Annotated in this window: 49 protein-coding genes; 37 read left to right on the top strand and 12 right to left on the bottom strand. The window is 68.7% G+C overall.

Features of this window, described 5'->3' with window-relative positions; translation table 11 throughout:
- Nucleotides 1-655 precede the first annotated feature (655 nt).
- The gene (locus ABFX46_RS40495; protein WP_346049465.1) at nt 656-1,579 is read left to right on the top strand and encodes a hypothetical protein; all 924 of its coding nucleotides are present in this window, start codon (nt 656-658) and stop codon (nt 1,577-1,579) included.
- Between the two features lie 372 nt (nt 1,580-1,951).
- On the opposite strand, the gene ABFX46_RS40490 is transcribed toward ABFX46_RS40495, so the two are convergent.
- Nucleotides 1,952-3,052: a hypothetical protein gene (locus tag ABFX46_RS40490; RefSeq protein ID WP_346049463.1), complete on the bottom strand. Its 1,101-nt coding sequence runs from the start codon at nt 3,050-3,052 to the stop codon at nt 1,952-1,954.
- Nucleotides 3,052-3,360 (bottom strand): hypothetical protein, encoded by a 309-nt coding sequence (locus tag ABFX46_RS40485; protein WP_346049461.1) that lies wholly within the window; start codon nt 3,358-3,360, stop codon nt 3,052-3,054. Before ABFX46_RS40485 ends, ABFX46_RS40490 begins: the two co-directional genes overlap by 1 nt.
- 189 nt (nt 3,361-3,549) lie before the next feature.
- On the opposite strand from ABFX46_RS40485, the gene ABFX46_RS40480 reads away from it, so the two are divergent.
- The 4 genes from ABFX46_RS40480 to ABFX46_RS40470 are packed head-to-tail and all read left to right on the top strand — an operon-like array spanning nt 3,550 to nt 5,709.
- Entirely contained in the window at nt 3,550-3,828 is a 279-nt protein-coding gene (locus ABFX46_RS40480) for a multiubiquitin domain-containing protein (RefSeq protein WP_346049459.1), read from the top strand.
- Nucleotides 3,803-5,080, top strand: coding sequence for a ThiF family adenylyltransferase (locus ABFX46_RS40475; protein ID WP_346049457.1), 1,278 nt, complete (start codon nt 3,803-3,805; stop codon nt 5,078-5,080). Before ABFX46_RS40480 ends, ABFX46_RS40475 begins: the two co-directional genes overlap by 26 nt.
- Nucleotides 5,077-5,484, top strand: coding sequence for a ubiquitination-like system serine protease family protein (locus tag ABFX46_RS43685; RefSeq protein WP_428831370.1), 408 nt, complete (start codon nt 5,077-5,079; stop codon nt 5,482-5,484). The genes ABFX46_RS40475 and ABFX46_RS43685 overlap by 4 nt, the downstream gene beginning before the upstream one ends.
- A complete protein-coding gene (locus tag ABFX46_RS40470) occupies nt 5,485-5,709 on the top strand; it encodes a KTSC domain-containing protein (protein ID WP_346049455.1) in 225 nt (74 codons plus the stop codon).
- A 367-nt stretch (nt 5,710-6,076) separates the two neighbouring features.
- Here the strand turns inward: ABFX46_RS40470 and ABFX46_RS40465 are convergent, their stop codons facing one another.
- Together ABFX46_RS40465 and ABFX46_RS40460 are read right to left on the bottom strand one after the other, a co-directional pair.
- Nucleotides 6,077-6,280 (bottom strand): DUF397 domain-containing protein, encoded by a 204-nt coding sequence (locus ABFX46_RS40465; protein ID WP_346049453.1) that lies wholly within the window; start codon nt 6,278-6,280, stop codon nt 6,077-6,079.
- On the bottom strand, nt 6,271-7,089 hold the full coding sequence (locus ABFX46_RS40460) for a helix-turn-helix domain-containing protein (RefSeq protein WP_346049451.1): 819 nt from the start codon (nt 7,087-7,089) through the stop codon (nt 6,271-6,273). The genes ABFX46_RS40465 and ABFX46_RS40460 overlap by 10 nt, the downstream gene beginning before the upstream one ends.
- A gap of 398 nt (nt 7,090-7,487) precedes the next feature.
- Here ABFX46_RS40460 and ABFX46_RS40455 point away from each other — a divergent pair, with 398 nt between their 5' ends.
- The 7 genes from ABFX46_RS40455 (at nt 7,488) to ABFX46_RS40425 (ending at nt 16,546) form a co-directional block, all read left to right on the top strand.
- Nucleotides 7,488-7,622, top strand: a complete 135-nt coding sequence (locus ABFX46_RS40455; protein ID WP_346049449.1) for a hypothetical protein — start codon at nt 7,488-7,490, stop codon at nt 7,620-7,622.
- Between the two features lie 963 nt (nt 7,623-8,585).
- The gene (locus tag ABFX46_RS40450; RefSeq protein ID WP_346049447.1) at nt 8,586-9,008 is read left to right on the top strand and encodes a hypothetical protein; all 423 of its coding nucleotides are present in this window, start codon (nt 8,586-8,588) and stop codon (nt 9,006-9,008) included.
- Nucleotides 9,009-9,054: 46 nt separating this feature from the next.
- Nucleotides 9,055-10,878, top strand: coding sequence for a relaxase/mobilization nuclease domain-containing protein (locus ABFX46_RS40445; RefSeq protein WP_346049445.1), 1,824 nt, complete (start codon nt 9,055-9,057; stop codon nt 10,876-10,878).
- Nucleotides 10,879-10,946: 68 nt separating this feature from the next.
- The gene (locus tag ABFX46_RS40440; protein WP_163053816.1) at nt 10,947-11,138 is read left to right on the top strand and encodes a helix-turn-helix domain-containing protein; all 192 of its coding nucleotides are present in this window, start codon (nt 10,947-10,949) and stop codon (nt 11,136-11,138) included.
- 210 nt (nt 11,139-11,348) lie between these two features.
- On the top strand, nt 11,349-11,633 hold the full coding sequence (locus tag ABFX46_RS40435) for a sigma factor-like helix-turn-helix DNA-binding protein (protein WP_346049443.1): 285 nt from the start codon (nt 11,349-11,351) through the stop codon (nt 11,631-11,633).
- Between the two features lie 67 nt (nt 11,634-11,700).
- Nucleotides 11,701-13,275, top strand: a complete 1,575-nt coding sequence (locus ABFX46_RS40430; protein WP_346049441.1) for a tyrosine-type recombinase/integrase — start codon at nt 11,701-11,703, stop codon at nt 13,273-13,275.
- A gap of 2,503 nt (nt 13,276-15,778) precedes the next feature.
- Nucleotides 15,779-16,546, top strand: coding sequence for a LamG-like jellyroll fold domain-containing protein (locus ABFX46_RS40425; RefSeq protein ID WP_346049439.1), 768 nt, complete (start codon nt 15,779-15,781; stop codon nt 16,544-16,546).
- A gap of 284 nt (nt 16,547-16,830) precedes the next feature.
- Here ABFX46_RS40425 and ABFX46_RS40420 read toward each other — a convergent pair whose 3' ends face one another.
- From ABFX46_RS40420 to ABFX46_RS40400, 5 genes are read right to left on the bottom strand one after another with little or no spacing between them, the layout of a single operon-like run.
- Nucleotides 16,831-17,676, bottom strand: coding sequence for a fumarylacetoacetate hydrolase family protein (locus ABFX46_RS40420; RefSeq protein WP_346049437.1), 846 nt, complete (start codon nt 17,674-17,676; stop codon nt 16,831-16,833).
- Nucleotides 17,658-18,125 (bottom strand): VOC family protein, encoded by a 468-nt coding sequence (locus ABFX46_RS40415; RefSeq protein WP_346049435.1) that lies wholly within the window; start codon nt 18,123-18,125, stop codon nt 17,658-17,660. Before ABFX46_RS40415 ends, ABFX46_RS40420 begins: the two co-directional genes overlap by 19 nt.
- Nucleotides 18,126-18,134: 9 nt before the next feature.
- On the bottom strand, nt 18,135-19,193 hold the full coding sequence (locus ABFX46_RS40410) for a Gfo/Idh/MocA family protein (RefSeq protein ID WP_346049433.1): 1,059 nt from the start codon (nt 19,191-19,193) through the stop codon (nt 18,135-18,137).
- On the bottom strand, nt 19,190-20,083 hold the full coding sequence (locus ABFX46_RS40405; RefSeq protein ID WP_346049431.1) for an amidohydrolase family protein: 894 nt from the start codon (nt 20,081-20,083) through the stop codon (nt 19,190-19,192). Before ABFX46_RS40405 ends, ABFX46_RS40410 begins: the two co-directional genes overlap by 4 nt.
- 1 nt (nt 20,084) lies before the next feature.
- Entirely contained in the window at nt 20,085-20,876 is a 792-nt protein-coding gene (locus ABFX46_RS40400) for an SDR family NAD(P)-dependent oxidoreductase (RefSeq protein ID WP_346049429.1), read from the bottom strand.
- A 97-nt stretch (nt 20,877-20,973) separates the two neighbouring features.
- On the opposite strand from ABFX46_RS40400, the gene ABFX46_RS40395 reads away from it, so the two are divergent.
- Genes ABFX46_RS40395 through ABFX46_RS40385 form a run of 3 tightly spaced genes read left to right on the top strand, consistent with a single transcriptional unit; the run spans nt 20,974 to nt 23,385 of the window.
- Complete coding sequence (locus ABFX46_RS40395) at nt 20,974-21,651, top strand: GntR family transcriptional regulator (protein ID WP_346049427.1); 678 nt, start codon at nt 20,974-20,976, stop codon at nt 21,649-21,651.
- On the top strand, nt 21,644-22,639 hold the full coding sequence (locus ABFX46_RS40390) for a C-terminal binding protein (RefSeq protein ID WP_346049425.1): 996 nt from the start codon (nt 21,644-21,646) through the stop codon (nt 22,637-22,639). Before ABFX46_RS40395 ends, ABFX46_RS40390 begins: the two co-directional genes overlap by 8 nt.
- Entirely contained in the window at nt 22,636-23,385 is a 750-nt protein-coding gene (locus ABFX46_RS40385) for an SDR family NAD(P)-dependent oxidoreductase (protein WP_346049423.1), read from the top strand. Before ABFX46_RS40390 ends, ABFX46_RS40385 begins: the two co-directional genes overlap by 4 nt.
- A gap of 29 nt (nt 23,386-23,414) precedes the next feature.
- On the opposite strand, the gene ABFX46_RS40380 is transcribed toward ABFX46_RS40385, so the two are convergent.
- On the bottom strand, nt 23,415-24,011 hold the full coding sequence (locus tag ABFX46_RS40380) for a TetR/AcrR family transcriptional regulator (protein WP_346049421.1): 597 nt from the start codon (nt 24,009-24,011) through the stop codon (nt 23,415-23,417).
- A 274-nt stretch (nt 24,012-24,285) separates the two neighbouring features.
- On the opposite strand from ABFX46_RS40380, the gene ABFX46_RS40375 reads away from it, so the two are divergent.
- The 19 genes from ABFX46_RS40375 to ABFX46_RS40285 all read left to right on the top strand — a co-directional run bounded on the left by ABFX46_RS40375 (nt 24,286) and on the right by ABFX46_RS40285 (nt 47,572).
- Entirely contained in the window at nt 24,286-27,060 is a 2,775-nt protein-coding gene (locus tag ABFX46_RS40375; protein WP_346049419.1) for a family 78 glycoside hydrolase catalytic domain, read from the top strand.
- The gene (locus tag ABFX46_RS40370; RefSeq protein WP_346049417.1) at nt 27,057-28,331 is read left to right on the top strand and encodes an ABC transporter substrate-binding protein; all 1,275 of its coding nucleotides are present in this window, start codon (nt 27,057-27,059) and stop codon (nt 28,329-28,331) included. The genes ABFX46_RS40375 and ABFX46_RS40370 overlap by 4 nt, the downstream gene beginning before the upstream one ends.
- 77 nt (nt 28,332-28,408) lie before the next feature.
- On the top strand, nt 28,409-29,248 hold the full coding sequence (locus tag ABFX46_RS40365) for a carbohydrate ABC transporter permease (protein ID WP_346049415.1): 840 nt from the start codon (nt 28,409-28,411) through the stop codon (nt 29,246-29,248).
- Nucleotides 29,248-30,087, top strand: coding sequence for a carbohydrate ABC transporter permease (locus ABFX46_RS40360; protein ID WP_346049413.1), 840 nt, complete (start codon nt 29,248-29,250; stop codon nt 30,085-30,087). Before ABFX46_RS40365 ends, ABFX46_RS40360 begins: the two co-directional genes overlap by 1 nt.
- Before the next feature lie 14 nt (nt 30,088-30,101).
- A complete protein-coding gene (locus ABFX46_RS40355) occupies nt 30,102-32,393 on the top strand; it encodes a N,N-dimethylformamidase beta subunit family domain-containing protein (RefSeq protein ID WP_346049411.1) in 2,292 nt (763 codons plus the stop codon).
- On the top strand, nt 32,377-33,711 hold the full coding sequence (locus tag ABFX46_RS40350; protein ID WP_346049409.1) for a flavin monoamine oxidase family protein: 1,335 nt from the start codon (nt 32,377-32,379) through the stop codon (nt 33,709-33,711). The genes ABFX46_RS40355 and ABFX46_RS40350 overlap by 17 nt, the downstream gene beginning before the upstream one ends.
- A 94-nt stretch (nt 33,712-33,805) precedes the next feature.
- Nucleotides 33,806-35,239 carry an amidase gene (locus ABFX46_RS40345; protein WP_346049407.1) on the top strand — a complete coding sequence of 478 codons (1,434 nt, stop codon included), beginning with the start codon at nt 33,806-33,808 and terminating at the stop codon, nt 35,237-35,239.
- Nucleotides 35,240-35,264: 25 nt separating this feature from the next.
- Nucleotides 35,265-36,065 carry an SDR family NAD(P)-dependent oxidoreductase gene (locus tag ABFX46_RS40340; RefSeq protein WP_346049405.1) on the top strand — a complete coding sequence of 267 codons (801 nt, stop codon included), beginning with the start codon at nt 35,265-35,267 and terminating at the stop codon, nt 36,063-36,065.
- A 14-nt stretch (nt 36,066-36,079) separates the two neighbouring features.
- Complete coding sequence (locus tag ABFX46_RS40335) at nt 36,080-37,567, top strand: class I adenylate-forming enzyme family protein (protein WP_346049403.1); 1,488 nt, start codon at nt 36,080-36,082, stop codon at nt 37,565-37,567.
- A complete protein-coding gene (locus ABFX46_RS40330) occupies nt 37,564-38,694 on the top strand; it encodes an acyl-CoA dehydrogenase family protein (protein ID WP_346049401.1) in 1,131 nt (376 codons plus the stop codon). The genes ABFX46_RS40335 and ABFX46_RS40330 overlap by 4 nt, the downstream gene beginning before the upstream one ends.
- Entirely contained in the window at nt 38,694-39,701 is a 1,008-nt protein-coding gene (locus ABFX46_RS40325; protein ID WP_346049399.1) for an acyl-CoA dehydrogenase family protein, read from the top strand. Before ABFX46_RS40330 ends, ABFX46_RS40325 begins: the two co-directional genes overlap by 1 nt.
- Nucleotides 39,702-39,703: 2 nt before the next feature.
- Entirely contained in the window at nt 39,704-40,915 is a 1,212-nt protein-coding gene (locus ABFX46_RS40320; RefSeq protein ID WP_346049397.1) for a CaiB/BaiF CoA transferase family protein, read from the top strand.
- Entirely contained in the window at nt 40,912-41,823 is a 912-nt protein-coding gene (locus tag ABFX46_RS40315) for an SDR family oxidoreductase (protein WP_346049395.1), read from the top strand. Before ABFX46_RS40320 ends, ABFX46_RS40315 begins: the two co-directional genes overlap by 4 nt.
- Nucleotides 41,824-41,826: 3 nt before the next feature.
- Nucleotides 41,827-42,249, top strand: coding sequence for a Zn-ribbon domain-containing OB-fold protein (locus ABFX46_RS40310; RefSeq protein ID WP_346049393.1), 423 nt, complete (start codon nt 41,827-41,829; stop codon nt 42,247-42,249).
- Nucleotides 42,246-43,394, top strand: a complete 1,149-nt coding sequence (locus ABFX46_RS40305; RefSeq protein ID WP_346049391.1) for a thiolase C-terminal domain-containing protein — start codon at nt 42,246-42,248, stop codon at nt 43,392-43,394. The genes ABFX46_RS40310 and ABFX46_RS40305 overlap by 4 nt, the downstream gene beginning before the upstream one ends.
- Nucleotides 43,391-44,566, top strand: a complete 1,176-nt coding sequence (locus tag ABFX46_RS40300; protein ID WP_346049389.1) for an acyl-CoA dehydrogenase family protein — start codon at nt 43,391-43,393, stop codon at nt 44,564-44,566. The genes ABFX46_RS40305 and ABFX46_RS40300 overlap by 4 nt, the downstream gene beginning before the upstream one ends.
- Nucleotides 44,563-45,585 (top strand): acyl-CoA dehydrogenase family protein, encoded by a 1,023-nt coding sequence (locus ABFX46_RS40295; RefSeq protein WP_346049387.1) that lies wholly within the window; start codon nt 44,563-44,565, stop codon nt 45,583-45,585. The genes ABFX46_RS40300 and ABFX46_RS40295 overlap by 4 nt, the downstream gene beginning before the upstream one ends.
- 12 nt (nt 45,586-45,597) lie before the next feature.
- Nucleotides 45,598-46,377 carry an enoyl-CoA hydratase/isomerase family protein gene (locus tag ABFX46_RS40290; RefSeq protein ID WP_346049385.1) on the top strand — a complete coding sequence of 260 codons (780 nt, stop codon included), beginning with the start codon at nt 45,598-45,600 and terminating at the stop codon, nt 46,375-46,377.
- 118 nt (nt 46,378-46,495) lie between these two features.
- Complete coding sequence (locus ABFX46_RS40285; protein WP_346049383.1) at nt 46,496-47,572, top strand: IS630 family transposase; 1,077 nt, start codon at nt 46,496-46,498, stop codon at nt 47,570-47,572.
- 186 nt (nt 47,573-47,758) lie between these two features.
- On the opposite strand, the gene ABFX46_RS40280 is transcribed toward ABFX46_RS40285, so the two are convergent.
- Together ABFX46_RS40280 and ABFX46_RS40275 are read right to left on the bottom strand one after the other, a co-directional pair.
- Nucleotides 47,759-47,887, bottom strand: a complete 129-nt coding sequence (locus tag ABFX46_RS40280) for a hypothetical protein (protein WP_346049381.1) — start codon at nt 47,885-47,887, stop codon at nt 47,759-47,761.
- 296 nt (nt 47,888-48,183) lie between these two features.
- Nucleotides 48,184-48,945, bottom strand: coding sequence for a hypothetical protein (locus ABFX46_RS40275; RefSeq protein WP_346049379.1), 762 nt, complete (start codon nt 48,943-48,945; stop codon nt 48,184-48,186).
- A 277-nt stretch (nt 48,946-49,222) separates the two neighbouring features.
- On the opposite strand from ABFX46_RS40275, the gene ABFX46_RS40270 reads away from it, so the two are divergent.
- The 3 genes from ABFX46_RS40270 to ABFX46_RS40260 all read left to right on the top strand — a co-directional run bounded on the left by ABFX46_RS40270 (nt 49,223) and on the right by ABFX46_RS40260 (nt 52,904).
- Entirely contained in the window at nt 49,223-50,224 is a 1,002-nt protein-coding gene (locus ABFX46_RS40270) for a helix-turn-helix transcriptional regulator (protein WP_346049377.1), read from the top strand.
- Nucleotides 50,225-50,256: 32 nt separating this feature from the next.
- Entirely contained in the window at nt 50,257-52,065 is a 1,809-nt protein-coding gene (locus tag ABFX46_RS40265; protein ID WP_346049375.1) for a prolyl oligopeptidase family serine peptidase, read from the top strand.
- A gap of 74 nt (nt 52,066-52,139) precedes the next feature.
- A complete protein-coding gene (locus tag ABFX46_RS40260; RefSeq protein ID WP_346049373.1) occupies nt 52,140-52,904 on the top strand; it encodes an MFS transporter in 765 nt (254 codons plus the stop codon).
- Nucleotides 52,905-52,982 lie beyond the last annotated feature (78 nt).

The following is a 52,982-nucleotide window of genomic DNA, read 5'->3' as shown; positions in this document are numbered from 1 at the left end:
TTGCGGCGGCGCACCCACCCGGTCAGCGCCGACCGCTCCTCATCGGACAACACCACCGGATCCAGCTTCGGGCTCGGCATCCCAACAGCCTACCGACTAACAAAGAACTATTGACTCAGAACACTAGGACCGAAAGACAGCCACTCGCCGTTGCTGGCCAGCGACTGTCAACGCTGTGGCGCCTCGGCGGACAAATCACTGGCGGAGACAGGGCACCTTCGCTGGCAGGTGGGCTCCACTTGCAGATGGAGTGTGGCGCGGCAGAGCCTCCGCCAACAGGTGGGGTCCTAGAACAGTGGATTCGACTCAAGGGGCACGTTCCAGCAGAGCCCATGTTGACCGCGCGGCACGAAAACTAGCCGATGTACGCACCCCGAGCATCGACACCGCACCCTCATCCCCGCACCGCCGCGAAATGAAGCCTGTGATGCCTCTGGGACGGGACTGCCTCACGCTGACCAGGCGAACGGGCGTCTGACAGGCCCCTGTCAGGCAACGACCTAAACCGGACGTTCAAGATTCGATTTCCACTGCATGGCCTGGCCACCGGTGTCGGCGAACCGAATGGTAAGTCTAAAATATCCGGCAAGCATATTCTTTAGATCGTCGGTGCCGACGGACAATGCGTTCTCCAGCCTAATCGCATGAGGACGGCATGATCATGACCAAGCGAACCGGCCACAGCAAGAACTGTGAACAAGCGGAGAAGCCGCCATGTGCCTGCAAGTGCGGGGGAGCCGAGCACGCTTGGCAGGAAGCCTTATCCATCGCCGCCGCCCCCTCCACCGACGACCTGGACAGGCTGAGGAACGAGGCTGACGAAGCGTGGCTGCAAGCCACCCGGCCTCGTGCCGGCCAACGCAAGCCCGGACCGCAGACCTCGGACGGACAACACGCGGCGATCAGGTCGTTCATCGCCGACGTCGTCCGGTGGCTACGACGCGACCGGAGCCTGCACCACGACACCAGGCAGCTCGGCGAACCTTTTCGCATCTCCCGCGATACCGATCCCGAACACCCGCGCCGACGGCTTACTTCTGGAGAGCAAAGGGAGTTTATTGAGAAGCATGTGATTCCGCAGGTGTGTGAAGAATTCGATGAAGGGCGCATCAATGCCTTCCAGAAACAGGCTAGCAAGGCGCACTTTTGGTGCGAACTACTTGCCCAGATCGCTCACGGCCTATACTTATATAAAAGGCAGTATGATAAGGCCATGGGCTCAGTCATCGCAGCACTGACTGGTAACGGTGGTCAACTCCCGGACAGTTGGACCACTCTGCTAGCGGAAAAGGCCGTGATCGAACGGGCAGTAGAACTGGTTTTCGAGCAGCTGTCGAGGTTCGTGACTGGTGGCGTCGCCGTGGATGACATCTTCAGGCTTATATGGCCAGCCCGCGTCCTGGCCGTGCTGATGTGCCGGGAACCCCGCCGGCACTGGACCGTCCGCCTGTGCTGCGTCCAGCCGATCGTCGAGTATGGACCAGCAAAGATCAGAGAAGAGGTCAAGGATCGCCTCCGGAATGCATTCCCGGTGGACTGGTCAGCATCGGATAGCGGCGCACCGCGCGGCCTTCTTTAGCGGTCGTGGCGCTCACCTTATTGATGTCGCTGCCACTTGTCGAAGTATGCTCTGGGGGCGGTAACGTATACAGCCTGTCTGGGGAGGACCTATGCATCCTGGCCGAGCGCAAACTGCACTATGGCGAACTGGGCGGAGAGTGCTTCGCTGCCGGTACGTGCTCTACGGCACGCAGTTCTTGCCTGGGCTCACCGGGCAAGATGTTCAACAGAGTTCTACCGGGCTCGCCACTCTGTGTGGCGGCGGGTTTCAGCCTCAGGGGACTTCAGGACCCGGGCGGCCGCCCGCGACCAGGCGTCCGTTCGGTTTGTGAGGCGAATAACTGCTTCAGGTCGGTATCTCAGGCTAACATTCGAGGACTTCGCCAAGTTCCTATTCCCACGCCTCCAAAGCTTCGCTTACCGAAGGCGCGTTCTTTGCAAGAGTCGTCCGCCAGTCAAGGCGATGGCGGTGCTGCAGGTGGCCGATTACGACGATGGGTGCCACCCCGAGTTCGCCAGCCGTCTGATCGACCCAAGACGCACTTATGCGGGCTGGGACGTCGGGGACGCCGTGCGGGAACACCAACTTCGTAGCCTTATTATCTGCATCCTTCTCCCGCCTTATCTCGCTGTTTTGGGCATCGTCAAGCCTTTCGACGATGAGGTGTTCGGCGTCGACATGGTCCAGCAAAATGTGCGCGATCTCGTGAAGCAGGGTGAATAGAACTTTATCAAACCTTTTGCCGCGGCCGGACAAGCCAATGGCCGGATACTCGTCGACAAACATTGCGCAGCCATCGATCTTGGCCCCTGGAAACGATTCGACATATACCAGACGCACGCCAACTTTGCTGAACCGATCAGGGAGGTCCTCGAAGTCGGCGGCCAACTTGACGGTCCGTGAGAGACTGCCGGCGAGATCCCGTAGACGGTGTGCAGAGTACTTTTCCAGCGGGGGAATCTTACGAGCTTCTCTTCTGATGCACGCTACCCAGGCTCGCTGTAGCGAGCTGATGTCTTCGCAACGGTTGGCGCGCCTCGCTGCCGCCGCGAAGGCAGGCTCGTCATCAAGGGAGTCCAATTCGAACAGTTCCATCACCTCTGTCTCAAGGGCGTTCAAGGTTGTGCCGGTGAGGAGGCCGCGCTTCTTCAGCAGCTGGATCGGACCCTTATCGTTGAGGCGAGCGCGCCGACGTACCTCGTCCAGTTTGATCTGAGCGTGCTGATTCCTGAATTGTTCGGCAAGTAGGTATTGGTCCTGAAGGTTGAGCCAATACTCGGCCGTGTGGCCAAGGGCGGCGCCGATCTGTGCCGCTGACTCCCGGGTGATCTCCTTCTTACCCGTGACGATCTCGGAGACGAACTGGGTAGGGCGGTCCAAGACCGCAGCGAAATCGGCTTGGGACCAGTCTCTGGCCTCGAGTTCCCTCCCGAGGAGTTCACCGACCGGTACCTGGTCGATCGGTAGAGGGTCGTGTGGAGGATTGCTCATCACGAGGTTTCCATCTCTGGAGCCAAGAGTTCGAAGACCACGGCACCGTGGCCCTCTGCGCTCTTGAACGTCAGGGTGATAATGCGGCCGGAGCTCAACGCCGCCCGTGCCCTCTGCGGGTTGCGAGTGTCGTCGTGCTGGATTCGCAGCATGCGGGAGTTCCGAAGGTCGGTGTCGAGCCGGGCTGCCCGCGCGCACTGAACGAGCACTCGAAAGTCCGAGATCTCTCGGGCGCTCCAGCCTCTCGGCCGGAATACGGGGTCCGTGGCGAGGCGATTCAACTCCTCGTCCATGAACTCCCGGTCCATGTGTCTGCTCTCCATCCATCGGTCGATGACCAAACGGCTTCCCCCGAGTGGATGTTACAAGCCGTACCGGGGGGCAGGTGCACCGAGCTTCCTCAGTCGCATGCACCTCATCACCCATGAGGTGATGATGGTGCTACAGTTACTCCTGGGTCCGTCGACGAGCGGCGGGCCGGACGAGAAGGGATTGCCATGGCGCTGACGCCCCCTCACGAGCAGGACGGCACCAAGGACAAGGTGTTCGAGGTGACCATCAACGGCACGCGGGTCGTCCTCGACCACGACGCGGTGACCTACGACGAGCTCGGGCAGCTCGCGTACCCAGGGCACGACCCGCAGGCGATGTTCACCGTCACCTACAAGAACGCGATTTCGCCCCACGGCGGGAACGGCACCCTTGTTGCCGGCGAGTCCGTGAAGGTCAAGAAGAAGGGCACGAGCTTCAATGTCCGGCTCACGACTCGTTCGTGACAGCGCCGACCTGGCGCACCTGGTGCGGGACGGTTACGCCGTCCGCATCGTCGGCGGGTTTCTCGTCGTCGACGACATCCCATTCGTCGACGACGCGGCCGAAGTTCAGTACGGCTCCTTCCTGTGCCCACTGGATCTAAGAGGGGACACCACTGTCGCGCCGAGCACCCACGTGATGTGTTTCGTCGGTGGCGTACCCCGCAACAAGGATGGCCGACCGATCGATGGGCTCGTTAACGACGGCGTCCAGAAGTGGTCTGCCGACCCTGCCCTCACTGCAGCCTGCGGGTTCTCCCAGAAGCCCCAAGGCGGTTACCAGGACTTCTACCAGAAGGTGACCTACTACGCCGCGATGGTCACCGGGCCTGCCCAGGCCATTGACCCCGAGGTATCTCCACTGACCTTCAAACCGGTTGAGACCGACGAGGACGACGGCGCATTCCTCTACATCGACACCTTTTCGAGCAGGGCTGGCATCACCGAGCTCAATTCTCTCCTCGCTTTGAAGAAGGTCGTGATCGTCGGCCTCGGAGGCACCGGAGCTTACCTGCTCGACCTGCTAGCGAAGACCCCCGTGGTCGCGCTACATCTCTATGATGGTGACTTCTTCCGCACCCACAATGCCTATCGGTCTCCCGGCGCAGCCAGCGTCAAGGACCTTCGAGGTTCCTTGAAAAAGGTCGATTATTACGGGCAGATGTACTCGGCGATGCGCCGCGGCATCGTGACGCATGCGGTGAATGTAACCTCCGACAATATCGACGAACTCCTGGACTCCGACTTTGTGTTCCTTGCGATGGACACTGGCCCAGACAAAAAGACAATTATCGACGCGCTCACCGCCAGCAGTGTCCCGTTTATCGACACCGGCGTCGGGGTCGGAAAGGACGTCGACGGCATCAATGGGCAGGTCCGCATCACGTTTTCGGTGCCTGGCCGCACCGAGCACATCGAGCGAGACGGCCTGATCTCGTTCTTCGTCGGAAACGACGCAGAGTACGACACCAACCTGCAGGTCGCCGAACTGAATTCGCTCAGCGCCAGCCTGGCCATCTTCCGGTACAAGAAGCACCTCGGGTTCTACGCGGACACCGAGGACGAACTGCACACCGTGTACGCGGTCGACTCCAACGAAATCTATAACCGGTACCGCAGCGGTGCAGTCCAAAGCGAAGCCGTCGAACCTAATGTCGAGCCCGCGCCCGGCTCTGCCTGCACTAACATGGGCGGTAGGAGGGGGACCGTCGCATGAAAGCTCAAGCCCTGACACCGGTGTTCATCGAGTACATCCCAGCCGAACTCGAGCCGGGCCACCTGTACGTCTCAATGCAGTTCGAGACCGCGGTCCACTTGTGTGCGTGCGGATGCCGCTCGAAAGTTGTGACCCCCTTCGGGCTGCGGGACTGGATACTGACCTTCGATGGAACCGTCTCCCTGCGGCCTTCTGTCGGTAATGGTCAACAACATTGTCGGTCGCACTACAATATTAGGAATAACCGTATCGACTGGCTACCGCAAATCTCGGCGGTAGCCACTCAGGCCGCTTCATTTCGCGACCGTGCTGTGCATATAGGAGCAAAAGTTCACCCGTCGGCGCCGCCCCCTTTGTGGCGGCGGATTTTGGATCGTATACGCCGGCCTCGATCAACCCCCTGAATGTGCAGGACTAGAACCTTGAACATGACGCCAGTAGTATCGGTAAACATTCGTGCCGTGGGTTATGGCCATGACCTACAAGTGCTTCGGGTGACCTTCAAGTCAGGCGGGTCCTACGAGTACTTCGACGTGGCGCCGCAACTTTACAAGGAAATGCTCCTCCCGCACCCCTGGCGGCGCGTCGGCGGCCAGGTCCGCGCGCACAGGTTTCGGCGGCTCGCCTAACCGTCGTTCTCTGCGAGGTTCTTGGAACCACGGCGGTCAGGCGATAGCGGGAAGGCGCGGAGGGTCGCCCGGGGGATTCGGTTCCTTGCCCTCGCGTGCGGGGCCGGCACAGAGATCGAGGCTTGTCCACGCAGTTGCCGTCGCTGGAGCCCGCGAAAGTGACTGCACGCCCTCAACGGCGTTGGCCTGCGGGTGGCGGCGGACGCAGAGGTAAACATGTCGGGGAGGGGCGGCTGGTCGAACCTGCTTGGGCAGCGGAAGGGTTTACGCCGTGCTCATGGGACCGCGGGTCCTTCGGAGCGGGGGACAGAACTACTCACCGCTAGTCGGCAGGTTGGTGCCAGCAGGGGCGGGTGCAGCCGGTCGGTCAGTATGTGTCGGTGGCAGACCGGACGGCCGTCCGCAGGGCCTCGCGGGTAAGCAGGAGGACGGGCCCGTCCGGATCCTTGCTGTCCCGTACCGCCAACATGCCGGCCGGGTCTGTACCGGCTACCCCGGCCAACTCGACGCAGTCGCCGCCGTTGGAGCCGCTGTGGCTGCTCTTGCGCCACGTTGCGTTTTTCAGGTCCACTTTTCTCGGGCCACCTTTCTTATGAATTCACGTGACATTTCTTCTGTCAGTGCCCGTGAACGTAGGCTGACCAGGGTTCGTGCAACGACGGACAAGTCTGCGGGGTCGTCCGTCGTGAGGGGACGGACGGCCGTCTCGATGTACGCGACTTCGCTTCGATCCGCCATCGTCGCAACCACGAACGCGCCCATGTTGCCGTCATGTTCGCCGCTTCCCAACACTACTTGAACCGTGATGTTGGGCAACATGCTCATCTCGACCAAGTGCTCCAGTTGCTCCCTCATGGTCTCGGGGGTGCCGACCTGGCGGGAGAGGGCCTGCTCGTCGATCAGGATCACGTAGATCGGCGGCGCGGATCCGTCTTCCCGCGGGTTCTTGAGGATCTTCTGGCGCTCGATCCGGGCGTCTGCGGCCTCTTGGTTGCCGTGCAGGATCGCGAGTGCGTAGGCGGGGGTCTGGACCAGGCCGGGAATGACCGAGTGTTGGTACGTGACCAGCATCGCGGCGTCGGCTTCGCTCTTCGGCCAGTCGAACCAGATCGGGACGGGGTGGCCGTCCTTGTTGAGGTCCTCCCAGAGGTTGATGAGGGCGCCGCCTGCTTCCAGGTGTTCGTCCACGAACTCCACGAATGAGCGGGTGGCGCGCTTCTTGCCGTTCTCGATCTTGCTGACCTGGGGGCCGCTGACTTGCGTTAGGTGGGCGATGGTCTCCTGCTTCACGCCTTTCGCCTCGCGCAGTCGGCGCATCTGCCGGCCGAAGGCGATGAGGGCGGGGGACTCGCTGGGGCGACGCTGGCGACGTGGGGACATGTCAGCTGCCTCTCGTTGGGCATCTGCCCTTGGGGGACGTGATCTTCCTTTGCCTGCCACCTTCCGGCGGCAACCACACCGTAGCCGAAAAGTACCTCACTGTGTTGCTTGCATCACACAAGGTGAGGAGATGCTCATGGGCGAAGCTGCCCAGAACGAGATGGTTGTGAAGCGGGACCCCAAGGTCGTCGCGGAGGTCCGGCAGTTCGTGCGGCTGGTCACCGGCGAGTACGGGATGGACGACTTCGTGCCGTGCCTGGTGGCCAGCGAGCTGGTCACGAACGCCCTCCAGCACGCGACGTCCGACAGAAATGAGGACGCGATCCTGCGGTTGAGCCGTACCGAGGACGACGCTCTGTGGATGGGAGGTCCAGGACGCCGCCTGCGGTCTCCCGCAGATGCTGGCGGCCGACACGTCCAGCGAGACGGGCCGGGGGCTGTTCATCGTCGACCAGTACGCCCGCTGCTGGGGCATCCGCGCCCTGGCCGACAACGCCGGCAAGGTCGTCTTCGCGGTCATAGACGCGACGTGAACTGTTGCGGCATGGCAGCCGAGGCGCCAGCGAGGTTCTGCGTCGTCCCCGAGGCGCCGCTCGCTGCCGAACCGCCCTCGACCCGGCGAACCCGGCTCGGGCTGTGACGGGCCCGAATTGGCGATCGCTCGACTTCTGAATGCCTATGGGCAGGAGTCTCGAGAGGTGCGGAACCCCCTCGACCGGTGGACTCGGCGAGCGGCATCGGCGGTGTGCAGTGGGAGGTGTTCCTGCAGGTTCTACGCCGCGACAACCGCCGGCCTGCCTGCTGATGCCTTTAAGTAACATCGCGCCACGCCGGTGCTTAGAGTGGTCAGACTGGCGAGTGCTGGGAGAGGGTGGGCGCAGGCGGTTGAACCGGCTGTTGGCGAGCCCCCCGTAGAGAGGAGTCCTGCATGGTCCCGATTCAGGTTGATCAGGAGAGCACCTTGTATGGACGGACTAGAGCTTCACAACGACGGGATCGCTGAGCGACTCGCTCTGGAACTGGACGGGCAGCAGCCTTGTCGGGAGCCCGTGGCTGGGAGCCCGGGTGCCATGTGACGCCTCCCCTGCCGGTGCCTTCAATGCGTCAGCGCGGACGAAGGAGCGGGTGCCTGTCTGGAACGCAAGGGGCGCTCTTCACCGTCCACAGGCCTGTGGACAGCAGGACGAACGTTCCAGGGTCGGACCACCGGCGGTAGAAGTAGCCCCGTCGGGAAAGACCGCTGCCTCGAAGCGGTCAGTGGTGGCGGCGGTTAGCGCTGAGCGCTGGTCACGTAGGGCCCGACGACGGCCCTTCCTCTGCGCGTCCGCAAGCTAGTCGCGCTGTTGAGCGTGCATAAGTGGCCGTGTCCTGAGGTCTCTCGCGGGACCGCGCTCGAAGCAGGGCAAGAAATGGAAAACGCAAGCGTTATCGCTGCGGACCGGGCGCGGTCCACAGCAGGCGGACGGGATCGAGCGCGATCCCGGGTCAGGAGGCTGATGGTCGAAGACGGCAGTGCCGAGTCTGCGTTGAGCTTGGCGAAAGGGCGCAACCGCCGGCCCCGTAGCGGGTCGAAGCGAAGGCGGGTGTTGTACATCCTGCTCTCGGACGATGAACACGCAGCGGTGTCGAGGGCCGCCGAGCGGGAGCACCTCGCGACCGCGGCGTGGGCGGCGCTGACGCTGCTGGCTGCGGCGAGCGGGACGCCGCGAGCAGAACACAACCAGGTGCGCGAGGCACTGAAGGTCATCATGCAGGCGCGCGGCCAGGCGCAGCGGATCGGCGTCAATCTCAACCAGGCGGTCGCCGCACTGAACTCGGGAGAGGTATCCGCGACGATCCAGTGGTACGCACGTGCCGCAGCGCACACGGTTCGCAAGCTGGATGAACTGGCCGACGACTTGAGAAAGCGGCTGCCGTGACAGCACATGCCACGGCCCCTGAACTCACGGCGCCGAGCCTCACAGGGTGATCGGGAAGGTATTGCGCGGTGTCAGGGTCGAGGGGTTGCTGCGGTACCTCTATGGCCCGGGTGCCCACGGTGAGCATCGTGATCCGCACATAGTGGCGGCTTTCGGGGACGCGGCCGGCTTGGAACCGACAGTGGGTCCCGACGGCAGCCGCGACTTTCGCCATTTGGAAGGTGTACTGGCTCAGCCGCTGGCGCTGCTCGGTGAGCGAAACTACCGCAAGCCTGTCTGGCATTGCGCCGTACGGGCCGCTCCCGAGGACCCGGCTCTGGCGGATGAGCAGTGGGCGCAGATCGCCGCCGAGATCATGCAACAGACCGGCCTGGTTCCGGTGGGGGACGTTGACGCCGTCCGCTGGATCGCCGTCCGGCACGCCGACGACCACATTCATATCGTGGCCACGCTGGCGCGTCCGGACGGCGTCCGCCCGGAGGTGTGGAACGACGGGTACCGGGTCCGGGACGCCTGCCGGGCAGTGGAGGAGCGGTTCGGCCTGCGGCCCACGGCGCCGGCAGACCGCACCGCCGCCCGCCGCCCCAAACGCGGCGAAAACGAGAAGGCCGTCCGCCGTGGCCAGCCGCTGCCGTCCCGTACCCTCCTGCGTCGCAAAGTCCAGACCGCGGCCGCCGGCGCCGACAGCGAAAGGGAGTTCTTCGAACGCCTCCAGGCCGACGGTGTCCTCGTCCGGCGGCGGTTCAGTCAGCGGACGGTCGGCGGACTGACCGGATATGCCGTGGCTGCGCCCGGTGATATCAACGTGGACGGGCAGCCGGTTTGGTACGGGGGCGGCAAGCTTGCCGCCGACCTCACGCTGCCAAAACTTCGCCTTCGCTGGACGAGTGCTGACGGCGCAGTCCGCACCCCGTCCGTCGTCCGTCCGCTGGACGGACGGCATCTGTCCGCGCGGACGAAGCGGGCTGTGCTTCGGACGGCCGTCCGCCGCGCTGTGGACGAAGCTCGGACGACCACCGAATTCCTCGACCAACTTCAGGATTGCGGTCTGCTGCTCAAGGTTCGCTACAGCCAGCACGTCTTTAGGCAGGTCACCGGCTATGCCGTCGCACTCCCCACCGAACCCGGCGATGGAGAACCGGCTTGGTACCCGGGAAGCCGTCTTGCCGACGACCTGTCGCTCACCCGCCTCCAACAACGGTGGACATCACCGACCACAGGCCATGTGCCATCCAATGACCACAGCGACCTGACCGCTGAGGAGCGACAGGCGTTCTACGACGACGCTGCCCGCGCCGCCACCTACGCCACCGCCCAGGTCCGTCGCCATCTCGCCACGAACCTGCACGCAGCCCAAGACGCCTGCTGGGCCGCCTCCGATGCCCTCCACACCGCTGCCCAGGCCACCGGCAACCACCATCTCCGTCGCGCCGCCGAGACCTACGACCGCGCCGCGCGTGCACCCTACGGTCGCATTCCGCGGCCTACCCCGGCTGGCACCGCCCTGCGCACTGCCGCCCGGCTACTCGCGCTCACCGGCTCGACGCAGAACCAAGCGACGGCGTCGGTCATGGTGCTTGTCGCCAGCCTCATCACGCTGCTCGACACCATCGCCGAGCTGCGTCGACTCCAGGGCCGTCAGGCACAAGCCGACGCCACCCGGAAGGCCGCCGCACAAGTTCGCGGAGCGAGACCCGCCGACCCCGCAGATACGTCACAACCGACCGCACAGGCGGCCATGTCCTCGCAAGCACGCCTGGCCATGGCCGCCTTCCCCAACCCGTGGGCTCCTCTATCACCGACGACCGTCGGCAGACCCGCACCGCCTAGCGCTTCACCGCCACTCCGGTCAAGCCGACAGCGCCGTTGACAATCCGCCACGACGAAGGCCTCACCCATCACCACGTACCAAGACACGGAGGCATCCGAATGCAGACCATGCGACAAGAAGACCTCGACACACTTCCCACGGTCGTCAGCATCATGACCGCAGCCCGCGCCCTGGGATTGTCCCGGACATACGCCTACGAACTGGCGAAACGCGGCGACTTCCCATGCCGCATCATCCGAGTCGGCACCGCCTACCGGGTGCCGACCGCGGAACTCCGCAAGCTGCTCGGCGTGACGTAGTCCGACGGAGAGCCGGCCTCCCCACCGATTCGCAGCGACCCGGATAGCGGTGGCATGTCCTGGAAGGACGCTCGCCCCGGGATGGCGATGAAGCTCGGCATCCCGGGTACGGGGCGCTGACCTCGGCGTACTGCAAGGCGCTCCTTGCAAAGATCTACCCACCTGTAGTTGACTCTCCGTGATTGAGTGATGGCAGATCGAGGGTCTGCGATGAGCTCCCCGAGCGCCCGCAAGAGCGCCTTGAACGGCTGGCTGATGAACCTGCTGGCCGAAGGTGTCGATGAACTCCAACGCCTCGAACCGCTACCTCCTGCGCGTGTCTCGGAGCCTCTCGCCACCCTCGCCCGTGAGGTCATCGGAGGCCTTGCCGCCGTCCGGCGGGAAGCGTTCCGCGAAGCCCGTGCCGACGGCCTCACGCTCACGGAGATCGCCGACGAACTCGGCGTGAGTGTTCAAGCGGTGTCCCAGGTGCTGAGAAGATGGCCTCACGACTAGAGCGGTGTCCGCCGACCCGTCTCACACCTCCGACACCACGGAAGCAAGCGCTCCTGGAGGAGAAGACATGCGAGGCACGACCTACAAACGCTGCGGCTGTCGCAATCTCGAAACCGGCGAAAAGTACCCCACTGGCAAGTGCCCGAAGCTGGTCAACCGGAACCACGGCGCATGGTGGGCGCGTTACGACGCGCCCGCAGGAAGCAGCGGCCGACGAAGACAACCGACCGTCGGCCCGTTCAAGACCAGGAAGGCCGCACAGCAGGCACTCATGGAAGAGCTCGGGAAGTCCGAAATCCATGGACGGCAGCTCGATCGGAACCTGAAGACGGGCGCATACCTGGAGAAGATCTGGCTTCCGGCCAAGAAGGAGAGCCTGTCAGGCTCGACATTCGCGGACTATGCGGAGATCGTCCAGCTCTACCTGGTGCCCGGACTGGGGCACCTCAAGCTGGTCGACCTGAGGGACAAGCACGTGATCGACCTGTATGAGGCGATCCTGCAGATCAACCGCCCGCTTCCCGAGGGGGACAAGCCCAGTGAGCTTCTCAGACGCCTCCTTGAAGTCCGGGCGTACTCGACGAGACCGCTGAAGGTCGGTGAGGCTCCACGCCGCAAACAGACCAAACCCATCTCCCCGACGCGGGTGAAGAAGATCCATGCGGTCCTGCTCTCCGCTCTGAACTGGGCGGTGAAGTCCAAGCGCCTGAGGGAGAACCCGATCGCGCACGTAGAACCACCTCGCGTCAAAGGAAGGCGGGTGAAGCCGCTCGTCTGGACGGCCGAACGCGTCGAACGGTGGCAGGAGACTAGGAAGGTGCCCGGGTCGGTGATGGTCTGGACACCCGCCCAGACGGGAGCCTTCCTCGACTTCATCGCGGAGGAGCGGTTGTACGCCCTCTTCCATCTGGTCGCCTTCCGCGGGCTGCGTCGTGCCGAGGTCGCGGGGTTGGCCTGGGCGGACACCGATCTGCAGGGCGCGGGCACGCTGACTGTCCGCGAGACGAGCCCTGATGCCGAGACCCAGGCGGACGAGTACGACGACACCAAGTCCGAGGCCGGTGAGCGCACCGTGGCGCTGGACGAGGCGACCATCGCGGTTCTGCTGGACTGGAGGACCCGTCAGGAACGTGAAAGGTCCGTCGCCGGCCCCGAAGTATGGGTTGACTCCGGACGGGTCTTCACCCGTGAGGACGGAACCCGGCTGCGTCCGCAGTGGATCTCCACACGGTTCGAGGACCTGATCAGGAAGTACGGACTCGTCCAGCACAGGTACTCCGAAGAGGGCTGGTCCGTCGACAGGATCTCCCGTCACCACCGGACCTCCGTGCGCGCCGTCCAGGTGGCGATCGGAGGTGAGCCTCTGCCACCGATTCGCTTCCACGATCTACGGCACGGAGCGGCGACGCTCGCACTGCTGGGCAACGTCAACATGAAAGTGATCAGCGAGACGCTCGGCCATGCCCGGCACTCGTTCACCGCCGACACCTACACCTCGGTGCTTCCGGAGGTGTCCCGGGCGGCGGCAGAGGCCGTGGCTGCGGTCGTCCCTCGCCGACCTCGGCCGGAGACACCTGCTGCAGGCACCAACGTGATCTCATTCGCGGACCGCCGCAACAGGCGCGGCAAACACACAGGGTAACCAAGCCCGAGAGCGGCGGCACCCGGCCTCAGCCGGGCACGAGCGCACTCCGCCGACGTCCCGTGCACACCATGTGCACACCAGGCGCGGAAAAACGGACATCCCGGAAAGCGACAGGGACTTCGTCCAGATCGAGATCTTGGACGAAGTCCCTGGTCAGAGTGGCGGAGGATCGGGGATTTGAACCCCGGATGGGCGTGAACCCAAACCGCATTAGCAGTCCCCTGGTTTGCGTCATCCAAGATCCACTTCCATGGTCCACAGTCCTCTATGCCCAGATAGGAGTGCTTATGGATGCCCGGGGGTCCGGCCCGGTCCTCGCCGCTCTGGCCCCCCACCGGCCCCCCACGCAGGTACTGACGAAGGTGCCCCTCTCCCAGTCCACGCAGGTTCCTCATCGGCACCTGAGCAAGGACCTTCTGTTGGACCGCCTTGGGTTTCCGCGGGCTGCACGCTATGCGAGTCGGGGGCTACGTGGGAAACTGGCAAGGTGCGCAGGATCCGGCGGTACGGTCAAGCCATCGGAAGGGACCAGCGGCGATACGGTCAGCGGACTTCGTGTGCAACCTCCGTGGCCTCCTCCGGCCGGAGTGGTCTGTAGGATCCTCTCCGCCATGCTCGTTCCTGGCCTGGCCTGGCCTGGCCTGGCTGGTCGGCATGGCAGCCTCCGACGGCAGTCGGTCTGGCCACTCGTGACACGTCGTGCCGTAGCACTTGGCTCGGCTCCGAAGTCGGAGAAACCTGATCGCTTCGTGTCCCCGCTTGTAGCCAGTGCACTGTCATTCGACCATTCTATAAATTGTAAATAGGTTGGCGCACACCCCCAAAACTCGGCCTCACCTGCGCAAACTCCGCCTCGGAGATCATCTTCAATGCACCTTCAAGATCGCACGCGGGGAGGTTGGCGCATGATCTTGCAAACCTGCAGGTCAGACCCCCATAATCTGGGGACTGTCGCAGTGCTCAACAAAACCGCATCGAGTCGAAAGCGTCACTTCCTTCAGACCGAATTGATCTCGGTGCGCCAAATTATCGAGCGAGAGATCGTTCATCTAATTTGAGAGGGGATTTGAAACGACGACTGTGATGGAGCGGATTGAGTGGCAGCTGGACGGCTGCGGGCATGATGACGCTGCTGGCAACGGGTCAAGATGCGACAGTCTCGAACTGTGAGCAACAGGTGGGAAAGTTGTGCTGACCGGTGCGGATCTGAGGCTCGATGAGTTTGATCGGGCGGCTAAGTAGCCGCACTTTTCGCTGTTATGCCTCGATGTGAGCATGGATCTTCGGCTGTAGGTACTAGAGCAAGGAGGTCTCTAGGGTGACGGCACGAGACGAGATCCTGGATGCGGCGCGATTCCTGGCGACCAGATCCACCGACGGAATGCTCAGCGTAGCCGACATAGTCGCTGAGATGAAGCGGCGCGGGTCGATATATAAGGAGTCCACGATTCGCACCCATGTCACTTCACGTATGTGCATGGATGCGCCTGATCGCCATCCCATCACTTACGATGATTTCGAAAGGCAAAGTCATCGGTACCGCTTGCGGTGTGGTTAACACTCTGCGGGCGAGGCCCGTACGACCTTCTGGTGCCTGCCTAAGCTGCTGAAGGACGTCCCCCGATTTCCGATGAGCTTTGGTGAGGGTGTGAGGCTCGACGGGGAATGGCACGTGTCGTTGCACGGTCACGTGATCAGGTCAACTGGGGCATCGGGGGCCCGGTGGCTGCGGCAGGGGCGCCGCGGCGAGGTGCGGGTGCTTGTCTGGCACGGTGCCGGCGGAGGAGCCGCCGCGCCTGCTCTCTCAGGGGGCTGAGCTGGGAACGGTTCGTAAGTACTGGAGGCGTTGTCGAAGTTGAACACCGTCCAGCGGTCGGGCTGGACGTGCGCGAGGCGCCGCGGGCGACGGAGACGGCCACCGGGCCGCTGAGGAAGGCGGCATGACGGCCGGTACGGGCCGGGCGCGGGCAGAGGAGCCTCTCGCCAGGCGAGGCAGATCTGCTCCACGACGGCGGTGTACGTGGACGTGTCCTCATCCAGCCGGCCGGCGGTCTTGCGGCGCAGCAGGAGAAGGCTGCCGATTCCGTACCGCCTTCAGGTGTCCCGGACGGGCTCGAGGGGGAAATCGGCGCCGAGGTTCTGCAGGTCGACGGCGAACGCGGCCCGGGCCCGGGCATCTTCTACTGGGACACCTGGAAGGCCCTCACACAGCGGTTCGCTCCACTTGGGAAACTGAATAACTACCGCAACGAGAGCCCATATGCCCATCTCCGCGGCGACTTCGGGAAGGAGAACGCCAATCGCCGCACGAGAACCGCAAACGGCCGCTGTCGAAGGTTCCGCCCCCGCCGGATAAAATCCTCCAGACCCTACACGACTCTGTGGGCGTGTCCCAGCAACTCTCCTCACCGAACAACCGCCGGACCGATCCCGATCTGGCACTCATCACCCGCTACACCAACCTCTGCGAGCAACTTGAGAGGCTCGGAGAAAACGCCTGTTGACCATCACTTCCACGCTGCACTGGCAACCCCCCCGCCGTTTGAAGCAGCCCTTTCAGGATGAAGTAGGCACGTTGAAGAGGCTGCTTGGACTGCCTCAGGAGGCTCCGTGCGGCCTATTTCGCATCTGGCCGACAGCCCAGCCCGTCAACGACGGCAACTGGCACCACGCTGTGATCACCGCTGCGGGAGCATCACAGACGCTGTACCTGGACGGTGCCGAGGTCGGCTCGTTGACGGGCGACATCGCCGGATTCGAGCAAAAGTACGTCGCACTGGGCGCGGGCACCTGGACCTCTTGGCCCGCCACCACGGGCGACCGTGGTTTCTTTAGCGGCGACATCGATGAACTCGCCGTCTACAACAGGCCGCTCGGTGTATCCGCTATTTGGGACCAGGCCGCCGCGGGATCCGCGACGGCTCGGCTGACGAAGACGACGTTGCAGTCGGGGCGTACGGACGTGCAGGTCTTCTACGACCCCGTCACCGAGCGTGTCTCCCACTACACCAGTTCTGACGGTGGCTTGTGGAAGGTGTCGCCTCCCGTCATCGAGCCCCTCGGCGACCAAGCGGAAGGAGAGGTGGGAGAAGAGTCCGCGCTCACCACGGTCACCGTCACCGACCCCGAAACGGTTCCTCAAGCGGGCTGTGGCAGGTTGGGTCGCTGCACTCCTGGAAGAAGCCGAGTGCTTTCCATACTTGATCAGGAGCTTGTCATCGCCTGCCGGCGTGAGTCTGGTCCGGGAAATCACCAGGAAGCCCGGTAGCAGGCCGGCGGCTCGAGTTCGAAGCCGACTCGCCCCGACCGCCATCTGAACACTTCAACAACCGAGATCAGCCGTTAACTTGACACATCCGCCATCGGATGTCTTGAGCCTCTCTCTGCCGCGGTGGCTACGTCTGGACCGCGCAGGCTGCGATAGAGCCACACGACCAGCGTGGGCAGCCGTAAAGAGAGCGACGGCCCGAGCACCCGGACCGAGCCTGGCCGGGCACCGGTTCTGAGGCAATGAAATGTGTAGCCGCTTAAGCGGCCGATGCTGTGGGCGATCTAGGGCGCGATGAGGCGGTGTCGCATCTCGCCGATGGTCTCGACATAGGTGACGAGTTCGTCACTTGGCGCCAGCCATCGCTGCGGGGTCCGGCCCAGTCCGACGCCGGCGGGCGTTCCGGTGAAGATGAGGTCGCCGGGCAGCAGCGGTAGCAGCGCCGACAGGTGGGCGACGAGGCGGGGGACGGAGAAGATCATGTCGCCGGTGCGGGCTTGCTGCACCCATTCCGCTCCGACGCGGCAGCCGAGGGCCACGTCATCGGGATCGTCGAACTCGTCGACGGTCACCATGCAGGGACCGATCGGCCCAAAGCCCGGTAGTGACTTGCCCAGGCTGAACTGGGGTGCGGGTCCTGCGAGTTGCGTCCTGCGCTCGGACAGGTCCTGGCCGGCCGTCAGCCCGGCGACATGATCCCAGGCGTTCGCCTCGGCGACCTGCCGGGCCGTTCGGCCGATCACCGCGACGAGTTCGACCTCCCAGTCGGTGTGGCCACCTGGCGGCAGGACGATGTCCCCGTACGGTCCGGTGATGCACGTCGGGAACTTCGTGAAGACGACGGGTTGCTCGGGGGGCGCCAGACCGGATTCCGCAGCGTGGTCGTGGTAGTTGAGCCCGATCGCGAACACCTGCCGTGGGGCCGGTGCGGGGGCGCGGAGGTCCGCCGGGGAGAATGGCGCGGGGTCCGGGAGCTGGGGGGTACCGGCCGTCCAGGCGGTGAACTCCTCCCAGCAGTCGTAGATGGCGGACGGGTCGGAGCCGAACCGGCCGGAGCTGGCGGCCTCGACGTCGATGGCGCCGTCGCCGGCCAGGAGAACGAGCCGGCCGTTCAGGTTCGCGATGCGCACGGGCGCTCCTCGGTTTCGATGATCTCGATGGTCAGGCCCTGCGGGTCGCGGAAGTAGGCGACATGGCGGCCCTGGTTCGGGCCGGACGTGATCAGCACCGGGCCGGCGCTCCTGGGGCGGGCCCCCAGCGAGGTCAGCCGGGCGAACTCGGTGGCGAGGTCGTCGGCGGTCAGGCAGAGGTGCGCGGTGCCGGGGTTCTTGGTCTCGACGTCGACCGGGCTTCCAGTGGGTTCGAGGTACTGGATCAGCTCCAGGCGGACGCCGCTGCCCGGGATGCGGAAGATCGCGATGTCCAGCAGTGCCCCCGGGTAGCCGACCTGGTCGGCGGTGTAGGGCGCGTCGTAGATGCGCCGGACCTCCGGCGGAGCGCCGAACAGCCGTTCGTAGAAGGCCGCCGCCGAGTCGAGGTCGGCGACCGTGAAACCCATGTGCGAGACACCGGTGAGCATGGCGATCTCCTAGACGTTGGCCGGGTCGACGATGCGGCCTTCGCGCGCCGACTGGTAGATGGCGGCGACGAACTCCACCGCGCCGAGTCCGACCTCGCCGGGCGAGCCGTTGGCCGCGTGGCCGAGGACCACGTCGATCAGGTTGCGGGCGGGCGCGTGCTCGGGGTTGCGCTGCTCCAGCGGCAGTTCCAGCAGGGTCTTGGTCATGCCGGCGACGTGGACGGAGGCGGTGCCCCGGTTGACGTCGAACAGCACGTGGCCGTCCCGGCCGAAGATCTCGAACCGGGCGATCTCGTCGTGGCCGGGCAGCACGGCGCCGGTCGAGCTGAGCACTCCGACCGCGCCCCCGTCGAACCGGATCGCCGCCCCGTCGGCGAGGTCGACCGGGAGTTCGAAGTTCGCGGAGAAGGCGCTGACCCCGCGCGGGCGCAGGCCGGTGAGCCACAGCATCAGGGCGGCGGCATGGGTGATCTGGGTCTGGCCCTGCCCGCCTCCCGACAGCGCGGGATCGCTGTAGGTGGCCGTGCCGGGCGCGTTCACGGGGTACCCCCACAGGTCGCGGTACGGTTCGGGATCTCCCCGGTACAGTTCGCGGACACTGGAGGCGTACAGGCAGGACACGTGTTCGATGGGTCCGATCACGCCGGCGGCCAGCTCCTCGCGGATGGTGAGCGCGTGCCGGTTGTAATGCCACGGGTAGTCGATGAGCAGTTCGACGCCGCGCTCTTCGGCCAGGGCGACCAGTTCGCGGCCGTGCCGGGGCTCGATGACCATGGGCTTTTCCAGGAGGGTCGGCAGGCCGCGGTCGAGGGCGAGCCGGGCGATCGGATAGTGCAGGGTGTGGGGCACCGCGATGACGGCCGCGTCGACCTTCATCTCATCCAGCAGTTCCTCTGCGGAGGCGAACGCGGCGTCCACCTCGAACGCCTCGGCCGCCGCGGACAGCCTGCGCCGGTCGGGGTCGGCCAGCGCGGCGATCTCCGCATCGGGATGCGCGGCGATCGCGGGAAGGTGCGCGAACGTCGCCCACCAGCCGCAGCCGATCACTGCTACCCGCACTGTGCTCACGTCGCCTCCTCTTCGGTGCCAAGGCGGAAGATCCGCTCGGCGTTGCCACTGAACATCGCCCGGCGCTCGGCCTCGGCGAAGTCCGAGATGATCTCGGCGTACGCGTTCACCACGTCGCCGTAGGAGCTGTAGAGCCGGTCGACGGGCCAGTTCGTGCCGAAGAACGCCCGTTCGGTGCCGAACGCTTCGATGCACTCCAGCACCCATGGGCGCAGGCTGGTGGTCGTCCAGCGGTGGTCGGCCTGGCCGAGACCGGAGATCTTCACCACGACATTGGGGGCCTTGGCGATGTCACGCATGGCGTCCCGCCACCGGCGGAAGTACCCACGGTCACGGTGGCGCGGGTAGCCCGCGTGGTCGATGCACAGGGTGATGCCGGGAAAGCGCTCGGCCAGCCGCCGCGCGTCGGAGAACTGCTCCAGGAGCGGATCGTCGCAGCAGAGCAACTCCTGGCGTTCCAGGAGGGCGTAGCCGCGCATCCACGACTCGTCGGTGAGGTAATCGTCGTAGCGCAGGTCGCGTATCCCGCGGAGGTTGGGGAACTCGGCATGCCTGGCCAGCGTCTCGGCGGTGTCGGGACGGGTGAGGTCGGCGTAGGCGACGATGCCCTGCGGGGTGCCCAGCCGGTCGGCGAACGCCTGGAGCCAGCGGGTCTCCTCCACGGGATCGTCGGTCCCGATGGCGGCCTGGACGTGGACGACCTTGCTGACGTTGTGGAAGCGAGTCTCGGCGACGAAGTCGTCGGCCCAGTAGCGGCGCGCCCGTATCGCGCCGTCGGGGCCGACGACCGGGTCCCGCGGCGCGTCCGGCTCCAGCCACTCGTAACGGAGCCGGGGGTGGCCGAGGTCGTGGAAGTGCACGTGGGTGTCGACGAACGGCAGGTCGGCCATGTCACCGGGTCCCGGGGATGCTGCCGAGGCGGGCGCCGCCGTCCACGTCGAGTGTGACGCCGGTGAGGAAGCCCGCGTGGTCGGAGATGAAGAAGAGGGCGGCGTCGGCGACGTCGTCCTCGGTGGCGTTGCGGCCGAGCGGATTGGTGGCGGCGGTCGCCTCCATGACCTGGTCGGCGGACAGGCCGGTGCGCCCGGTCTTCCAATCGAGTACCTGCTGCCCCATCCCCGTGGTGGGGCACCCGACCGGGCAGACGCAGTTGGCGGTCACACCCGCGGGCGCGAGTTCCGCGGCCACCGACTCGGTCAGCCCGACCAGGCCGAACTTGGACGCCACGTAGGGGACCTGGCGGGCGAACCCGCGCCGGCCGCAGTCGGAGGCGATGGTCACGATCCGCCCCCGGCCCGATTCGCGAAGAGCCCACGCGGCGGCCTTGACGGTCAGGAACGCGCCCTTCAGGTTGACGTCCAGGGTGCGGTCCCAATCGTGCTCGCCGGTCGCCTCCAATGTGCCGACGTGGAAGACGCCTGCGGAGACGACCAGGGTGTCCAGCCCGCCGAAGGCGTTGACCGTTCGCGTCACGGCCGCGTGCACGCCCGCGGCCGAGCGGACGTCGGCGGTGATTCCGAGCGCGCGGTCTCCGAGACCGGACACCGTTTCCTCGACCCGCTCTCCGTTGACGTCCAGTACGGCCACCGCGGCTCCGGTCTCGTGCAGCCGCCGGGCGATCCGCCGCCCGAATCCGGATGCCCCACCGGTGACCAGCGCTCTGCGACCCTGGGCGATCCGCAACGCACTCCACCTCCTCTGCCCTTCCGGGATCTCTCATCCCGAAGCCGTGACGCTATAGCATCTAGCAATGAAACGCTAGATGCTATAGCGTTCTGTCATGAGCCTTGATCCTCTTGCCGCCGACAGCCTCGCCGACCAGGTCGTCGGCCGGATCCGCGAGGCGATCCATGAGGGCCGCTATCCGCCTGGCGCCCGCCTGGTGGAGCGGACGCTGGCCGCCGAGCTGGGCGTCAGCCACATCCCGGTGCGCGAGGCGCTGACGCGGCTGACCGATGAGGGCCTCGTCCAGCGCACGCCGCGGCGAGGAGCCAGGGTCGCCGCCCTCACCCCCAGGGAGCTGGACGAACTCTCCTCGCTGCGCATCGTGCTGGAGCGGTTCGTCGTCACCCGGGTCCAGGAGCGACTCTCCGCGGCGGAGGAGAAGGAGCTTCGCCGCATGGTCGCATCGATGCGGCGCGCCGCCGCCGGCGGTGACTTCGGCAGGCTGTACGACCTCGACCAGCAGTTCCACGAACGGCTGTGGGAACTGGCCGACCACCGGATGCTGGGAGAGGTGGTCACCGGCCTGCGCGGCCGGATCGGCGCGTTCCTGCGCGCCGCGACGGCGGCGCTGGAGCCCGAGGCGCTCGAACGTCATGCCTCCTCGCACGATGAGCTGCTGGACGCGATCGTCAGCGGTGACGCCGAGGCCGGCTGCGCGGAGATGAGCCGCCACATCGAACTGGCCACCGAGCGGTTGCGCGGCACGCTGGGCGAGGGGAACCGTGATGACTGAGCCGCCGCTGGTCGTGATCACCGACTCCGACCTGCCGGGCGACGAGCCTGAGCGGATCCTCGAGGCGGCCGGGCTCCGGGTCCGCCGCGCGTCCTGCCGGACGGCCGAGGACGTCGCCGAGGCTGCCCCGGACGCGACGGCGCTGCTGGTGCAGTGGGCTCCGGTGACCGCGCCCGTGCTGGCCCGGCTGGAGCGGCTGCGATTCGTCAGCCGCCTCGGAATCGGTTACGACATGATCGACCTCGCCGCCGCCACCGCGCGCGGGGTCGCCGTGGCCAACACCCCCGACTACTGCGTCGAGGAGGTCGCGGCCCACACCATCGCCATGGTCGCTGCGCTGGCGCGACGGCTGCCCGTCCTCGACCGGGCGGTGCGGGACGGGCGCTGGTCGGCGGCCGGCGACGGGGCCGGCGCGCTGCGCCCCTCGAAGGCCACCGTGGCCATCATCGGCTTCGGCCGGATCGGCTCGCTCGCCGCCGCGCACGCCGCCGCCCTCGGGTTCCGGGTGGTGGTGCACGACCCGAATGTGGCGGAGGAGGCCGTCCGGGCGGCCGGTCACGAGCCCGCGGGCCTGGCGGCGGCGCTGGCCGCCGCCGACATCGTCACCCTCCACGTGCCGCTGACCGAGCGGACCCGGCACCTGCTGAACGGCGAGACCATCGCCCGGATGCGGCCGGGGGCGCTGATCGTGAACACCTGCCGGGGCGGGTTGATCGACGAGGGGGCACTTGCCGGCGCCCTGGCGACGGGCCATGTCGCCGGGGCGGCCCTCGATGTGTTCGAACTGGAGCCCCTGCCCGCCGATAGCCCGCTGCGCGGCGCGCCGGGCGTGCTCCTGACGCCTCACGCGGCCTGGTACTCGCCGGACTCCCTCGCGGAACTGCCGCGCCGCGCGGCCCGGCAGATCGCCGACTTCCTCGGGGGCAGGACGGTTACGTCGATCGTCAATCCGGAGTACGCGGCCGCACGCGAGGGAGGCGACGCGTGAGCGGAGAGCGCATGGCCCTGGTCACCGGGGCGGGCGGCGGCATCGGCGCCGCGACGGCGCGCTCGCTCGCCCGGCGCGGCGTAGACGTCTGGCTCACCTATTCGGGGGACGCGGACGGAGCCCGGCGGACCGCCGAGGAGTGCGCTGCGCAGGGGGTGCGGACAGCGGTGTCGCGGCTGGACGTCCGCTCCACCGAGGACGTCCGGCAGTTGACGGCCCGGATCGGGGACGAATGGGGGGCGCTGCACATCCTGGTCAACAACGCGGGAGTATGCCCATATACAGCCTGGCCGGACATCGAGCCGGACGAGTGGGACACCGTCATGGAGATCAACGCCCGCGGCGCGTTCTTCCTCACCAAGGAGGCCGTCGCGTTGCTGCGTGCGGCAGGTGGTGACCGCGCGATCGTCAACGTCGCGTCGCTGGCGGGGCAGGTCGGCGGCATCTCGACCAGCGTCCATTACGCGGCGAGCAAGGCGGCCGTGCTGGCGATGACCCGATCGTTCGCCCGCCTGCTGGCCGCCGAGGGCATCCGGGTGAACGCCGTCTCGCCCGGGCCGGTGAGTACGCCGATGACCAGTGCGCTCGACACCGGCGTGCGCGACCGGCTCGCCGCATCCGTGCCGCTGGGACGGCTCGGGCGGCCCGAGGACGTCGCGCACACGATTTGCCTGCTCGCCTCGCCGGAGGCGGCGTTCACGACGGGCGCCACCATCGACATCAACGGCGGGTTGAGGACGGGCTGAGTGCAGGGCCGCAGCGGCGGCGCGGCGGATCAGCCGGGAAGTGCGAGCAAGACCAGTGCTTCGGCCAGCAGGTCGGCCTGGCGCCGGCAGGCGTCCCGGTCGTGGGAGGCCGCGTACTCCAGGATCATGCCGTCGAAGCGGTGGGTGATGAACCGGGTGATCTCCTCGACCGTGATGGCGGGCGGGGTCTCCTCGGCCTTGACCGCGAGGTCGAGGTTCCGCTTGAGCAGGTCGGTGCCGAAGGCGTCGTACATCGAGTACACGCTCTCGCCTTCGGCGGCCTGCCGGATCCGCCACATGCCCAGTTCGAGAAGGGCCAGCTGGAGGCCCAGGTTGGCCTGTACCCACCGCCAGTAGGCGCTGACGCTGTCCCGGATCGTCGCCTCCAGGCCGCGTCCGGGGTCGACGTCGTCGAAGGCCTCCCGCAGCATGGTCGCGCCTCGCTCGGCGACGATGTCGATCAGCTCGGCCTTGTTGCGGAAGCAGTAGTGCAGCGCCCCCAGCGGGGCCCCGGCCTGTTCGGCGATCCGCCTGGTGGTGGCGCCGGCCAGGCCGTGTGACGCGATCACCACGACGGCGGCGTCGACGATGCTGCGGCGGCGTTCCTCGGCGGGCAGGTAGGCCATCTGGAGCTCCTGGATGAAGGCGGGACCCACCGCGCGGGGGAGTGCGCGGCGGATGAACAGGTCACTTGACCAAGTCTAGCGCGCAGTGTCGCCGGATCCGTCCTCGCATCCCTGTTGACACCGGTGAGCGGGTTGCGGATACTCGGTGAACAGTTTTGGTCATGCGTCCAGGTCATATATCCAAGTCATGCGTACAGGTTCGGTACGGCATGACTCCGGGGCCGCGGCCGCGGGCCGCCGGACGCCCTCTCGCCTCCCAGATCGGAGCCTGCCGATGCCCCTGCACAGCGACGAACCGCCGGTGACGCCCCCGCGCGCCGGCCGGCTGCGATGCGAGCACCTGGAGGAACCGCTCGGCGTCGACGTGGCCGCTCCGGCGTTCGGCTGGGTGCCCAGCGGGCCCCAGCGGGCCTACCAGGTGCTGGTGGCCACGGACCCGGACCGGCTGGCCCGGGGCGACGGGGACGCCTGGGACTCCGGACGCGTCGAGACCGGCGAGGTGAACGGCATCTCCTACCGCGGGTCCCCGCTGGTGTCCCGGCGGCGGTACTGGTGGAGCGTCCGGCTCTGGGGCGAAGGCGCGGAACCCGGTTCGTTCGCACCGGCCGCGAGCTTCGAGACGGGCCTGCTCGACCCGGCCGACTGGGAGGCCCGCTGGATCGGCGGCGGCGCGGACGTCTCCTCCCCGCTGCTGCGCACCGGCTTCGTCGTGACGGGCGACGTCCGGCGTGCCCGCGCCTACGTCGCCGCGCTCGGCTGCTACGAGCTCCGGCTGAACGGTGAGCGCGTCGGCGACCGGGTGCTCGACCCGGCCAACACCTCCTACGACCACGACCCCGACCTGTACGACGGCGACGGCAAGCCGGCGCGCATCCCCGATCCGCGGGTGCTGTACTCCGTCTACGACGTCACCGGACTGCTCGAGCCCGGGGCGAACGCGGCCGGGCTGATACTGGGACACGGCTGGTACAGCGCCGAGGCGGACGTCGGTCCCGGCCCGATGCCGCGAACGCCCTACGGCGAGCGGCCGCGCGCCCTGCTCCAGATCGAGATCGAGACGTCGGACGGCCGCCGGTCGGTCGTGGCCACCGGCGAGGGCTGGCGGACGGAGCCCGGCGCCATCACCTACAACGACTACGGCCACGGTGAGCGCTACGACGCCCGGCGCGAGATTCCGGGCTGGGACGCGCCCGGCTTCGATGCCGCGGCCTGGGCTCCGGTCACCGTCGCGGACCCGCCGGAGGCCCGCCTCACCGCCCAGCTCCTCCAGCCGGTCCGCGTGGTCGAGACGCTCGCGCCGGTGCGCACGCTGACCGGCCGGGGCGGCGCAGTGATCGCCGACTTCGGCCAGCATTTCTCGGGCTGGACCCGGGTCAGGGTGTCCGGTCCGGCCGGCTCAGAAGTCGTCCTGCGGCACTTCGGGGAACTCACCGGCGACGGCGAGCCGGACGACGACGCCAACATGAATGCCTGGCTTCCCGCACGGCAGACCGACACCTATGTCCTGAAGGGAGAGGGCGAGGAGGTCTGGGAGCCGAGGTTCACCTTGCACGGCTTCCGCCATGTCGAGATCACGACGCCTGGTCCCGAGACGGCAGTGCTCGGGGCCGAGGGCCGGGTCGTCCACTCCGACCTGCCGGAGGCGGGTGAGTTCACCTGCTCCAATGCCCTCCTGAACAAGATCCACCGCAACGTGCTGTGGACGCTGCGCACGAGTTTCCAGGGCTTCCCCCAAGACGCCGCCGAGCGCTACGAGCGGGTCGGCTGGGTCGGTGACCCGGGCTGGGCGGTCGAGGACTATCTGTACGACTTCGATGCGGCCCGGTTCTGGCTCAAGTGGCTGGACGACCTCGCCGACACCCAGCTCCCAGACGGCCGCTTCCCGCTGATCTGCCCGATCCACTGGCGCGGCAAGATCGCGATGGAGGCGCCCGAGGGCTACGACGTGCCCGACGACTTCGAGTACGTCATGTACTGGCCCTACGGAGCGCAGCCCGACTTCGCGATGACGTCGTACCCGAGCATCGCCTGGAACCTGTACCGCTTCTACGGCGACCGCACCATCCTCGAACGGCACTACCCGGGGATGCGGCGCGGGGTGGAGTTCCTCAGGTCGCGGTCGGAGGGCCTCATCGTCGCCGAGGGCCTCGGCGACCACATGGAGCCGCAGCCGGACGGGACGTGCAGCGTCTTCCCCAAGCGCACGCCGGTCGAGCTGACCTCCACCGCCTGGTTCTTCGCCGTCACCTCGATGACCGCCGACGCCGCCGAGACCATCGGGGAGACCGCCGACGCAGCCCGCTACCGGGAGCTGGCGGAGGACATCCGACGCGCCTTCAACGAGCGGTTTTTCGACGAGGCCGACGCGAGCTACGCCGCCGGTTCGCAGACCTCCCGCGCCATGCCGCTGTGGTTCGGGCTCGTCCCCGACGAGCACCGAGACCGTGCGCTGTCCGGGCTGATCGAGGAGATCGCCCGCGACGGCGGCCACCTGTCCACCGGGACGATGGGCACCGCCGCGCTGCAGCACGTGCTGACCGGCGGGGCGGCGGAGACGATGTACGAGATCGCCACCCGGACGACCTTCCCCAGCTGGGGCGACCAGGTGGAGCGGGGCGCCACCACCATCTGGGAGACCTGGGGCGGCGACCCCACGTTCAGCCGCAACATGAAGCTGCTGGCGATGATCGAGAAGTTCCTCTACAACGACGTCGCGGGGCTGACCCTGGCGGCTCCGGGCTGGCGGCGCATCCTCGTCCGGCCCAGCCTCACGCACCGCCTCACCCACGCCCGTGCCCGGGTGCGCACCATCCGGGGCGACGCGGCGATCGACTGGCGGGCCGACGCGAGCGGGCTCCACGTGACGCTCACCGTCCCGCCGTCCGCCGAGGCGGAGATCCGGCTGCCCTGCGGCGGCCTCGGCGACCCCCGGCTCACCAAGGACGGCGTCCCCGTGCCCTTCTCGCGGCACGACGGCGACGAGCTCGCCCTGACCGTGGGCGGCGGCACCCACCGCCTCCACCTCACCTCGAAAGGAACGCGGCCATGACGAGAACGAACGGTGTGCTCCTGCCCTTGGCCCTGTCGGCGTCGCTGCTCCTGACGGCCGGCTGCGGGGGCGCCGGCTCCGGCGGTGACGGCGAACTCCGCGTCGCGGCGTGGGACACCGGGCAGGGCAAGGATCCCCTCGACACGGCGGCCGCCGAGTTCGAGAAGGCGAACGCGGGCGTCAAGGTCACCGTGCAGAAGACCCCGTACACGCAGTACTCGGAGACCCTGCGCAGGCAGCTCAGCGGTAACCAGGTGCCGGACGTGGCCCGGATGCTCCTCGGCTACGGCGACGCGGGCAATGCCCTGGTGCTCGCGGACAAGGGACTGGTCGCCGATCTCAGCGGGGCGCCCTGGACGAACCTGGTCGTCGGTCCGGGTGCGGCGGTGTCGAAGAAGGAGGGCAAGACCTACGCGCTGCCGGTCGACTCGACGTCCATCGGCGTCTTCTACAACCCGGACACCTTCAAGAAGCGGGACCTGCGGGTCCCCGAGACGTTCGGGGACGTGCTGGCGATCTGCCGTGAGACCGCGGGGGACGGCACGGTCGCGTTCGCCTTCGGTGCTCAGCAGGGGTCCGCCATGGCGCGCTGGGCGGTCTTCGCGCTCGCCGCCTCGACCGTCTTCGCCGACAACCCCCGGGCGGGCGAGCAGCGCGTGAAGGGCGAGACCACGTTCGCCGGCACACCTGGCTGGAAGAAGGCGATCGAACGGTTCTCCACCATGAAGGACGAGGGCTGCTTCGACAAGAGCGCCACCGGAGTGTCGCAGGAGGCCGCCGCCCGTTCCCTCGGACAGGGCAAGTCGCTCATGGCGATCGCGCCGACGGCGACGATGCCGCTGTTCATGGCCGGTGACCCAGAGGCGCGCCTGGCGATGTTCGCCTTCCCGGGCGGCGACGACCCGTCCGCGGTGCGCGTGCCGTCGGCCCCCGTGAGCGGTCTGGCCGTCCCCGGGAAGGCCGCGAACCGCGGCCTCGCCCGCAAGTTCCTCGACTTCTACGCGAAGAACCGGGTCAGATACAGCGAGATCGACGACAGCATCCCCGGCATCCCCGCGAGCAAGGACGACCCGGGCGTGCCCGACTACGCCGAAGCGCTCGCCCCCTACCTCACCGCCGGCAAGACCGCCCCGATCATGGACCAGAACTGGCTGAACCCAGAGGTCGGGACGCGCCTGGACAGCGGCGTGACCAAGCTGCTTCTTGGCAAGGAGACGCCCGAGGGCGTCCTCAAGGGAATGGACGAGGCGTGGACGCCCACGGCACCCTGAGGGCAGGGCACCGGGCGGCCCCGGCCCGGAGACGCACTGCCGGTGGGCGCCGGCAGCGCGCCGTCCACCGGGTGCCCATGTCGTTCCTCGTGCCGTCCACCCTGCTCTGCTTCGGGCTGCTGCTCGGACCGTCGCTGCTCGGCGCGGGCTACGCGTTCACGGACTGGGACGGCCTGACGTCACCCGGCTGGATCGGGCTCGGGAACTTCCGCGAGTTCCTGACCGAGCCGGAGGGCCGGGGCGTCCTGCTCCACACCATGGTGCTGACCGTCCTCTACGTGGTCGGGGTGAACGCCGTCGGGCTGGGCCTGGCGCTCGGGCTTGCCCGCTCGCTTAAGACGCGCAACGTGCTGCGGACCGTGTTCTTCCTTCCGGCGGTCGTGAGCCCGCTCGTGGTCGCCTACGTGTGGAAGTACATCCTGGACGCCGGCGGCCCGCTCAACGAGGCGCTCCGGGCCGGCGGCCTGGGCGCCGCCGCGCACCCGTGGCTGGGCAGCCCGGCGACCGCTCTGCTGATGGTCGTCGTGGTGATGGTGTGGCAGTTCTCCGGCCTGCACATGCTGATCTACATGGCCGGCCTCCAGGGTGTCCAGACCGAGGTGCTGGAGGCGGCGGCGGTGGACGGCGCCGGGGCCTGGCGGTCCTTCCGCCATGTCACGCTGCCGCTGCTGCTCCCCTCGGTGATGGTGGGCACGGTCCTGTCGACGATCCTCGCGTTCATGGCGTTCGACCAGGTGATGGCGCTCACCGGTGGCGGGCCGTCCGGAGCCAGCGAGACGCTCGGAACCTACGTCTACAAGCAGGCGTTCGTCACCGGCCGGTACGGCTACAGCGCGGCGGTCGCCCTGCTGCTGGTCGTCCTGGTGTTCGCCGTCTGCTTCGTGCAGGTGCGCCTGCTGCGCTCAAGGAGCCGGTAATGCACGGGTATTCGCGCTGGACGGCGTTCCGGGAGGCCGGCCTGTGGGTCGCGGCGATCCCGGTGCTGATGCCGATCTACTTCGTCGTGACGACGGCGTTCAAGGCGCCGGGCGAGGCGGCGGGCTCTTCGTTCGCGCCGCCGTCGAGCCCGACGACCGCGAACGTGGCCCAGGCCTGGGAGCAGGCGGGCGGAGGCACGGTCTCGTTCGGCCAGGCCCTGTTCAACAGCGTCCTGACGACGGCGGCGGTGGTACTGCTACTCGTGCTCACCGCCGCCCCCGCCGGCTACGTGCTGGCCCGCCGGACGTCCCGGCTGTCGGGGCTGCTGTCCGGCCTGTTCATGCTCGCGATGATCATGCCGATCCAGCTCGGCGTCATCCCGCTGTACGTGTTCCTCGTGGACATGGGGCTGGCCGGGACGCGCGCCGGGCTGATCCTGGTCTACCTGGGGCTGCAGACACCGCTGGCCGTCTTCCTGTACGCGGGGTTCATCCGGGGGCTGCCGACGGCCTACGAGGAGGCCGCCCGGGTGGACGGTGCCTCGTCCCTGACGATCCTGGCGCGGATCGTCTTCCCCCTGGTCCGTCCGGCCACCGGGGTGGTGGCGGCGCTGACCGGCCTCTTCGTCTGGAACGACTTCTTCGTCGCGCTGGTGGTCGTGGGCGGTACCGACCGGGTGACCCTGCCCGTGGCCGTCTACTCACTGGTCGGCAGGTTCTCCGCCGACTGGCCGCTGATCTTCGCCAGCACGCTGATCGCACTCGCCCCGGTGCTGGCCGGCTACGCGTTCATGCAGCGCACGGCCATGAAGGGCTACGTCAGCACCCTGCGCGGGTGAGGAGGGATACGGACATGTCCGAAGAGGTGCGGGACCGCATCACCTTCGACGGTGAACTGCGCGCCACCGAGATCGTCGGCTACAGCGACCCGATGACGGCCGCCCCGGGCGAGACCGTCGAGTTCAAGGTCAGTTGCACTGCCCCCCGGTTCCGTTTCGACCTGGTCCGGCTGCTGCACGGCGACGAGAACCCCGCCGGCCCCGGTTTCCTGGAGACTGAACTGGAGTGCCCGGCCGCCGGCGAGTACCCCGGCCGGGAACAGCCGCTGAACTTCGGGTCCTGCGTCGAGGTCGCCGACGATCCGCTGCTGCGGCTGGTCGGCGCGATCACCCTCCATGCCTGGGTGCTGCCGACGCAACCCGCCAAGGGCGTCCAGGGCCTCCTGACCAAATGGGACGGGGCCCGAGGGTACGGGCTGTTCATCGGCGCGGACGGCGATGCGCAGTTCTGGGCCGGTGACGGTGAGACGGTCGAGCGGGTCGGCACCGGGCGTCCGCTCCGCGCCGGCCAGTGGTACCTGGTCTCGGCGTCCTACGACTCTGGGACCGGAAGGGTCCGGGTGAGCCAGAGCGCGCTGGTGCCGTGGCCGGGCGACGGTTCGACGGCCGCGGTCGAGGCTCCGATCGCCGGGCCGGCGCCGAACGAGGCGCGCCTGATCATCGCGGGCCACGATGCCGGGCACCGGGTCGCGGCGGCCTTCAACGGCAAGATCGACGCACCTCGCCTCTACGGCGTCCCACTCGGCGCCGAGGCGATCGAGGCGTCCGCTCGCGCCGGCGCCGCCGGAGCACGTGCGGACGGCCTGGTCGCGGCATGGGACTTCTCGCTGCGGCCCGGCACGCGGGACGTGATCGACCTGTCCCCGAACCAGTTCCACGGCCGGACGGTGAACACGCCCGCCCGGGCGATGACCGGATGGAACTGGACGGGCAGGGAGACGGTCTTCCACAGCGCCCCCGGGGAGTACGGCGCGATCCACTTCCACGACGACGACCTCACCGACGCGGAGTGGGAGACCGATGTCGAACTCGTGCTGCCGCCGGACCTGCCGAGCGGCATCTACGCGGCGCGGCTGCGGACGTCCACCGCCGAGGATCACGTTCCGTTCTTCGTCCGCCCGAGGCCGGGCACGGCGGGTTCCGATATCGCCTACCTCGTCCCCACCACGACCTATCTCGCCTACGCCAACCTCGCGGCCACTCAGTTCTGGGAGCACCAGGGTGAGCCGCTGCGGCCCGGCGAACTGGAGATGAGGCTGCTCAGCCTGTACGACGTCCACGACGACGGCAGCGGGACGTGCTATTCGTCGCGGCTGCGGCCGAACCTGACGATGCGGCCGAAGGTGCGGCTCAAGTTCCCCGACGTCCCGGGGAGGTGGGAGGACGTTCCCAGCTATCCGCACCTGCTCCCGGCCGACCTGCACCTGACGCACTGGCTCGGCCACAAGGGGCACGAGGCCGACGTCCTCACCGACGAGATCCTTCACCGCGAGGGTGCGAAACTCCTGTCGCCCTACAAGGTCGTCATCATCGGCACGCATGCCGAGTACTGGTCGGAACGGATGCTCGACGCCGTGCAGGCGTATCTGCGCGCCGGCGGGCGGGTGATGTACCTCGGTGGCAACGGGTTCTACTGGGTGACGTCGTACTCGCCTGAAGAGCCCCACGTCATCGAGGTCCGCCGCACCGCGGGAGCCCGTGCGTGGGCGGCCGGCCCCGGCGAGGGACACCACAGTACGACAGGTGAGCCGGGCGGGATCTGGCGGCACCGCGGGCGACCGCCGCAGGGACTCGTGGGAGTGGGGTTCACAGCAGCCGGCTACGACCGCGCGGCGCCCTACCGGCGGAACGCCCGCAGCCGCGAACCCGATGTGGCGTTCGTCTTCGAGGGGATCGCGGACGATTCCGATCTCCTGGGGGACCATCCCTCCCTGGTCCAGCAGCACGGTGCCGCCGGATACGAGGTCGACCGGGCCGACACCGCACTGGGCACTCCCGAAGGTGCGGTCGTGCTGGCCTCGTCGTCGCCCTCGGACCACTCCTCGTCCTATGAGCCGGATCCCGCCGACATTCCGATCGGGGCCGCGGACTGGCCGGTCAAGGCGGATCTGGTGCTGGTGCCCTATCCGAACGGAGGCGCCGTCTTCTCGACCGGCTCCATCGCATGGTGCGGCGCGCTCGCCCACAACGGCTACGACAACGACATCTCCCGTATCACCGACAACGTTCTCAGGGCCTTCGTTTCCGGCGAGCCGCTGCGCGGGCCCGATCACAACACCATCCACGGAGGTGGACGACCTGAGTAGGGACGAGACGGCCGACGTGGCCGTGGTCGGGGCGGGCCTGGCCGGGCTGGTGGCGGCCCGCGACCTGCGACGCGCGGGACTGCGCCCCCTGGTGATCGAGGCGCGCGACCGGGTCGGCGGCCGGACCTGGACCCGTCCCGCCCCGGGCGGCGCCGTGGAAGCGGGCGGGCAGTTCATCGGGCCGACGCAGGACCGCCTGGCCGCCCTGGCCGGAGACCTCGGCGTCGCCACGTTCGCCACCTACCACGCGGGCAGGACGCGGATCGACCTGGCGGGAGGGCGACTGGCATACAAGCGCGCCAAGCGGCTTCTCACCGACCTGGAGCGCATGGCGTTGGAGTTGCCGCCGGAGGCGCCCTGGGCGGCGGCGCATGCCGTCGAATGGGACGCGCGGCCCTTCGACGACTGGCTCCGCAGCAGCGGAGAACCGGACACGTTCGGCGTCATGCGCATGGTGACCGCGGCGGTCTTCGCCGCCGAGCCGGCGGAACTGTCACTGCTGCACGTGCTGGCCTACATCCGGTCGGCCGGTTCGGTGGACCTGCTGACGGAGGTGGCCGGCGGCGCGCAGGAACGCAGGTTCGTGGGCGGCGCTCAAGAACTCTCGGTACGGCTGGCCGCGGCACTCGGCCCCGGCGATCTGCGCCTGGGCGCTCCCGTCCGCGGTGTCCGGCAGACGCCGGACGGCGTGGAGGTGTCCGCCGAGGACCTCACGGTGCGCGCCCGGCGCGCGATCGTGGCCGTCCCGCCCGTGCTCGGCGGCCGGATCGAGTACGACCCGCCGCCGCCGGCCGGGCGCGCCGACCTCCACCGGCGGATGACGCCGGGATCGACCATCAAGATCAACTGTCTCTATGGCGCCCCGTTCTGGCGCGACGAGGGACTGAGTGGCGGCCTGATGCGCGACCGCGGCCCCGTCACGGTCACTTTCGACAACTCGCCGCCCGACGATGCCCACGGCGTGCTCGTGGCCTTCTCGCAGGGCGATGACGCGAGGGCGCTGGCCCGGCTGCCCGCCGGGGCGCGCCGCGCGGCCGTGCTGGAGGTGCTCGGCCGGTACTTCGGGGAACGCGCGGCGCGGCCGTCGGGGTACCTGGAGACCGACTGGACGGGCGAACCATGGACGCGGGGCTGCTTCGGCGGCAACTTCGGGCCGAGCGGGTGGACGCGCTACGGCCCGCTCCTGCGCGAGCCGTTCGACCGCGTCCACTGGGCGGGGGCCGAGACGTCCGCGGTGTGGATGAACTACATGGAGGGCGCGGTGCGGTCCGGGGAGCGGGCCGCAGCCGAGGTCATCGCCGCCCTCGGTACCCCTTGACAGCCGGGGGGCGGCACCCGATGCTGAATTTGTACAGATGACCAGGTCACTTGAACATCCTTCGGAACATTCAGATCGGTCACGGGAGGGCCCCATGCCTGACGCATTCATCGACGCAACCGGCCAAGCGGAACTCGTTCGCCGGAACGAGATCACCCCGGGTGAACTGGTCGAGGAGACCCTCGCTCGCATCGGCAAGATCGATCCGCAGCTCAACTCGGTCGTCGTCACGCTCGCCGACAAGGCGCGCGCGGAGGCCGAAGACGCCCCCGACGGACCCTTCCGCGGCGTCCCGTACCTCCTCAAGGAGGTCATGCCGTCCAAGGGCGACATCTACGCCGCCGGCATCAAGGGCGTCATCGCGGCGGGACTGCGCGCCGACCACGACACCTACTTCGTCGAGGCGATGCGCGCGGCCGGGTTCGTCCTGGCCGGGCGCTCCAACACCTCCGAGATGGCCCTGGTCGCCACGACCGAGTCCGCCGGCTGGGGCGTCTGCCGCAACCCCTGGGACACCTCCCGCTCCACCGGCGGATCCAGCGGCGGCGCCGCGGCGGCGGTCGCGGCGGGCCTGGTCCCGGTCGCCCACGGCAGCGACGGCGGCGGGTCCGTCCGTGAACCGGCGGCCAAGTGCGGCGTCGTCGGGCTCAAGCCCACTCGGGGCCGGGTCTCGCAGGGCCCCCAGGTGATCGACTCCGACAACGTGTCCGGCATGGCGCACGAGGGCTGGATGACCCGCAGCGTCCGGGACTGCGCCGCGCTGCTGGACGTCACCGGCGGCCACCGACCGGGCGACGCCTTCGGCGCGTGGTCACCGCCCGGCCCGTTCGCCGCGGAGGTCGGTGCCGACCCCGGGCGGCTCCGCATCGGCGTGCTCACCGAGGACCCGACCGGGCAGACCGCGGTCGATCCCGAATGCGCGGCCGCGGCCCGCGCCGTCGCCGACGTCCTCGCCGGTCTCGGCCACGATGTGCGGGACGGGTTCCCCGAGGTGCTCCGCCAGGGCAGCTGGCCGATGGAGTTCATGCCCTGCGTCGGCGTGGTGGTGCTGCGCGAGATCGAGCGCTTCGGCCGCCTGATCGGCCGCCCGCTCACCGAGGACGACATGGAACCGCAGACCTGGGCCTACACCGAGGTCGGCCGCACCGTCACCGGCGTCCAGTACGCCGCCGGAGTCGACGCGCTCCGCGAACGGGGCCGCGAGATCGAGCGGTGGTGGGCCGACGACGGCTGGGACCTGCTGCTCACCCCGACGCTCACCGGCCGGACCCCGCCGCTCGGCCTGTTCAAGCCCACGAAGGAGGACCCGTTCTCCAGCCTCGGCATGGAGGCGAGCGCCTTCACCGTCCCGTTCAACGTCACGGGGCAGCCCGCGATCTCGCTGCCGCTGCACTGGGCCGCCGACGGGATGCCCATCGGCGTGCAGCTCGGCGCCGCGCACGGCCGCGAGGACGTGCTGATCCGCGTCGCGTCCCAGCTGGAGGCCGCGATGCCGTGGACCGGCCGCATCCCGCCCGTGCACGCCTGACCCTCCCAAGCGAAAGGACCGGACCATGGGACGACTCGACGACAAGGCGCTGCTGGTGATCGGCGGCGGCTCGGACGGGCCGCCGCGCGACGGCGAGCCGCTGCCGATCGGCAACGGCCGGGCCGCCGCGCTGGCCTGCGCAGGGGACGGCGCCGCCGTCATGGTCGCCGACCTGCGCGCCGAGGCCGCCGAGGCGACGGCCGAGGAGATCCGCAGCGCCGGCGGCAGAGCCGAGGCCGTCGCCTGCGACGTGGCCGACCCGGACCAGTGCGCGGCGGCGGTCGCGGCGGCGGTCAAGGCGTTCGGCGGCCTGAACCTGCTGGTCAACAACGTGGGCATCGCCGACGCGGGCAGCGTCGCCGACACCGCCGCGGACACCTTCGACCAGATCATGCGGGTCAACGTGCGCGGCCACCTGCTCACCATCCAGCACGCACTGCCCGTGATGGCCGGGGCGGGCGGCGGCGCCGTGGTGAACATGTCGTCGCTGAACGCCTACCGCACCGGCGGCGCCGGGATCTCCTACGACACCAGCAAGGCGGCGCTGCTCGGCCTGTCCCGGCACGCCGCCGCCACCGCGGCGCCGATGAACGTCCGGGTCAACACCGTCCTCCCGGGCGTCATCGACTCGACGATGCTGCGCAAGGCACTGTCGGGAATCCCCGCCGAGCATGTTCCCGACCTCGCCGGCCGGATCCCGCTGGGCAGGGTCGGCAGCCCATGGGAGGTGGCCCGCTGCGTGGCCTTCCTCCTCTCCGACGAGGCGTCCTACGTGACCGGTGCCGAACTGGTCGTCGACGGCGGCCTCAACATTCCCATGCTCTGAACGGAGTCACGCACGTGCACATCGTCGAGCTGATCGACACCTACCTCGCCGGGCACGGCGACCGGGTCCGGGCGACCGACCACACCGGGAGCTGGACCGGCCACCGGCTCGGTGAGCGGGCCCGCCGGCTCGCCGGCGGCCTCCAGGCGCGGGGCGTGCGGCGAGGCGACCGTGTCGGGGTCATGATGGCCAACGGCGTCGACATCCTCGTGGCCTACGAGGCGATCTGGCGGGCCGGTGCCGCGATCACTCCGCTGATGCCGGCCCTGGTACCGGACGAGGTCGCGCACATCCTGGGCAGCGCCGAACCCGCCGCCGTCCTGGTCTCCGCGGACACCGCGGAGACCGTGCGGGCGGCCCGCAGCACCGCGGGCGGGACCTTCCTGCTGGTCGGCGACGGCGGCGACATCGCGTGGAAGGAGGTGGAAGCGGAGCCCGTACCGGTCGGACACGGCGAAGAGGATCTGGCGGCGGTGCTGTTCACGGGCGGCACCACCGGCCGGTCCAAGGGCGTCATGCTCACCCATCGCAACCTGACCGCCGCCGCGGCGATGGCCGCCACCGCCGACGACGCCCGCCCCGAGGACGTCAGCCTGGTCACCCTTCCCCTGTCGCACGGGTTCGGCCTGATCGCCTTCCTGGTCACCTACCTGCGTCCGCTGCGCCTGCTGGTCCGGCGGCGCTTCGCGCCGGACGACTTCGCCGCCACCGTGCAGGCGGAGGAGGTGACGGCCGCCGACGTCGTCCCGGCCATGCTCCAGGGTCTGCTCGACCGGGGGCACGTCCATTCGGGCGCACTGCGTTCGCTGCGCACCCTCTACGTCGGCGGTGCGCCCTGCCCGCCCGATCTCATCGAGACCGTCGAGGACGCACTGCCGGTCCGCGTGATCGAGGGGTACGGGCTGACCGAGTCGGGCACGCTGATCGCGGGCGACTCGCCGTCCCGCCCGCACCGCCGGGGCAGCGTCGGCATTCCCTTCGAGGGAGTCGAGGTCCGCATCGTCGAACCGGACGGACGAGACGCGCCGCCCGGCCGGATCGGAGAGATCATCGTGCGCGGCCCCGCCGTGATGGCGGGCTACTGGAGGGACGAGGCCGCCACCGCCGAGGCGATCCGCGGCGGCTGGCTGCACACCGGTGACCTGGGCAGCCTCGACGACGACGGCCACCTGCGCATCGCCGGGCGCCGCAAGGAGCTGATCATCCGGGGCGGCTTCAACATTCATCCCGCCGACCTCGAGAACGCCATCCGGACCTGTCCGGGGGTCACCGACGTCGGCGTCGCCGGCCTGCCCGACCGGACCCGCGGCGAGCGGGTCGTGGCGGCTGTGGTCGGCACCTGCACGGCCGAGGACGTCCACCGTCACTGCCGGGACAGGGTGGCCGGCCCGAAGCGCCCCGACGAAGTCGTGATCACGGAGCGGCTCCCGCTCACGCCCGTCGGCAAGCTGGACCGCAACGCGCTGGTCGCCGCGCTCACGGCCCGGAGCGCCGCATCATGAGGCTGTCTCCGCGGGCCGCCCGAGCCGTCGATCCGCGCGATGCGGAGAACCTGCGCCGGGAGGTGCGGGCCTTCATGGCGAGTGCGGAGTTCACCCCGCGCTGCGATAGCTGGCTCACCGGCTTCGACCCCGCCTTCAGCCGGAGTCTCGGCGGGCGAGGCTGGCTCGGCATGACCGTGCCCCGTCGGTTCGGCGGGCATGGCCGCGGCCAGCTGGAGCGTTTCGCGGTGATCGAGGAACTGCTGGCGGCGGGCGCCCCGGTCGCCGCCCACTGGGTCGCCGACCGGCAGATGGCGCCGGCGCTCGTCGCGCACGGCTCGGCCGAGCAGCGGCGGCGGTTCCTGCCCGCGATCATCCGCGGCGAGTGCTTCTTCGCCATCGGGATGAGCGAGCCCGACAGCGGCTCCGACCTGGCATCGGTGCGCACCCGGGCCCGCCGCGTCCGCGATGGATGGTCGCTGACCGGCACCAAGGTGTGGAGCAGCGGAGCCCATCGCGCCCACGTCGTCCTCGTCCTCGCCCGCACCGCGCCCCCGGGTCCCGACCGCCGCGCGGGACTGAGCCAGTTCCTGGTGACGCTGCCCGACACGGCGGTGACGGTCCGGCCGATCCCCGGGCTCGCGGGGGAGCACCACTTCAACGAGGTGACCTTCGACGAGGCGTTCGTGCCCGACGGCATGCTCCTCGGCGAACCCGGCGCGGGCTGGCGGCAGGTCACCGCGGAACTGGCGCACGAGCGCGGCGGCCCGGAGCGGATGCTCAGCACGTTCCCGCTGATCCGGGCGGCGGCCGCGTCCACCGGCGATGAGGCCGCGCGCCGCGCCCTGGGCGGGCTGCTCGCCCGGCTGTGGACGCTGCGGCGGGCATCCATGGCGGTCGCCGCCGCGCTCGAACGCGGCGACGCCGGCGCGCAGGCCGCGCTGCTCAAGGATCTCGGCACTCGCTTCGAACGAGAGGTTATCGACGTCGTGCGCGCCCACTTCCCGGTCGAGCCCGACCCGGACTCGTCCGTCCCGCTGGCGCGCGCCCTTGCCGAGGCCGTCGTGCAGGCCCCCGGCTTCACCCTCCGCGGCGGCACCACGGAGATCTTGCGCGGCATCGTCGCCCGCGAGCTGGGGGTCCGCTGATGACGCTGCTCGACGACACCGTGAACCAGATCCTCCTCGAGCGGGCCGGCGACGCCTGGCCCGCTCTGCACGAGGCCGGCCTCACGGCACTCGGCATATCCGAGCGCTTCGGCGGCACCGGCGGAGGCCTCGCCGACGCGGCCGTCGTCCTCCGTGCGGTCGGGCATCACGCGGCGGCCGTTCCGCTGGCCGAGACCTGGCTGGCCGGACGCCTGCTCAGCGCTGCCGGGCTGCCCGTCCCGCCGGGCCCGCTCACCGCCGCCGGGGCGGTATGCGGCGGGCCGCACCCGGGCGAGGTCCGGGCCGAAAGGGACGGCGCCGGCTGGAGCCTGAGCGGCCGGCTGCGCCGCGTCCCCTGGGCCGCGCACGCCGACCGCATCGCGCTGGCGGTCCAGAGCCCGGAGGGACCCTTGGCCGCGCTGGTCGAGCGCTCCGCACTGTCCGTCGAACCGGGCCGCAACCTCGCGGGAGAGCCGCGTGACGACATCACGCTGGACGGAGTCGCCGTCGACGCCGTCCCGTCCGCGTTCACTCCGTCCGGCCTGATGCTGCACGGTGCTCTGGTGAGGACCATCACCATGGCCGGGGCGGCGCGGCGGGTCCTGGACCTCTCCCTGCGCCACGCCGCCGACCGTGAGCAGTTCGGCCGGCCCATCGCGCGGTTCCAGGCCGTTCAGCAGCTCCTGGCCGAGCTCGCCGGCGAGGTGATGCTGCTGGAGACCGCCTCCGAGTCGGCCACGGCGGCGTTCAGCACCGGCGGTCCGGCGGCCGAGACGGCCGTGGCCTGCGCCAAGGCCGACGCGGGCCGCGCGGCGGGCGCGGTGGCGGCGGCGGCCCACCAGATTCACGGCGCCATCGGGGTGACCCACGAGCACGTCCTGCAGCGCCTCACCCTGCGGTTGTGGTCGTGGCGCGACGAGTACGGCTCGGAGGCCCACTGGCAGGACCGCGTCGCCGCCGCGGCGGGCGGCGGCGGCCCCTGGCCCGTGGTCTGCGGGGAGGCATGACCATGACCGGAGCTCTCAACGGACTGCGGGTGATCGACCTGTCCCGGGTCGTCGCCGGACCGCTGTGCACCCGGATGCTCGCCGACCATGGCGCCACCGTCATCAAGGTGGAACCGCCGGCGGGCGACGAGCTTCGCACCTACGGGCCGCCCTTCGGCGAGGACACCAGCGGCTACTTCGACGGCATCAACCGCGGCAAGCGCCACATCTGCCTGGACCTGTCCCGCTCGGCGGGGCGTGCAGTGCTGCGGCGGCTGCTCGCCGACGCGGACGTGGTGGTGGAGAACTTCAAGGCCGGGACGATGGACCGCTGGGGGCTCGGCTACGAGCGGTCACTCGTCCATGATCACCCCGGCCTGGTCTACTGCCGGATCACCGGATTCGGAACCGACGGGCCCCTCGGCGGAGCGCCCGGCTACGACGCGCTCCTCCAGGCGTTCTCGGGACTGATGACGCTGTCGGGAGGCCCGGACGAACCGCCCGTCCGGATCGGTGTGCCCGTCGTGGACCTCACCGCCGGGATGCTGGCCTTCTCCGGCATCCTGCTGGCCCTCCACGAACGCACGCTCTCCGGACGCGGGCAGATGGTGGACATGACCCTGCTCGACGCGGCCCTCAGCCTCCTGCACCCGCACGCGCAGAACTGGCTGGCCCACGGGACCGCGCCGAAACGGCTCGGCGACGCGCACGCCCAGGCGGCGCCGTACCAGACGTTCCAGACCAGAACCGGGCCCGTGCTTCTGGCGGCCAACAACAATCGCCAGTTCGCCGCGCTCGTGTCCCGTCTCGGCCGTCCCGACCTGGCCGAGGACCCGCGCTTCGCGTCCAACGGCGAACGGGTCGCCCACCGGACCCAACTGGCCGAGATCCTCGCCGGGCTGGTCGCGGACGCCGACCGCGCGAGCCTGGCGGACGACCTGATCCGGGCGGGCGTGCCGGCCGCTCCCGTCAACACCCTCCCCGAGGCCCTGGCCGAAGCCCAGGTACACCACCGCGGCCTCGTCATCGGCACCGGCCGCCGCCGGGAACTCGGCGTCCCCATCGCGCTGTCGCGCACACCGGGCCGGGCGCACACCCCTCCCGGACTCAGGGGAGCCGACACCGCGGACGTGCTCGCCGACCTGGGCTACAGCGCCGCGCAGACCGCCGAGCTGCTGCGCGACGGGGCGGCTTACCAGCGAACAGACCCGCAGGAAGGAACAACATCGTCATGACCGACCTTTGCCAGGGGCGCGTGGCCATCGTCACCGGCGCCGGCCGGGGGATCGGCCGCGAGTACGCCCTTGAGCTGGCACGCCAGGGAGCGGCCGTCGTCGTCAACGATCTCGGAGGCGCCCGGGACGGTTCCGGCGCCGACCCCGGCCCCGCCGCCCTCGTCGCCGAGGAGATCCGGGCCACCGGGGGGCGCGCGGTCGCGAACACCGACGACATCGCCGACCACGAGGCGGCCGGACGCCTGGTGGGGACCGCTGTGCGCGAGTTCGGCCGCCTCGATGTCGTCGTCAACAACGCCGGCATCCTCCGCGACCGGATGCTGGTGAACATGACGGAAGCCGACTGGGACGACGTCATCCGCGTGCACCTGCGCGGCACCTTCGCCGTCTCACAGCACGCCGCGGCCCACTGGCGGTCCCGTGCCAAGGCGGACGGACCGGTGGACGCGCGGCTCATCAACACCAGTTCGTCCAGTGGCCTGTTCGGCAACCCCGGCCAGTGCAACTACGCCGCCGCGAAGGCGGGGATCGCCGGGTTCACCGTCACCGCCGCGCTCGAACTGGAACGCTACGGCGTCACCGTCAACTGCGTGTACCCGGCCGCGGCGTCCCGCCTGACCGCCGGTCTCACCACCTACGCGGGCCGGGAAGCCGACCCGCTGCGGGACCCGGCCCTGATCGCCCCCCTGGTGGTGTGGCTGGCGAGCCCGCAATCCCGAGGTGTCACGGGCCGCATGTTCGGCGTCCGAGGCAACGCCATCACCGTCGCCGAGGGCTGGCGGCCGGGCCCGTCGATCGACCGCCCTGAACGCTGGGACCCGAGCGAACTCGGCGATGTGCTCCCGGCACTGCTCGAACAGGCCAGGCCGAACGCTGCGCCCGCCCTCGACTCGGTCCCGGCGGGCTGACCGATGGCCGCCGACACCCGTCCGGTGCCCGTCCCCACCCCGGTCACGCAGCCTTTCTGGGACGGCACCAAAGCCGGTGAGCTGCGCCTCCAGCACTGCGAGGACTGTGCCGAGCACGTGTTCTACCCGCGCATCGGCTGCCCCTTCTGCGGCTCGCCGCGTCTGGAATGGACCACCGTGAGCGGACACGCCCGGCTCAGCTCGTACGTCATCAACCACGTCCCCGTCCCCGGATTCGCGGACGACGTTCCCTACGTCATCGCGATCGTGGAACTGGACGAGGGCCCGCGCATGATCACCAACCTCGTCAACGTGCCACCCGATCCGCGGGCCCTTCCTCTGGACATGCCGCTGGAGATCGTCTTCGAGCCGCGCGGTGACCAGGCGCTGCCCTTGTTCCAGCCGGTGCCGGAGGAACGCCGATGAGGCGGCGAGGGGTCGCGATCGTCGGCGCCGCGGAGACCGACATCGGCGTCCTGCCCGATCTGTCCGAGCCGGATCTGCATGCCCGCGCGGCCGCCCTGGCGTTGGCCGACGCCGGCTTGACCGTGGCCGATGTGGACGGCATCGCCACCGCCTGGCATTCGCCGATCGACATCGCGCACCACATCGGCGTCAAAGCGTCCTGGCATGACGGCACCAGTGTGGGCGGCTGCTCATTCCTCGTGCACGTTGCCCACGCGGTGGCCGCCATCGACGCGGGGCTGTGCTCCACCGTGCTGGTGCTGCACGGCGAATCCGGGCGGTCGCGAATCGGGCGGCCGTCCCGCCGCACACCGCCCGAATCCATGCCGCGCCAGTTCGAGGCACCGTACGGGGTGCGCGGCGCGGTCACCGCGTTCACCCTGCCCGCCCTGCGCTTCCTGCACGAGACCGGAACCACGCGCGAGCAGATGGCCGCTGTACCCGCCGTGCAGAGCCGCTGGGCGGACGGCAATCCGAGGGCGTGGCGGGCCAAGGAGGTCACCGTCGAGGATGTACTGGCCTCCAGGGTCGTCGCCTGGCCGTTCCACAAGCTGGAATGCTGCCCCGTGACCGACGGCGGGGCAGCCCTGGTGGTGACCTCCGCGGAACGCGCCGCCGACCTGCCGCGCCCGCCCGTCCACCTGCTGGGTGCGGGCGAGGCGGGAGAGAGCCCGCTGGTCGCCCACATGGAGGACCTCACCTCCTCCAGAGCCTTCCGCGAGTCGAGCCGCCGGGCCTTCGTCCAGGCCGGCATCACCGTCGCCGACGTCGACCATCTGATGATCTACGACCCGTTCGCGCACGTGCCGCTGTTCGGGCTGGAGGACCTCGGATTCGTCGGCCGCGGCGAGGCCGGTGCCTTCGTAGCGGACGGCAACACGGCCCCCGGCGGTCCCCTGCCGATGAACACCAACGGGGGCGGCCTCTGCTACACGCACACCGGCATGTACGGCATGTTCGCGATCCAGGAGTCCGTCCGGCAACTGCGCGGAGAGGCGTACCGGCAGGTGGACGGCGTAGAACTCAGCGTCGTGCAAGGAGTGGGCGGCATCTTCACCTCCGCCGCGACGCTCGTCCTGGCCAACCACTCCAAGGAGGACGCATGACCGAAGGCTTCTCCGCTCGGGCCGGCACCTGGCTGGCCGAGCACGCCCCCCGTCAGCCCATCACCGATGTGGCGGAGGCGCGGCTCTTCCAGGGGAAACTGCACGACGCCGGATTCGCCGGCATCACCTGGCCCGCCGACTACGGCGGTCAGGGCCTCACCCGAGTCGAACAACGCGCGTTCGACGAGCTCGCCCAGGACTACCCGCTGCCCACCAGACCCTTCCTCATCGGACTCGGCATGGTCGGCCCCACACTGCTGGACCTCGGCACCTCCGAGCAGAAGCGGCGCTTCCTGCGACCGATGATGCGCGGCGAGGAGATCTGGTGCCAGCTCTTCTCCGAACCCGGCGCGGGCTCGGACGTCGCCGGGCTGACCACGCGGGCGCGCCGTGACGGCGACGGCTGGATCCTGGACGGTCAGAAGGTGTGGACGTCCCGGGCCGAGTACGCCGAGTGGGGCGCGCTGCTGGCTCGTACCGACCCCGACGTGCCCAAGCACCGCGGGATCACCATGTTCGTCGTGGACATGGCCTCCCCTGGCGTGCAGGTCAGGCCACTGCGCGACATGACCGGCGCCGTCCGATTCAACGAGGTGTTCTTCGACGGCGTCCGGCTGCCAGCCGGCGCCGTGGTCGGTGCGGTCGGCGAAGGCTGGGACGCGGCGGTGCGGATGCTCGGCCATGAGCGGATCACCATCTCCGATCTGCGGGTACCCCGCGGCCATCCGGCCTCCCACGCCGCGCTCGCCGCACTGGCCCGTGCCCGCGGCGTCGCCGGTGACGGGCACGTCCGCCGCCGCCTGGCCGAGGTCTACCAGGCGGAGCGGCTCGCGGAACTGCTGGCCGCCAGGCACTCGGCGGAAGCACGGGCGGGCCGCCCGATCGGCCCGCGCGGCTCGGCCGGCAAACTGGCCGCCGGACGGCTCGCCCGGCTTTCCGCCGACGCCATCGCCGACATCGCCGGCCACACCGCGCTGGCGTGGGAGCCGGGCGACGACTCGGCTGCCCGCCTGGCCGCCGCTCTCCTCGACGCCCCGTCCACCCGCATCGCGGGAGGCACCGACGAGATCCAACGGCAGATCATCGGCGATCGGGTGCTCGGTCTGCCCCGCGAGCCCGCCGCCGACCGTGACATCCCCTTCTCTGACCTGCGTGCGAAAGGATCCGCATGAACCTGGTGCCGACCGAAGAGCAGGAGCATCTCCGCGATGCCGTGCGCCGGTTCCTGGCCGCGGCCCCGCCACCCGCCGACGGTCCCGATCGGGAGACATGGCGCCGTCTGGCCACAGAACTGGGCGTGACCGGCCTCATCGTGCCGGAACGGCACGGTGGGGCAGGGGCGGGAGCCGCCGAACTGGCAGTCGTCCTGGAGGAGATGGGAGCCGCGCTGCTCCCCGCCCCGTTCCTGTCCTCCTCGGTGCTCGCCGCCACACTCCTTCTCCAATTGGACGGAACCGCCGACCTGCTGACCGGCATCGCCTCCGGGGACACGATCGTCGCCGCAGCCCCATGGTGGGGCTCCGCGGCGGGACCCATCACCGCCGATGCGGGCAACCGCTTGCAAGGGTGCTTCCCGTGCGTGGTCGATGGACATCTGGCCGACGTCCTCCTGGTCGTCACCGACCACCACGAAATCTTCGCGGTGGACGTCGCCGACCTGGTCCGGCGACCTCTGACCACTCTCGATCTCACTCGAGGCGCCGCCCGAATCGAGCTAGCCGGTGCCGTCGGCCGCCCGCTGTCCTGCGCCGCCCCGGTACGGGCGCTCGAGACCGCCTGGAATCTGACGGCCGTCGGACTCGCCGCCGAACAACTCGGGGTGGCCCGCAGGTGCCTGGAGATGACCGTGCAGTACGCGCGGACCCGCGTGCAGTTCGGCCGGCCCATCGGCTCGTTCCAGGCGGTCAAGCACGCGCTGGCCGACCTCTACGTCGACTGCGAACTGGCCGAGTCCGCGGTCCGTCACGCGGCCTGGGCGGCCGACGTCGAGCCCGCCGAACTGGCCGACGCCGCAGCCCTGGCCCTGGCCTCGATGACCGCTTTCCACGCCGCCGACCAAGCCATACATTTTCATGGCGGCATGGGATTCACCTGGGAACACGAGCTTCATCTCTACTACCGGCGCGCCAAGGCGGCCCAGTACCTACTGGGCGACCCCGCCACCCATCTCGACAGGTTGTTTCAGCTCTGATTTCCAGGAGAAATGATGACCGAAGATGTCCGCGTCGACATGGCCGGCCACATCGCCGTGGTCGAATTCCGGCGCCCGCCGGAGAACTTCTTCGACACGGATCTGATCACCGACCTTGCCGACACCTACGAAGCCCTGGATCAGGATTCCTCCTGCCGCGCGATCGTCCTCTGCTCAGAGGGAAAGCACTTCTGTGCCGGTGCCGACTTCCGCCGGCCGAACCACCGCAAGACCCTCTTGGACGACTCATCCGAACTCTACTCCCAGGCCCTCCGCCTGTTTCGCTGCCAGACCCCGGTCGTGGCCGCGGTGCAGGGTGCGGCGATCGGCGGGGGGCTCGGTCTGGCCCTGTCCGCCGATTTCCGAGTCGGCGCCATGGGCTCACGATTCGCCGCCAACTTCAGCCGCCTGGGCTTCCATCCGGGGTTCGGCATCTCAGTGACCCTCCCGGCCGTCGTCGGACAGCAAAAAGCGCTCGACTACCTCCTGACCGGACGTCGGTTCAAAGGCGAGGAAGCTCACCACACCGGGCTTCTTGACGAACTGGCCGACGAAGATGAGGTGCGCGCAACGGCGATTCGCCTGGCCGAACGGATAGCGTCTGCTGCCCCCCTCGCGGTGGTAAGCATCAAACGATCCATGCGAAAGGAGTTGATCGATCGAATCGCCGTCGGCATGGACCGTGAGTACCGCGAACAGGCCCGCCTGCGAGCGACCGGCGACTTCGCCGAAGGAGTCGCCGCCTCATTCCAACGCCGCCCACCGAACTTCACCGGCACCATCCCCGAATAGGCAGGCCTCATGAGGGGATCGGTGTTTTCGGACATCCTCAAGATAGGTCTCATATACAGCCTAGTGTCGTGTGAATGAGGTTCTTGGACGGTGTTGGTGGGGTGCGGTTGAACGGCCTATGCCTGTTGCTGCGCCGCTTGCCGTGCCGGACGCCGACCGTGAGGTTCTGCGGTCCTGGGTGCGTTCGCCGTCGATGCCGTCGGGTCTGGTGAGGCGGGCCCGGATCGTGCTGCTGGCGGCCGAGGGAGAACCCAACGCCGAGATCGCGCGGCGCCTGGAGGTGTCCCGGCAGACTGTGGTGACCTGGCGGGGCCGGTATCGCAGCGGCGGCCTGGGCGGGTTGGAGGACCAGCGGCGTTCGGGCCGGCCGCCGATGGTGGACGAGGCGCAGGTGGTGGTCCGCACGCTTCAGGGCCCGCCCGAGACGCTGGGCGTGACGCACTGGTCGTCGCGGCTGCTGGCCGGTGAACTGGGCATCTCCAACGGCGCGGTGGCCAAGGTGTGGCGCAAGTGGAAGATCCGGCCGTGGCGGGCCGAGACGTTCAAGTTCTCCACCGATCCGGAACTGGAGGCCAAGGTCCGGGACGTGGTCGGGCCGTATCTGGCGCCGCCGAACAAGGCGGTGGTGGTCTGCGTGGACGAGAAGTCGCAGATCCAGGCGCTGGACCGGACCGCGCCGATGCTGCCGGTACGGCCGGGCCTGGCCGAGCGCCGCACCCACGACTACGTCCGCCACGGCACCACCACGCTGTTCTCCGCGCTGGAGGTCGCCACCGGACGCATCACCGCCGACGCCTGCTACGACCGGCACCGCAGCGATGAGTTCCTGCGCTTCCTCAAGACCGTCGCCAAAGCCCACCCCCGGGTGAAGTTGCACGTGGTGGTCGACAACTACGCCACCCACAAGCACCCGCGGGTAAAGGCGTGGCTGGCCCGCAACCCGCGGATCACCCTGCATTTCACCCCGACCGGCTGCTCCTGGCTGAACCTGGTCGAGATCTTCTTCGGCATCATCACTCGCCAGGCCATCCGCCGCGGCACCTTCACCTCGGTACCCGACCTGATCGACGCCATCAGCCACTACATCGACGCCTACAACCAGCGCTGCCGGCCCTTCAGCTGGACAAAGACCGCCGACGAAATCCTCGAACACGCCACCCAGCACCGTCCAAAGACTTCATTCACGCGACACTAGTGTCGACTTTAGAGGGGGGCAGGGCGACGAAGGATCACCCCGCACCGGCCGGCTACTGCTGAGGCGGCGGGTCGCCCTTGCCGCCGGCCCGGCGCCGCCAGGATTGACGTTGCCCGGCCTGGCGGCGGGCGAGGCGCTGCTCCCAGTTCTTGGGCTGGACGGCGTTGAGCGCTCGACCATCTGGTGCTAGCGCAACTTGCCTTCCAGCGGCGTCGGCTCGCTCCAGAGCGCGTACAAGACGCCATCGGCGGTGCGGACGGTGATCCGCTGTTGCCGGACGGTCGCACGAGCGATCTGGACCGCTTGCTGCAGCACGGCGCGTTCCTCGTCGCTCTCCTAGCGGGACCGAGCCGCGCCCCCAGACCAGAAGGCCGGTGCGAGTGAACGCCGTCGGCACCGTTCGACCGTGCCGCTGTCGGTGAACTCGGAGGCCCGCGCCGAACGCAGGGTGTCCTCGGCGCGTTCGCCTGGGGCCCGACGATCGGCCCTCGCGGAAGTCGCTACTTACCGTCCCGATTCTCCTTCGACCCGGTCCACGCAACTCGTCACACTCGCGCCCTCCACGGCGTCGAGCACATCGCCCGGTAGTCGGCGTGTCCGGATGTTGGCGGTTATGGGTGCCCGGTGGAGAGTCGTTTGATCGCTTCCTGTGGTGACGGCAGGAGGAGCGGGCTGTTGGGCAGGGGGCGGGGGCCGGTTTCCTCGATCAGGTGGGTTGGGCCATAGGGCCACGGGCCGGACAGGAGCGCCAGGAGGTTCTCGTCGGGCCGGTGGCGGAGGGTTTCGTGGACGACGTCGGCGTCCGGACCTGGGGTCGCGAGCCAGACGATCGCGGGGGCGTCCATGGGCGAGGCGCTGGTCGTGCTGATCATTTTGGTCATCTCGGTTTGAAGTTCGAGGTGCTCGATGGCGTCCTCCAGGCTCTCCACGATGCTCAGGCGAGGGGCATGGGCACTGGCCAAGCCCTCGTCGAAGGCGTCTCCGAAGAGGCGGTTGAGGTCGGTGCGCGTCGTGATGATCTGCTCGACGTCGGCCTTGCTGGCGAGCGCATCGGTGAAGATGCCGCGCAGGAGAGCGTCGGCGCCTGGGCCGATGAGGCCGACTCCGTCGGGATGCCCGAAGGTTCGGGCCAGAAGGCCCGTCTCGTCGCTGGTGTTGTCCTGAGGGAACGCCTGTCGGCTGGGCTGGGTGTTCTTGGTGCGGGTACCGAAGATGGCGCGGAGTTTGGCCGCGATCGTCCGTAGTGCGGGCCGGATGGTGTGGTGGCCGTTGTTGCTCGCCGCGGTGAAGATTCGCGGGCGGCGGGGCTGCGGGGTGTTGCGGGTGGTCAGCCGGGCGCAGCCCTTGCAGGTTGGGACGGAGATGCTCGTCATCGTGGCTCCTGTGTCGGTTCGGTTCGTGCTGGTGAGGTCGATGGAACCGGGTGGTAGCGCACGGTGAGGGTGAATGAAACCCGCGCTGGGCAGAAGTGATCAACGCTGGGAAGTGGCTGGTGGGGCGTCTTGGCGGATGTTGGTTCGGTGGCGTAGCGGGTTTCGGAGCGGGCCGCAGGGTGGTGATCACATCTGCTCATTGACGCGAAACACTCACCGGCCGGTCATGTAACTCTGCTGCCTCTCGTCGCTACTCTCTGTGTCCGGAGGTGGTGGGATGGTCGTTGAGGCCAAGGAGGTGGCCGTACGGCTGCTGAAGGACCTCGTTCCGGACGAGCTGCTCGTGGCGTACACCCGGCTGCTGGCCCAGGGTGGTTGCTCGGAGGGCGATGGGCCGCATCTGCTGGGTGGTGCCGAGCAGGTTGAGGCCTTGATCGGTGCGGGGATGGCGCACGTCCAGTCGTCGGGGCCGGCGTTGCCGCCGCGCCTGGCGCCCGTCCCGCCGGACTTGGCCTTGCAGGGCACCCTCGCCGATCTGACGCGCAGGTTGGTGGCGGATCAGGAACGTCTTCTGGCGGGGCAGCGGCGGATGGCGGAGACGCATCCGTGGGCGAGCTCGATGGTGGACGAGTCGAATGACCGCCTGGTGCGGATCATCACCGATCGCGAGGAGATCGGGAGTGTGTCGCGTTCGTTGATCACGGCCGCGCGGCACGACTGGATGACGATGGACAACCAGTCCGTCGAGCGGCCGATGGACGAGTTGACTGCCGTTCCGCCTCCACGGTCCTTCGAAGGGCACGTCCGGTGCCGGGCCTTGTACGAGACGAGTTGTGCCGAGCATCCCGTCGGCGTCCGGACGATCGAGATCGCCGTTGAGGCCGGTGAAGAGGCCCGGTTGCTGCCGAGGATCGGCATGAAGATGAAGCTGGCGGACGAGGCGATCGCCATGCTTCCGCTGACGCCGACCGGGATGTCGGGCGCGTTGTTGATCCGCTCGTCGGTCATCGTCGCGGCGCTGCGTGAGTATTTCGAGCTGCTGTGGGAGCGTGCGACTCCCTTCGGCGCCGCCAGCCCCGAGAGCCCGCTGAAGCCGCGGGAGCAACAGATCTTGGGCATGCTCGCAGAAGGGCTCACTGAGGCGAGCATCGCCAAGCGAGCCGGCGTGAGCGTCTCCACGGTGCGTCGGGACGCGGCCACCATCCGGGAGAAGCTCGGCTTCGATCATCAGCACTTCGCTGCCGGAGCCGCTGCCGTGCGGCGCGGCTGGATCCCCTGACCATCCCCTCGACCTCATCAGAGAGGCGATGCATGCCTGACTACCGAGACTTTGTTCCCCGGCAAGGTTTCCAGCCCACCCTCGCCCTGTCCCCGGACGCCGGCACGGTGGCGTTTTCCAGCAATGCCGGCGGGCGGTTCGACCTGTGGATCACCTCCGTGGCGGGCGGTGATCCTCGCCGGGTCACCGATCTCGCTGATCAGGCCGTCCGGCAGATCGCGTGGGCGCCGGACGGCAAGAGCCTGGTGTTCACCGCCGACCGCGAAGGCGACGAGCAGTACCGGCTGTACCGGATCGGGCTGGAGGACGATAACCCCACCGAGATCAGCTCTGGACCCGACTGCCAGCGGATATTGGCGACCTCGCCCTTCGATGCCGATGGACGGTACCTGGCCTACGCCGCCAACGACCGAGACGCGACCGTTCAGGACGTTCTCGTCCGCAACCTGGCCGACGACTCCGAACGGCGGATCAAACCACCTCCCGGCGTGGTGTTCGAACCGACGGGCATTTCCCCGGACGGACACTGGCTGCTGACCGCTGGATTCCAGTCCAACATCCAGGTCGCCGCCTACCTGATCGATCTACGGGACGTCGATGCCGAGCCGATGTGCGTCACCGCAGCGCATGGTGACGGCCTTTTTGAGCCCGGCCCGTGGATGGCCGATTCCTCCGGGTTCTACCTGCGCACCAACCTCTGGGGCGAGTACATCGCCGCCGCCCGCTACCGCTTGGACGACGGAAGCCTCGAACCGATCTCGCATGATGAGTGGGATGTCGAGGGCATCGAGGCCGCGGGTGACACGCTGCTGTGGTCGGTCAATGTGGACGGGCGCTCTACCCTCCATGCCGTCCAGGATGGTGTCAGCCGAGCCCTTCCGGATATTCCCACCGGTGTGGTCAACGCGCTCGACCTTGCGCCCGGCGCCGATCCGGTAGTCCTGCTGCTGGACACCGCCACTCGTCCCAGTGAGATCGCCGTCTTGGACGAGGCGGACGGGTTCCGCTACCTCACCGACGCTCGCCCGCCCGCATTGCGCGTGATCGAGCCGGTCGAGCCCGAATCGGTCATCTATCCGGCCTCGGGCGGACGCGGCATCCACGCCCTGCTCTACCGGCCGCACACGCCGGGCCCACACCCGGTGCTGCTGTCGATCCACGGCGGTCCCGAGGCCCAGGAGCGCCCCGCCTACCTGCGCTCCGGCCTCTACCAGCACCTGCTCGACCAGGGCATCGCGGTCTTCGCCCCCAACATCGCCGGCTCCACCGGCTACGGCGCCACCCACCAGAAGCTCATCTACCGCAACTGGGGCGGATGCGACCTGGACGACCTCGACCACGCCGCCCGCTACCTGTGCTCTGCGCCCGGTATCGATGGCGACCGCATTGCCGTCATGGGCGGCTCCTACGGCGGCTTCGCCGCACTGTCCTGTCTGGCGCGCCTGCCGTACCGCTGGGCTGCCGGTGTCTCCCTATGCGGCCCCACGAACCTGGTCACACTGGCGCGCGCGTGCCCGCCGACCTGGAAACACTTCGTCTCAGCCGTCCTCGGCGACCCCGACACCGATGCCGACTACCTCACCCAACGCTCCCCGATCACTTACGCCGACGCCATCACAGCCCCGCTGTTCGTCCTGCAAGGTGCCCGTGACCCGCGTGTACCCCGCGCGGAGTCCGACCAGCTCGTCGCCCGTCTACGCGACCGAGGCGTGGACGTCCGCTACGAGGTCTTCCCCGACGAAGGCCACGGCTTCACCAGCCGCAAGAACGAGCTCCGCGCTTACGAAGAGATCGCTCAATTCTTGCGCGGACACCTGCTCGCCCAGAGGCATGCAAGGTAAGAGCATCACCCGATCCTCGGCAAGGAAAGAGAAAGGCGCGCAACTCTCAGCGCATCGGACTCTAGGGTGCGACGGTGCTTAGAACCCTTTCGCCCCTGAGCCTCTTCAAGAACCGCGAAGCCGCGCCGTTGTTCATTGCGCGGTTGGTCTCCAGTGCGGGTGCCGGGTTCGGGCAGCTCGCTTTGGCCTGGGGTGTCATGGATCTCGGATACGGGCCGGGCGGACTGTCGATCGTACTTGCCTGTAACTCGGTCCCCGCCCTGCTTATCGTCCTGTGCGGTGTGGCCGGGGACCGCTTCCGACGCCATCATGTGCTGATAGCGGCCGAGATCATCACCAGTGCCGCCTGGTTGGCATTCGCCGTGTGTTTCTGGACGAAGCGGGCCCCGTTTCCGCTACTCTGCGCTCTCGCAACCCTGTCAGGGATCGCCACCGCGATGTTCTTGCCGACGATCCGCGGCATCATCGCAGACCTCCTCTCGGGAAAAGGTCGGCTCGCAGGCAACGCCCTCGTCAAACAAACCGATTCGGTCGGTCTGCTGATCGGCTTGTCGGCATCAGGAATGGTCGTCAGCACGGTCGGCCCCGGCTGGGCCGCCTCCATCCGCGGCGTCCTGTGCGCAGTCGGCGCGCTCGTCCTGTGCCGCCTGCGGACTCCCAGCTGGCGTGCCGACAACCCCAGTTTCATGCGCGAGCTTCGCGCAGGCTGGCGCGAGTTCGCGTCGATCCGCTGGGTCTGGATCATGACGCTGCAGTACACCGCCGTGATCGTCGCCATGGTCTGCTACACCTGTCAACGACGGCCGAATTCTGACCCCCTGGCGACGTCTGAAAGTTGACCCCCTTGATGTTGTCGGTCGTTACTGCTCGTCGTTGGTGGTGTTGGCCGCGGGGACGCGGCCCAGGTCGCGGTTCTT

This window comes from Actinomadura chokoriensis, from assembly GCF_039529475.1.
Classification (GTDB): Bacteria; Actinomycetota; Actinomycetes; order Streptosporangiales; family Streptosporangiaceae; genus Spirillospora; species Spirillospora bangladeshensis.
The sequence above is the reverse complement of the archived record's forward strand: the minus strand, read 5'-3'. Positions and strand labels throughout refer to the sequence as shown.

Bases quoted from the DNA above. Each gene is read 5' to 3' on its own strand.
- ABFX46_RS40495 (WP_346049465.1), top strand. From the start codon at position 656: ATGATCATGACCAAGCGAACCGGCCACAGCAAGAACTGTGAACAAGCG.
- ABFX46_RS40490 (WP_346049463.1), bottom strand. From the start codon at position 3,052: ATGAGCAATCCTCCACACGACCCTCTACCGATCGACCAGGTACCGGTC.
- ABFX46_RS40485 (WP_346049461.1), bottom strand. From the start codon at position 3,360: ATGGACCGGGAGTTCATGGACGAGGAGTTGAATCGCCTCGCCACGGAC.
- ABFX46_RS40480 (WP_346049459.1), top strand. From the start codon at position 3,550: ATGGCGCTGACGCCCCCTCACGAGCAGGACGGCACCAAGGACAAGGTG.
- ABFX46_RS40475 (WP_346049457.1), top strand. From the start codon at position 3,803: ATGTCCGGCTCACGACTCGTTCGTGACAGCGCCGACCTGGCGCACCTG.
- ABFX46_RS43685 (WP_428831370.1), top strand. From the start codon at position 5,077: ATGAAAGCTCAAGCCCTGACACCGGTGTTCATCGAGTACATCCCAGCC.
- ABFX46_RS40470 (WP_346049455.1), top strand. From the start codon at position 5,485: ATGTGCAGGACTAGAACCTTGAACATGACGCCAGTAGTATCGGTAAAC.
- ABFX46_RS40460 (WP_346049451.1), bottom strand. From the start codon at position 7,089: ATGTCCCCACGTCGCCAGCGTCGCCCCAGCGAGTCCCCCGCCCTCATC.
- ABFX46_RS40455 (WP_346049449.1), top strand. From the start codon at position 7,488: ATGCTGGCGGCCGACACGTCCAGCGAGACGGGCCGGGGGCTGTTCATC.
- ABFX46_RS40450 (WP_346049447.1), top strand. From the start codon at position 8,586: ATGGTCGAAGACGGCAGTGCCGAGTCTGCGTTGAGCTTGGCGAAAGGG.
- ABFX46_RS40440 (WP_163053816.1), top strand. From the start codon at position 10,947: ATGCGACAAGAAGACCTCGACACACTTCCCACGGTCGTCAGCATCATG.
- ABFX46_RS40435 (WP_346049443.1), top strand. From the start codon at position 11,349: ATGAGCTCCCCGAGCGCCCGCAAGAGCGCCTTGAACGGCTGGCTGATG.
- ABFX46_RS40430 (WP_346049441.1), top strand. From the start codon at position 11,701: ATGCGAGGCACGACCTACAAACGCTGCGGCTGTCGCAATCTCGAAACC.
- ABFX46_RS40415 (WP_346049435.1), bottom strand. From the start codon at position 18,125: ATGCTCACCGGTGTCTCGCACATGGGTTTCACGGTCGCCGACCTCGAC.
- ABFX46_RS40405 (WP_346049431.1), bottom strand. From the start codon at position 20,083: ATGGCCGACCTGCCGTTCGTCGACACCCACGTGCACTTCCACGACCTC.
- ABFX46_RS40395 (WP_346049427.1), top strand. From the start codon at position 20,974: ATGAGCCTTGATCCTCTTGCCGCCGACAGCCTCGCCGACCAGGTCGTC.
- ABFX46_RS40390 (WP_346049425.1), top strand. From the start codon at position 21,644: ATGACTGAGCCGCCGCTGGTCGTGATCACCGACTCCGACCTGCCGGGC.
- ABFX46_RS40380 (WP_346049421.1), bottom strand. From the start codon at position 24,011: ATGGCCTACCTGCCCGCCGAGGAACGCCGCCGCAGCATCGTCGACGCC.
- ABFX46_RS40375 (WP_346049419.1), top strand. From the start codon at position 24,286: ATGCCCCTGCACAGCGACGAACCGCCGGTGACGCCCCCGCGCGCCGGC.
- ABFX46_RS40370 (WP_346049417.1), top strand. From the start codon at position 27,057: ATGACGAGAACGAACGGTGTGCTCCTGCCCTTGGCCCTGTCGGCGTCG.
- ABFX46_RS40365 (WP_346049415.1), top strand. From the start codon at position 28,409: ATGTCGTTCCTCGTGCCGTCCACCCTGCTCTGCTTCGGGCTGCTGCTC.
- ABFX46_RS40360 (WP_346049413.1), top strand. From the start codon at position 29,248: ATGCACGGGTATTCGCGCTGGACGGCGTTCCGGGAGGCCGGCCTGTGG.
- ABFX46_RS40355 (WP_346049411.1), top strand. From the start codon at position 30,102: ATGTCCGAAGAGGTGCGGGACCGCATCACCTTCGACGGTGAACTGCGC.
- ABFX46_RS40345 (WP_346049407.1), top strand. From the start codon at position 33,806: ATGCCTGACGCATTCATCGACGCAACCGGCCAAGCGGAACTCGTTCGC.
- ABFX46_RS40340 (WP_346049405.1), top strand. From the start codon at position 35,265: ATGGGACGACTCGACGACAAGGCGCTGCTGGTGATCGGCGGCGGCTCG.
- ABFX46_RS40330 (WP_346049401.1), top strand. From the start codon at position 37,564: ATGAGGCTGTCTCCGCGGGCCGCCCGAGCCGTCGATCCGCGCGATGCG.
- ABFX46_RS40325 (WP_346049399.1), top strand. From the start codon at position 38,694: ATGACGCTGCTCGACGACACCGTGAACCAGATCCTCCTCGAGCGGGCC.
- ABFX46_RS40320 (WP_346049397.1), top strand. From the start codon at position 39,704: ATGACCGGAGCTCTCAACGGACTGCGGGTGATCGACCTGTCCCGGGTC.
- ABFX46_RS40315 (WP_346049395.1), top strand. From the start codon at position 40,912: ATGACCGACCTTTGCCAGGGGCGCGTGGCCATCGTCACCGGCGCCGGC.
- ABFX46_RS40310 (WP_346049393.1), top strand. From the start codon at position 41,827: ATGGCCGCCGACACCCGTCCGGTGCCCGTCCCCACCCCGGTCACGCAG.
- ABFX46_RS40305 (WP_346049391.1), top strand. From the start codon at position 42,246: ATGAGGCGGCGAGGGGTCGCGATCGTCGGCGCCGCGGAGACCGACATC.
- ABFX46_RS40300 (WP_346049389.1), top strand. From the start codon at position 43,391: ATGACCGAAGGCTTCTCCGCTCGGGCCGGCACCTGGCTGGCCGAGCAC.
- ABFX46_RS40295 (WP_346049387.1), top strand. From the start codon at position 44,563: ATGAACCTGGTGCCGACCGAAGAGCAGGAGCATCTCCGCGATGCCGTG.
- ABFX46_RS40290 (WP_346049385.1), top strand. From the start codon at position 45,598: ATGATGACCGAAGATGTCCGCGTCGACATGGCCGGCCACATCGCCGTG.
- ABFX46_RS40285 (WP_346049383.1), top strand. From the start codon at position 46,496: ATGCCTGTTGCTGCGCCGCTTGCCGTGCCGGACGCCGACCGTGAGGTT.
- ABFX46_RS40275 (WP_346049379.1), bottom strand. From the start codon at position 48,945: ATGACGAGCATCTCCGTCCCAACCTGCAAGGGCTGCGCCCGGCTGACC.
- ABFX46_RS40270 (WP_346049377.1), top strand. From the start codon at position 49,223: ATGGTCGTTGAGGCCAAGGAGGTGGCCGTACGGCTGCTGAAGGACCTC.
- ABFX46_RS40265 (WP_346049375.1), top strand. From the start codon at position 50,257: ATGCCTGACTACCGAGACTTTGTTCCCCGGCAAGGTTTCCAGCCCACC.